The sequence below is a fragment of the Azonexus sp. MM2026_4 genome (assembly GCF_055901855.1).
Genome location: NZ_CM148380.1, coordinates 570,318 through 626,291, shown reverse-complemented (window position 1 = coordinate 626,291; position 55,974 = coordinate 570,318). Strand labels below are relative to the sequence as shown.

The window sequence follows — 55,974 nt, the reverse complement described above, 5'->3', positions numbered from 1 at the left end:
ACTTCCGTCGTCGTCCCGCGACCGATCACCGCAACGATGATGTCACCCGGCTGCAGGTCGGCGCGCGCTCCCGGCGCACGCACCTCCTCGATCAGCAAACCACCGGCGATGCCGGCCTCGCGACGTTGCTCGGCAGAAAGTTCTTTGAGCACCAGTCCGAGGCGGTTGCCCCCCTGGGCCGGCGCCTTGCCACTACGGGCGGGTTTTCCCGTTGCCGGTTCGTCGTCGGCGACCTTGGCAATGACCACGTTCAGGTCGCGCAGCTTGCCCTTGCGCCAGACCTGTACGACCGAGCGCGTCCCCGGCGGGGTCGCCGCCACCAGCCTTGGCAACTCGGCGGAAGCATTGATCGGCTTGCCATCGAAACGCAGGATCACGTCTCCCGTCTCGATGCCGGCCTTGGCGGCCGGCCCATCGGCGTCGACGGCATTGACGATGGCGCCCTGCGGGCGACTCAAGCCCAGAGATTCGGCCAGTTCCCGGCTGACTTCCTGAATCACCACGCCGAGACGCCCGCGGTTGACCTTGCCGGTGGCCCGCAATTGCTGCTGGATCTCCATCGCCACATCGATCGGAATGGCGAAGGAAACCCCCATGTAGCCACCGCTGCGACTGTAGATCTGCGAGTTGATGCCGATCACCTCACCCGCCATGTTGAACAGCGGACCGCCGGAATTGCCGGGATTGATCGCCACGTCGGTCTGGATGAAGGGAACGTAGTTTTCCTGCGGCAAGGCGCGCCCCTTGGCGGAAACGATCCCGGCCGTCACCGAGTTGTCGAATCCGAAGGGCGAACCGATCGCCACCACCCATTCGCCCACCCGCAGCTTCTCAGGATTGCCCAGCCGCACCACCGGCAAAGCATTGGCCTCGATCTTGATCAAGGCGACATCGCTGCGCTTGTCGGCGCCAACGGTGCGGGCCTTGAATTCGCGCTTGTCGGTAAGGCGGACGACAACCTCGTCGGCCCCCTCGATGACGTGCGCGTTGGTCAGAATATAGCCGTCGCCGCCGATGATGAACCCGGAGCCGAGCGAGCGGTTCTCGAATTCGCGTGGCACCGCCCCGGCGCCGGGAACTTTCGGGAAGAAGCGCCGGAAGAACTCGAAAGCGGGATCGCTTTCGTCGAGCGGAAATGGCGAGGTTGACGAGCGTGCGCGGGGCGCCTGCAGGGTGCTGATATTGACGACTGCCGCGCCCTGTTTTTCCGCAAGATCGGCGAAATCCGGCAACGACCGGTTTTGCGCCTGGACAGAACCGACCATCAGGCAACACGCCAGCAAGGCGACAAAGCGCTTCATCGACCGCAGTTCTCCTGCTTGGCCGGCAGGCGGGAAACGATGTACGGCGCCGATACTTCCCCAGCGCCGGGCGCTCGCCGGGCGAGAAACAGGAAGGCCAGCAGCAGCCCGCCAGCAGCGCCCAGCATCGCACCGCCGTCGCCCGCCAACTGTCCGCCGGCCAGCGCACCGGCGAACAGCGCGGCGAGCGGCACGCCATAGGCAAAATTGGCGCTGCGCCGCACGCCGCCCGGGGCAATGGCGATTGCCACGCGATCGCCGACAACGGCGCCGACGGTATTCCGCAGGCGGTAATGACGTGGTCCCGCGGCAAACATCTGGGTCAGGTTCTGGCCGCCGCAGCCACCTTCCTCATGGCAGCGGCCGCATCCCTGTTCAATTTCGACGTCGACCATGTCCACATCGAGCGAGCGGACGATGGCGTGGGCGATGTTCTCTTCCGCGACCATCGTCACCAGCGCCGGTCCGGCGCGATGTCCAGCAAGGGGCGCAACTTGGCGGCAACGGCCTCGCGGGCGCGAAAGATCCGCGAGCGTACCGTGCCGATCGGGCAATCCATCAGACCGGCGATTTCCTCGTAGGAACGCCCCTCGATTTCGCGCAGGACGATCGCCGTCCGCAGCTCCTCGGGCAGGGCATCCATCGCCGCGTTCACCGTTTCGCCAATCTGTTTCGACATCAGCAGGCTTTCCGGCGTATTGATGTCGCGCAGCAGCGCAGCATCCTCGAAGCCTTCGGCTTCGTCGGCGTCGAATTCGGTGCTGGTCGGCGCCCGCCGCCCCTGGGAAACCAGGTAATTCTTGGCCGTATTGATGCCGATCCGGTACAGCCAGGTGTAGAAAGCGCTGTCGCCGCGGAACGACGGCAGCGCTCGGTAGGCCTTGATGAAGGCTTCCTGCGCCACGTCCTCGACTTCGGCCGGATCGCGGATGAAGCGCGACAACAAGCGCCCCAGCTTGCGCTGGTACTTGCTCACCAATTGGTCGAAGGCAGTCTGGTCGCCGCCTTGCGCCCGTTCGACCAGCAACTGATCGACCTCGCGCTCGCTCATGGCCGTATTTCCCTGGGAAGTATTCTTGTCGGAGCGCAGTATAACGCAGCGCCGTAAACCCAATCTCCGACCGCGTGTGATTTTCTGTAACTGCATGAAGCGTTTCCTGCATGCTATATTGCGCGCCGGACCATTTTCCCGAATACCACCGTGCTCAACTTTGATGTGCTCATCATCGGCAGCGGCTTGGCCGGCCAATCCGCCGCGCTGCGGCTCGCCGGACACTGTCGGGTCGCGCTGATCAGCAAGCGCAAGCTCGAGGACTCCGCTTCCGGCTGGGCGCAGGGCGGCATCGCTGCGGTGCTCGACAACCAGGACTCGATCGAAGCGCACATCCGCGACACCTTCGTCGCCGGTGCCTGGCTCAACGACGAGAAGGCCACCCGCTTTGTGGTCGAGAACGGTCGCCACGCCATCGACTGGCTGATCGAGCAAGGCGTCCCCTTCACCAAGGATCAGTCCGGCTACCACCTGACCCGCGAAGGCGGACACAGCGCCCGCCGCGTCATCCACGTCGCCGATGCGACCGGCGCCGCAGTGCAGCAGACGCTGACGGAAAAGGTGCGCAGCAATCCAAACATCACGGTGCTCGAGGATCACATCGCGGTCGACCTGATCACCGGCAGCAAGATCGGCAACGGCGAGAACCGGTGCTACGGCGCCTACGTCCTCGATAACCTGAGCGGCGAAGTCCTCACCGTGGGCGCCCGCAACACGCTGATCGCCACTGGCGGCGCCGGCAAGGTCTATCTGTTCACGACCAATCCCGACACGTTCAACCGGTGACGGCATCGCGATGGCCTGGCGTGCCGGCTGCCGGGTCGCCAACATGGAATTCATCCAGTTCCATCCGACCTGCCTCTACCACCCCAACGCCAAATCCTTCCTGATTTCCGAGGCAGTGCGCGGCGAAGGCGGCCTGCTCAAGCTGCCGGACGGCACCCGCTTCATGCCGGAGCACGACGAGCGCTGCGAACTGGCGCCGCGCGACATCGTTGCCCGCGCCATCGACTTCGAAATGAAGAAACGCGGCCTTGACTGCGTCTATCTCGACATTTCGCACAAGGGCGAAGACTTCATCCGCGAGCACTTCCCGAACATTCACGCGCGCTGCCTGGAGCTGGGCATCGACATCACGCGCGAACCGATCCCGGTCGTCCCGGCAGCCCATTACACCTGTGGCGGCATCGTCTGCGACCTCAACGGCCGCACCGACGTCGAAGGGCTTTACGTTGCCGGCGAAGCCTCGTGCACCGGCCTGCACGGCGCCAACCGGCTGGCCTCGAACTCGCTGCTCGAATGCCTGGTCTTTTCAGAGGCCGCGGTTACCGACATGCTGGCGCAAACGCCCCGCGAACTGCCAGCTCTGCCGCAATGGGACGAAAGCCGGGTCATTGACGCCGACGAGGAAGTCGTCATCTCGCACAACTGGGACGAGTTGCGCCGCTTCATGTGGGATTACGTCGGCATCGTCCGCACCACCAAGCGCCTGCAACGTGCCGAACACCGGGTCCGCTTGCTGAAGCAGGAAATCCACGAGTTCTACTCGCATTTCCGCGTCAGCCACGACCTGATCGAGCTGCGCAACCTGGTGTTGACGGCCGAGTTGATCATCCGCTGTGCAATGCACCGCAAGGAAAGCCGGGGCCTGCACTATTCGCGAGACTTCCCGGAAATGGACAAGCGGGTGCATAACACGGTGCTCACTCCGTCGCGCTGGGAGAGCAACTAAAGACCGCGCGCCAGCGCAGAAAGACCCGCAGGCGGCGGAATTCGTCAGCCGAGGCACTATCCGCGGTGACCAGTACGACATGCGTTTTCCCGCTGCCGGACTCGCGCAGCCGAAACACGCACAAGACGGGATGAACCGTGGCGCCGGGCAGACAGACAGCTGGCCGGAACTCGGCATTTTCCGCCTCGCGCAGGGAAATCCCGCCATCGCGCTCAAGGCGCAACTGGCCTGGCAAGGCCCTCAGCCTGAACCAGACGATCACCTGCATCGGTAGCAGCAGCAGAATGCCGACCGACAGCCAGAAACGGCTCAGCGGCAATAGCGCCACAGCCACGAGCGCAGCCAGGGCGACGACCAGAAAAAGGCCCTGCGAAAATGAAGAACGGTGCAGCCCGATGATGATCGGCAACTGCACCGTCAAACTCCCTGGCGACCAGCGCCTCAGAGGCGCTTGAAGACCAGCGAACCGTTGGTACCGCCGAAGCCGAAGTTGTTCTTCAGCGCGATATCGATCTGCATCGGGCGGGCTGCATTGGCGCAGAAATCCAGATCGCACTCCGGATCCTGATTGAAGATATTGATCGTCGGCGGCGAGATCTGGTGATGGATCGCCAACACCGTGAACAAGGACTCAATGCCCCCCGCGCCACCGAGCAGGTGGCCGGTCATCGACTTGGTCGAATTGACGACGATCGATTTTGCGGCATCGCCGAAGGCCGCCTTGATCGCCTCGCATTCGTTCTTGTCGCCGAGCGGCGTCGAGGTGCCATGGGCATTGACGTACTGAACGTCGGCCGGCGTCACACCGGCATTCTTCAGCGCGTTGACCATCGAGCGACGCGGACCGTCCATGTTCGGGGCGGTGATGTGGTAGGCGTCGGCACTCATGCCGTAACCGGCCACTTCGGCGTAGATCTTCGCGCCACGGGCCTTGGCGTGTTCGTATTCCTCGAGCACCAGAACGCCGGCGCCCTCGCCCAGCACGAAGCCGTCGCGATCCTTGTCCCACGGACGGCTGGCGGTTGCCGGGTCGTCGTTGCGGGTGGACAGCGCACGGGCGGCACAGAAACCACCGAGGCCGAGCGGCGAGACGGTCGATTCGGCACCGCCGGCAACCATCACGTCGGCATCGCCGTACTCGATGATGCGCGCGGCTTCGCCGATCGAATGGGTGCCGGTGGTGCAGGCGGTGACGATCGACAGGTTCGGCCCCTTGAAGCCGAATTCGATCGACAGGTTGCCGGAGATCATGTTGATGATCGAACCGGGAACGAAGAACGGCGATACCTTGCGCACCCCGGCAGCATTGTACTCATCCTTGGTGGCCTCGATCAGCGGCAGGCCGCCGATGCCGGAACCGATGGCGACACCGACCCGTTCGAGATCGGCGACGCCTTCCTGGTCCAGTCCGGCATCGCGTACCGCCTGGATGCCGGCGGCCAGCCCGTAATGGATGAAAGTATCCATGCGCCGGGCATCCTTGGCGGAAATGTACTGGGTGATGTCGAAATTCCTGACCTCACCGGCAAACTGGACCGGGAAGGTGGAGGTATCGAATCGAGTGATCGGCGCGATACCGGTACGGCCGGCGATGATGTTCTGCCAGCCTTCTTCGACGCTGTTGCCGACCGGGGAAATCAGACCCAGGCCGGTAATGACGACTCTGCGACGTGCCAAGATGTGCACTCCGAAAGCAAAAGTAACAAGGCCGGCCTAGCGGGCCGGCCTTGTCGGGGTCAAACCGGAATTGGCTTACTGCTTGTTGGCGAGGATGTAATCGACAGCCTGCTGGACGGTCGTGATCTTCTCGGCCTGGTCGTCCGGAATTTCGCACTCGAATTCCTCTTCCAGCGCCATGACCAGCTCGACGGTGTCCAGCGAATCCGCGCCCAGATCGTCGACGAAGGAGGACTCGTTCTTGATGTCCGCTTCGTTCACACCCAGTTGTTCGGCGACGATCTTCTTGACGCGCTCTACGATGTTATCCATTCGAAAAACTCCTTCCCCCTCGGGGTACGAAAAAAAACGTTGAGATTCTACCAAAAGCCCCGGATTCGGGGAATCAATCCATGAACATGCCACCGTTGACATGCACCGTGGTACCGGTCACATAAGCGCCGGCCGGCGAGACCAGGAAGCCGACGGCACCGGCAACATCCTCCGGCGTGCCGGCCCGACCCAGTGGAATCGACGCCAGCATGGCCGCCTTCTGTTCTTCGGTCAAGGCATGCGTCATGTCGGTGGCGATGAAGCCGGGCGCGACGCAATTGACCGTGATGTTACGACTGCCCAGTTCGCGGGCGAGCGAGCGGGTCAACCCGGCAACCCCGGCCTTGGCTGCGCAGTAGTTGGCTTGCCCCGGATTGCCGGAGTGACCGACGACCGAGGAAATATTGACGATACGGCCGAAACGCGCCTTCATCATGCCGCGCATCAGCGCACGCGACAGCCGGAAAACCGCTTTCAGGTTGGTATCGATGACGGCATCCCATTCATCGTCGCCCATGCGCATCGCCAGATTGTCGCGGGTGATGCCGGCGTTGTTGACGAGGACGGTGATGGCGCCGAATTCCTTGGCCAGGTCGGCGAGCAAGGCATCGCTGGCGGCGCGGTCGGTGACGTTGAGGGCCACCCCGCGCCCGGCGATGCCGGCTTCGCCGAGATAGGCGGAAATCTGGCCGGCACCGGCCTCGCTGGTCGCGGTACCGATCACGGTCGCCCCCTGGCGGCCGAGCTCCAGCGCGATGGCACGGCCGATGCCGCGGGTGGCGCCGGTGACCAGAGCAATCTTGTCGTTCAGCATCTGTTCTTACTCCAGAGAGAGGCTGGCTTCGAGCGAGGCGAGATCGGCCAGAGCGACACCGGCGACGCCATCGGCGCAGCGCTTGGCCAGGCCGGCCAGCACCTTGCCGGGGCCGCACTCGGCCACCGTGGTGATTCCCATCGCCGCCATCTTCTGCACGGTCTCGACCCAGCGCACCGGGTTGTAGGCCTGGCGGACCAGCGCATCGCGAATGCGCAGCGGATCGTTCTCGATCTCGACGTTGACGTTGTTGATCACGGGAATCGACGGCTTCTTCAGGTTCAGCTCGGCCAGACGGGCCGCCAGCTTGTCCGCTGCCGGGCGGATCAGCGACGAGTGGAACGGTGCCGAGACCGGCAGTGCCTTCGCCAGCTTGGCGCCACGCGCTTTACAGGCGGCCATCGCCCGCTCCACCGCCGCCTTGTGGCCGGCGATCACGGTCTGGCCATTGGCGTTGAAATTGACCGGCTCGACGATCTCGCCCTGTGCCGCCTCGTCGCAAGCCGCGGCGATGCCGGCGTTATCGAGGCCGAGTACGGCGGCCATGGCACCGGTACCGAGCGGTACCGCTTCCTGCATCGCCGCGGCACGCAGGCGGACCAGCGGCACCGCGTCCTTGAAATCGATGACGCCGGCGGCAACCAGCGCCGAATATTCGCCCAGGCTATGACCCGCGAGTACGGCCGGGCGGCGACCGCCCTTCTCCAGCCACAGACGCCAGGCGGCGATGCCGGCGGTGAGCATGACCGGCTGGGTATTCACGGTCTGTGCCAACAACTCGGCAGGGCCGTCGGCAACCATCGTCCACAGGTCGTCGCCCAGGGCGGCCGAGGCCTCGTCAAAGGTGGCACGGACCACGCCGGCGTCGCCGTAGGCCGCCATCATGCCAACGCTCTGCGAGCCCTGGCCGGGAAATACGAAAGCAAAAGACATTGCTTGTCTCCTGTTATCAGAATTCGATCAGGGCGGCGCCCCAGGTGAAACCGCCGCCGACACCTTCGACCAGGACTTTCTGCCCGCGCTGGATGCGGCCGTCGCGGACCGCCTCGTCGAGCGCCAGCGGTACCGATGCCGCCGAGGTGTTGCCGTGCCGATCGACAGTGACGACGACCCGCTCGCGGTCGATGCCGAGCTTCCTGCCGGTCGCCTCGATGATGCGGATATTGGCCTGGTGCGGCACCAGCCAGTCGATCGCGGTGGTGGCGATGGCTGCCTTGGCGCAAACCTCTTCCGCCACTTCGGCCAGCACCTTGACGGCAAATTTGAAGACCGCCTGGCCATCCATGCGCAGGAAGGGGTCGCCGGTCACCTGCCCGCCGCAGATCTGGCCGGGAACGTTGAGGATGGCGAACTGGCTGCCGTCGGCATGCAACGCGGTCGCCATGACGCCGGGGCTATCCGAAGCTTCGAGTACCACGGCGCCGGCGCCGTCGCCGAACAACACACAGGTGCCGCGATCATTCCAGTCGAGAATGCGGGAAAAAACCTCGGCGCCGATCACCAGCGCCTTGCGATGGCTGCCGGAAGCGATGAATTTCTCGGCCACGCCCAGCGCATACGTGAAGCCGGCGCAAACCGCCTGAACATCGAAGGCGGCGGCCCCCTTGTTGCCGAGCTGCCCCTGGATGATGCAGGCAGTGCTGGGAAAGATGAAGTCCGGCGTTGACGTTGCGACGATGATCAAATCGATTTCTTCCGCGGCAACACCGGCCATCTCCAGTGCCCGCCGGGCAGCGATCAGGCCGAGCTGGCTTGCCGTCGTCCCCGCTTCCGCCAGATGGCGGCTGCGGATGCCGGTACGGGTGGCGATCCATTCGTCGCTGGTGTCAATGCCGCGCGCTGCCAGGTCGGTATTGCTGACGGGATTGCCCGGCAGGTAGCTGCCGGTGCCGATGACTCGTGCGTACATGCTCAGGCATTCTCCACTGCGACCATGCGGTCCGCGTTCGTTTGCGCCAGCCGTTCGCTGATGCGCTCCAGCACCCTGTTCTCGGCGGCATCGAAAGCGCGGGCGATGGCGTTTCCGAACGACAGCGTATCGGCGGAGCCGTGGCTCTTCACCGAAATACCCTTCAGGCCAAGCAGGATCGCGCCGTTGTAACGGCGGTGGTCGAAACGTTTCTTGAAATTGTTGAGTACCGAAATGGCGATCAGGGCGGCGATCTTGGTCAGCCAGTTGCGCTTGAACTCGCCACGCAGCGACGACGCCAGCATCTGGGCCAGCCCTTCGGAGGTCTTCAGGGCGACGTTGCCGACGAAGCCGTCGCAGACGATGACGTCCGCCTCGCCCTTGTAGATGCCATCGCCCTCGACATTGCCGATGAAGTTCAGACCAGAGTTGCGCAGCAGCTCGGCAGCCGCCTTGACCACTTCGTTGCCCTTGATTTCCTCTTCGCCGATGTTGAGGATACCCACCGTCGGCCGCTCCTTGTGCTCCATCGCGGCCACCAGCATGGCGCCCATGATGCCGAACTGCAGCAGATGTTCGGGGCCGCAATCGACGTTGGCGCCGAGGTCGAGCATGTGCGTGTGGCCATTGAGCGTCGGCAGCGGCGCGCAAATGGCCGGCCGGTCAATGCCCGGCAGCATCTTCAGCACGAAACGCGAAATCGCCATCAGCGCACCGGTGTTACCGGCCGAAACGCAGGCGTCAGCCTCGCCGGACTTGACGAGGTTGATCGCCACGCGCATCGACGAGTCCTTCTTGTTGCGCAGGGCGAGCGCCGGCGATTCGTCCATGCCGACGACTTCGGAGGCGTGCACGACGCGCAGACGGGAATCATCAGCGGCGGCACCGAGCAATGGGCGCAAGACTTCTTCCTGGCCGACCAGGAGAAGATTTGCCGCCGGATGCTCAGCGAGAAAACGGATGGCCGCAGGGACCGTCACCGACGGCCCGTGGTCACCCCCCATGCAATCGATGGCGATGCGGGTTGTCATGGCAAAAGAAAAGGCAGGCACTCCCGAAGGAGGCGCCTGCCCCTTACTTGACGATTACTCGCCCTTGCCCTTGAGGACCTTCTTGCCGCGGTAGAAACCGGTCGGGGAGATGTGGTGACGCAGGTGCGTCTCACCGGTCGTCGGCTCGACGGCGATCGGCGGGGTGGTCAGGAAATCGTGAGCGCGATGCATGCCACGCTTGGACGGGGACTTCTTGTTCTGTTGAACGGCCATTTCTTTACTCCAAAAAAATCAGTTCGGCTTGCCTTTAAGCCCGGACAGCGCTGCGAAGGGATTGACCCGCTCGCCAGCACCGGCCGCACCAGGCAGGCCACATTTTTCATGTCGTGGTGCAACCGGCAAGGACAAAAGAATTTCGTCCTCGACCAGCTCCAGCACATCCAGTTCCTTCTCCACCGGGAGGAAATCCCGGCTGTCGTCTTCCAGATCGTCTTGCGACAGGTCGGCATCAGCCGGAACGAGTTCCAGCAGACTATCGACCTCCAGTTCGAAAGGGATGGCTTCCAGACAACGCTGACACGCCAGCGGAATGTTTCCGCCAACCGTCAGACGCAGCAGCGGCTCGCCGTGATCGCCCTTGAAACCTTCCAGGCGCCAGACAACCTCACCCGACACTTCGGCGAGCAGGTCATGCAAGCGCCCCAATCCGACAACCGCCTGCGTTCCTTCGAGAACGCGCGCATCCCGGGCAAAGGCAAAAGCGTCGTTGATCCTTTTCAATCTAAATCTGTTGCGACTTAAACGGCGGATGATATTATTTTTGGCTCACCAAGTCAAAACAAAGTGTTGCCTCAAGAAGTCGCTGCAACACCTTGTCAAACAAAAACTTTCACGATGCCAACCCTAGTTCTCGCTTCAACATCGCCATATCGCCGCGAATTGCTCGGCCGTCTCGGCCTACCCTTTGTCGTTGCCAATCCACTCACCGACGAAAGCCCGCTTCCCGGCGAAACGCCGGAAGCTCTTGCCTTGCGCCTCGCCGAAGCGAAGGCCAGGGCTGTCGCCGACGCCTATCCGGACGCCCTGATCATCGGCAGCGACCAGGTCGCCACCGTCGACGGCAAAATCCACGGAAAACCGGGCGACCATGCGCGTGCCGTCACTCAATTGCGCGAACTTTCCGGCAAGACAGTCAATTTTTTCACTGGCCTGTGCCTCTACAACAGCCGCAGCGGCCGCAGCCAGATGCGCGGCGTGCCGACACTGGTGAGCTTTCGCCAGCTCACCGACCAGGAAATCGAGAATTACCTGCGCCGCGAGCCCGCCTACAACTGCGCCGGCTCAGCCAAATCCGAGGGGCTGGGGATCGCCCTGCTCGCCGGCCTGCAGGGCGACGACCCGAACGCACTGGTCGGTCTGCCGCTGATTGCGCTGTGCGACATGTTGCGCGATGAAGGCGTGGCGATCCTCTGATGACCGGCACCCTCTACCTGATCCCGGTGCCGCTTGGTCCGAATGCGCCGCAGGACGTCCTGCACCCCGCCGTACTGGCGACCTTGCGTCCCTTGCGCCACTTCGTCGTCGAACAGGCGAAGAGCGCGCGCGCCTTCCTGAAGGCCGCCGGTACCGACCTGCCACTGCAGGAACTGCAGCTCGCCGAACTCAACGAACACACTCGCCCGGCCGAACTCGAGCGCCTGCTGACCCCCTTGCGTGCCGGCCAGGATGTCGGGTTGCTCTCCGAAGCCGGCTGCCCGGCGGTGGCCGACCCGGGCGCCGACCTGGTGGCGCTGGCACAACGCGAGAACATCCGGGTCGCTCCCTTGATCGGCCCGTCATCCCTGCTGCTGGCACTGATGGCCTCCGGACTCAACGGTCAGCGCTTCGCCTTCCAGGGCTACCTGCCAGCCAAAGAGACCGAGCGCACCAAGGCGCTGCGCGAACTCGAGGCTGAATCGCGCAAGCATCGGCAGACGCAACTGTTCATCGAAACGCCCTACCGCAACCGTGCCATGTTCGACGCCATCCTGCAGACCTGCCAGGGTAACACCCGCCTGTGCGTCGCCACTGACCTCAGCCTGCCCGGCGAATCCATCCGCACACGAACGATCGCCGAGTGGAAAAAACAAACGCCGCCCGAAATCGAGCGGCGTCCGACGGTCTTCCTGCTGTTGGCCTGATCAGTACAGCGACGGCGCCGGCAGGCTGCTCGAAAAACCGCGCCAGAAGCTATTGACCGCGCCGGCACCAAGCTTCTTGGCAAAACGTTCGGCGATGTTTTCCTTGATCGTGTAATCGAGCACTTCCTCGACCTTGACCACGTCACGGGCGACGCTGTTGACCGTGCCGAAGTCGTCGGCCAAGCCCAGGCGGATGCTCTGCTCGCCAGTCCACATCAGGCCGGAGAACATTTCCGGGGTTTCCTTGAGGCGCTTGCCGCGCCCTTCACGGACAACGCTGATGAACTGTTCGTGGATGTTCGCCAGCAGGCTTCTGGCGTGCACCTTGTGCTCGTCGGCTTGCGGCGAGAAGGGGTCGAGAAAGCCCTTGTTCTCGCCTGCAGTCAGCAGGCGACGCTCGACACCGAGCTTCTCCATCGTCCCGGTGAAACCGAAACCGTCCATCAATACCCCGATCGAACCGACAACGCTGGCCTTGTTCACGTAGATGCGATCAGCGGCGGCGGCAACGTAATAGCCGCCGGAAGCGCAGACATCCTCGACCACCGCGTAGAGCGGCTTGTCCGGATACTTGGCGCGCTGCCGACGAATCTCGTCATTGACCATGCCAGCCTGCACCGGACTACCGCCGGGGCTGTTGATGCGCAATACGACCGCCTGCGAGTTCGGCGCGTCGAACGCCGCCTTCAGTGCCGAAATCAGGGTTTCCGCATTGGCTTCGGAATTGGCGGCAATGACACCTTGCAGGTCCACCATCGCCACATGCTTGTCGGCCACCTTGGCGCTATCCCATTCGACCAGCGCGATCAGGATGAAGGTCAGGTAACCGAAACCGAGCAATTTGAAGAAGATACCCCAGCGTCGCCTCGCCTTTTGCTCGTCGAGTGTTGCGAACGCGAGTTTTTCCAGGGTCTTGCGCTCCCAGCCGGGATCGTTGTCCGGGCGTTGGAGATTATCCATCGAAGTTTTCCAGCATTAAAAAGACGTCACCCTCGGACTCGAACACCGGCAGGGATTGCAGCCCCCTGCCCTCGCAGCGACCGCCGAGGCAGCGACCGCTATCCGGTGCATACAGCGCGCCATGAATGGCACAGATCAAGTATAACTTGGAATGATCGAAGAACTCGCCCGGCTGCCAGTCGAGTTCGGCCGGTACATGCCCGCATTCGTTGACATAGGCATAGACCCTGCCGCGATAACGGATCGCGAAAGCCGGTCGCTGCCGACCGTTGTGCTCGACGACAAAGCGCACGCCCTTGCCGCTATCCGCCAGCGCGCCGCTGGCACAGATCAGGCGTTGGCCCGCAGCCATGCGTCGAGTTCCGCAACGTCGTGCAGGCAGGCGCGCGGCGCGTGCTCCAGCAAATGCTCGTGCGGGTGCGCGCCGTAGGTAACGGCCAGCGCATCGACGCCGGCATTGCGCGCCATCAGCAGGTCGTGCGAGGTGTCGCCGATCATCACGGTTGCCGTCGGTAAAACACCGAATTCCTGCATCAGCTCCTCGAGCATCTGCGGATGCGGTTTGGAATGGCATTCATCGGCGCAGCGCGAGGCAGAAAAGTAGGGCCGCAAGCCGGAATGGTCGAGCGCCCGTTCCAGGCCAACCCGGCTCTTGCCGGTAGCCACGGCAAGAACGTGTCCAGCACCCTGCAGACGGGCCAGCAGTTCCGGCACGCCAGCGAACAGACTTAATTCGTGATCGCCGGAGAGGTAATGGTGGCGGTAGCGATCTACCATCGCCTGGTAGTTTTCCGGCGCCAGATCCGGCACCGCATGCCGCATCGCGTCGGCCAGCCCGAGGCCGATCACGTGCCGAGCCCGGGCATCGTCCGGCACCGGCAGGTCGAGATCCCGGCAAGCGCACTGGATGGCTCGGACGATGGCCGCTGCCGAATCGAGCAAGGTGCCGTCCCAGTCGAAAACCACGAGTTCGTATTTCATCGTTGCTCCAGGATCTGTTGCAGGTTGTCAGCGGCGAACTCCCGTGGCGCCGCCGCATCGAGCGCGCCGATGTAGTTGCGGATCCCATCCGGCAGCGGTGCCACACAGGTCAGCGGCGCCGCACTGAGCGGATGCCGGAAGACCATGCGCCAGGCGTGCAGGGCCATGCGTTTCAGCCCGGCCGGGCGCAGCCTCTTGTTGAGATTGAAGTCGCCGTATTTCTCGTCACCGAGGATGGGAAAGCCGAGATGCGCGAGATGGACGCGAATCTGGTGCGTGCGCCCGGTCTTCAATTGTGCCTCGAGCAGACTCGCCTCCGGCCAGCGCGCCAGCAGGCGGAACACGGTGTGCGACGCCTTGCCCTCGGCGGCCACCGACACCCGGCGCTCACCGCTTTCGGTCAGGTATTTGAGCAAGGGCGCCTTGACGTTCTGGGTCGTATTCATCCAGCGACCGCGGACCAATACCAGGTAGCGCTTGTCGGCGCCGGCCCCATGTTCGCGGAACATGTCATGCAGCACGGTCAATGCCAGGCGTTTCTTGCCGACCAGCAGGACACCCGAGGTCTCCCGGTCGAGCCGGTGCGCCAGTTCGAGGAACTTGGCCAGCGGCCGTTGCCGGCGCAAGGCCTCGATGACGCCGAAGCTGACGCCACTGCCGCCGTGCACGGCGATTCCCTCGGGCTTATCGATGACCAGCAACGCCTCGTCTTCGTAGATCACCGGAAGTTCGACACGCGTCTTGGCGATTTCGTCGATTTCATCCACCGGTCGTTCGGCGACCCGCATTGGCGGCAAGCGCAAAGTATCGCCGACCTGCAGGCGATAGGTCGCATCGACTCTTCCCTTGTTGATGCGGACCTCGCCGCTGCGCAGGATGCGGTACAGATGGCTCTTCGGAACCCCCTTGCAGTGCCGGACCAGATAGTTGTCCAGGCGCTGCCCGGCAGCCTCTTCGCCGATCACGACATGGGTGACCGAATTGTTACCTGCGCCATTCATTTTCTAATATACTGCCTGCGTTTTACGTCTCTGTTTGCAAGGGATGTCGAACCGTCAGACCGCCCGCCTCGCGCCTTTTGCGCGACTGCCGTGCGGCAGGCCACGAAGTCTCTCCCGTGCCACTTGCCCGGGACAAATTCGCGTAAAACGCCTGGTTAAGTTCACTCACCAAAAGTAGTGATGTTAATGGATTAGCTCGCCTTAAGCACGCACGGATCGCCCGTGGCAGGAATTCCAGATCGCGCATTTGATAAAAAGACTCGCGATATCCAACGATCAGCACATTCATCATCGCCATTGCCTCCACTTCATGACGCAACCCGATAACTGAACCTGTCGCTGCCTGCATGGGCGTTTCGCTGCGGTGTGCCGAAGGCGCGCTGGAGCCCGAAAACAATGAAACGCATGCTCTTCAATGCGACACAGGCGGAAGAACTCCGTGTCGCCATTGTCGATGGTCAGAAACTGATTGATCTCGACATTGAATCCGCCGCCAAGGAACAACGCAAAAGCAACATTTACAAGGGCGTCATCACTCGCATCGAACCCTCGCTCGAAGCCTGCTTCGTCGATTACGGTGCCGACCGCCACGGTTTCCTGCCGTTCAAGGAAGTTTCCCGCGCCTATTTCCAGCCGGGTGTCGAGGCCAACAAGGCCAAGATCAACGAGGCCCTCAAGGAAGGCCAGGAACTGATCGTCCAGGTCGACAAGGACGAGCGCGGCAACAAGGGTGCCGCGCTGACCACCTACATCTCGCTGGCCGGTCGCTATCTCGTGCTGATGCCGAACAACCCGCGCGGCGGTGGTGTTTCCCGACGCGTTGACGGCGACGAACGTGCCGAACTGCGCGAGATCATGGATCAGCTCGAAGTGCCGCAAGGCATGAGCCTGATCGCCCGTACTGCCGCCATCGGTCGCCAGGCCGAAGAGCTGCAGTGGGACTTGAACTACCTGCTGCAGCTGTGGAGCGCCATCGAAGGCGCCGCCCAGCAGCAATCCGGTGCCTTCCTGATCTATCTTGAAGGCTCGCTGGTCATCCGCGCCATCCGCGACTACTTCCAGCCGGACATCGGTGAAATCCTCATCGATACCGACGAAGTCTACGAGCAGGCGCGTGCCTTCATGGGCACCGTGATGCCGGGCAACGTCAATCGCGTCAAGCGTTACAGCGACGACGTGCCGCTCTTCTCGCGCTTCCAGATCGAACACCAGATCGAGACCGCCTTCGCCCGCCAGGTCAACCTGCCGTCCGGCGGCGCCATCGTCATCGACCATACCGAAGCCCTGGTCGCCGTCAACGTCAACTCCGGTCGCGCCACCAAGGGTGCCGACATCGAGGAAACCGCGCTCAAGACCAACCTCGAAGCCGCCGACGAACTGGCTCGCCAGTTGCGTCTGCGTGACCTGGGTGGCCTGATCGTCATCGACTTCATCGACATGGAGAACAGCAAGGCCCAGCGCGAAGTCGAAACCCGCCTGCGCGACGCCTTGCGTTTCGACCGCGCCCGCGTTCAGATGGGCAAGATCAGCCGCTTCGGCCTGATGGAACTGTCGCGCCAGCGCCTGCGTCCGGCGCTTGCCGAAACCAGCTACATCCCCTGCCCGCGCTGCACCGGCACCGGCCACATCCGGTTGACCGAATCGGCCGCACTGCACATCCTGCGCATCCTCGAAGAGGAGGCAATGAAGGAAAACACCGGCGCCGTCCATGTCCAGGTTCCGGTCGATGTCGCCACCTTCCTGCTCAACGAAAAGCGGACCGACATCCAGGCGATCGAACTGCGCCACAAGGTCACCATCCTGCTGATCCCGAACATCCATCTGGAAACGCCGGCCCACTCCATCACCCGTCTGCGTCACGACGACCTGAACAACGACGACCTGCGCGAACCGTCCTACAAGATGGTCGACATGCCGGCGGACGAAGCGGAAAAAACCGGCGCCCAGGCTGAAAGCGCCAAGCCCCGTCAGGAAGCGGCGATCAAGGGAATCTCCCCGGAACAGCCGGCCCCGGTCATCGCTGAGAAGCCCGAAGCGCCGGCGCCCGCCGCCGCACCGGCTCCGGCAACGGGCGGCTTGTTCGGCTGGATCAAGTCGCTTTTCGCGGCCCCCCCGGCCGCCCCGGCCCCCGTGGCGCCGAGCGAGCCGGCACGCAAACCCCGCGAAAGCCGGGGCAACGCCGAAAATCGCCGCGAACGCAGCGATGGCCGTCGTGGCAACAACCGCAATAACCGCCGCGACGAAGGCGATCGCCCCAGCCGTCCGGAACGTGCCGAGCGCCCTGCCCGTGAAGAGGCGGCAACCGCTGCCAACACCAACGAACCGCGCCAGGAACGTCGCCCGCGCAAGGAAAAGCGTGAGCGTCCGCAAAACGAGCCGAAGCCCGTCATCGAGCAGCTTGTGCCCAGCGAGACTGGTGAAGACAACATGCCGCCAGTTGCCTCGCCTACCGATGAGCAGGCCGGCAACCGTCGGCGCGGCCGGCGTGGTGGCCGTGGTCGGGGCGAACGCCGCAACGAGCAGGAAAATCAGGAAACCGGCCTGAATCCGGCCAACGAAACGGCAGAGGTTGCGGCAATCGATCCTGGTGCCGACAATGCGGCAACGGCACCGGTCGAAGTCCTGATTCCGGCAGCCGCCGTCGTTGCACCGGAAGCCATTGAGGTAGCCGTTGCTTCCCCGGCGGTTGCCGAGGAAATTGCGCCGGCAGCTCAGGAACCCGTCGCCGAGAGAGTTGTCGAGACGGTCGTCGCCGAACCCGTGGCTGAAACTGCCGAACCGGAGCCGGTAGTTGCCGCCCCCGCGGTCATCGCTGCCCCGGAAGTCGTTGCCGAACCTGAAATCGAGCCTATTGCCACGCCGGCGCCTGTCGCCGTACCGGCAAGCGAAACGCCGGCAGCCGTCGATCTCGACGCCGCGCTTTCCGAAAGCGGCCTGATCATGGTCCAGACCACATCGACGATCACGGTGGCTCCCACCGAGGCGCCGGTCAAGCTGGGTCGCCAGCGCAAGCCGAAGCCGATCGAAGCCCCCCAGGCTGAAACCCTGGTCATGGTCGAAACCCAGAAGCCGGACTGACAACAGCCGGTTACTGTGAGAAAGGGCGTCCTCGGACGCCCTTTTCAATTCTTGCTGCTCAGTGGAGCTTGCTTATCAGCTCGTTGACGATTCCCTGAGCCGCATCCTCGACCATGTCCAGAACCAGGTCAAAACCGTAGCCCAGGCCGTAATAGGGATCCGGCACCTCGTCATCGTCGAAATTCCGCGCGTAAGCCATGAACAGGCCGATCTTGCCTAGCTGCTCCGGCGCAGCCATCCGTTGCAGGTTGTCGAGATTGGTCTTGTCCATGGCCAGGATCAGGTCGAAGTAATCAAGATCCTGGCGCGCCACCTTGCGCGCCCGCAATTGCGACAGGTCATACCCGCGCGCCAGCGCCGCCCGCTGCGTCCTGGCGTCTGGCGCCTCGCCGACGTGGTAACCATGCGTTCCCGCTGAATCGACCTCGACCTTGTCGCCCAAGCGATTGTTCCGGATGTAGTGCCGCAACACCGCCTCGGCAGTCGGCGAACGGCAGATGTTGCCCATGCAGACGAGCAGCACGCGTAAGTTCATTTTCTGTTTTCTCCACCGGGGTCGTGCTGCACAGCGCCGAACACCTGCTCTTTGAGCCGGAACAGTTCGTCTCGTGCAGCCGCCGCTTTTTCGAATTCCAGGTTTTTCGCGCAATCGAGCATCTGCTTCTCGAGTCGCTTGATCTCCCTGGCGACGGTTTTTTCATCCATGGCTTCGTAGACCGCACGCTGTTGCGCCGCCTTGAGCTCGGTCTGTGCCGATTCTGCGTCGTACACGCCATCGATGATGTCCTTGATCTTCTTGGACACCCCGCGCGGCACAATGCCGTGCTGCTCATTGAACGCGATCTGCTTTTCCCGCCGCCGTTCCGTCTCGGCGATGGCTTTCTGCATGGATTGCGTAATCCTATCAGCGTAAAGGATGGCTGTGCCATGAATATGACGCGCGGCGCGGCCAATGGTCTGGATCAGCGAGCGTTCGGAACGCAGGAAGCCCTCCTTGTCGGCATCGAGGATGGCGACCAGCGAGACTTCCGGAATATCCAGCCCCTCGCGCAGCAGGTTGATGCCGACCAGCACGTCGAATTCGCCGAGACGCAGGTCGCGGATGATTTCGACGCGTTCGACGGTATCGATGTCGGAGTGCAGATAACGCACCTTGATTCCGTTGTCGGCCAGGAAATCGGTCAGGTCCTCGGCCATGCGTTTGGTCAACGTCGTCACCAGCACCCGCTCGGCGACGGCGACCCGCTTGTTGATTTCACCCAGAAGGTCATCAACCTGCGTCGTCGCCGGGCGCACCAGCACCTTCGGATCGATCAGTCCGGTCGGCCTCGCCACCTGCTCGACGACCTGACCAGCGTGCTGGTTCTCGTAGTCGGCGGGCGTCGCCGAGACAAAAACGGTCTGGCGCATGTGCGCCTCGAACTCGTCGAACTGCAGCGGTCGGTTGTCGAGCGCCGAGGGCAGACGGAAGCCGTAATCGACCAGATTTTCCTTGCGCGAGCGGTCGCCCTTGTACATGCCGCCGACCTGGCCGATGGTGACGTGCGATTCGTCGATGAACATGATCGCGTCGCGGGCCAGGTAGTCGATCAGGGTCGGCGGCGCCTCGCCGGCCTGGCGCCCGGAAAAATGCCGCGAGTAGTTTTCGATGCCCTTGCAGAAGCCGATCTGGTCGAGCATCTCGATGTCGAAGCGGGTACGCTGCTCGATCCGCTGCGCCTCGACCAGCTTCTGGTGCTGGTTGAAGAACTCGATGCGCTCGCGCAGCTCCGCCTTGATTGCCTGGATCGCCCGCACTACCGTGGCGCGCGGCGTCACGTAGTGCGACGCCGGGAAGACGGTGAAGCGCAAGGCCTTGTGGAAAAGCTGGCCGGTCAGCGGGTCGAAGAACTGCAGGTTCTCGATCTCGTCGTCGAACAGCGAGACGCGGATCGCGTGCTCGGCGTGTTCGGCGGGGAAGATGTCGATGAGATCGCCACGCACGCGGAAGGTGCCGCGGTGGAAGTCCATCTCGTTGCGCTCGTACTGCATGTCGGTCAGGCGCTTGACGATATCGCGCTGGTCCATGCGGTCGCCAACGCGCATGGTCAGGATCATGTTGTGGTACTCGTCGCGGTCGCCGATGCCGTAGATGCACGACACGGTGGCGACGATCACCACGTCGCGCCGCTCAATCAGGCTCTTCGTCGCGGAGAGGCGCATCTGCTCGATGTGGTCGTTGATCGAACTGTCCTTTTCGATGAACAGGTCGCGCGACGGCACGTAGGCTTCCGGCTGGTAGTAGTCGTAGTAGGAGACGAAGTACTCGACGGCGTTTTCCGGAAAAAACTCCTTGAACTCCGAGTACAACTGCGCCGCCAGCGTCTTGTTCGGCGCCAGGACCAGCGCCGGACGGCCGGTGCGGGCGATGACGTTGGCCATCGTGTAGGTCTTACCCGAACCGGTGACGCCGAGCAGAGTCTGGAAGGACAGGCCATCCTCGATCCCCTCGGCGAGCAGGCGGATCGCCTCGGGCTGGTCGCCGGCCGGCGGAAACGGCTGGTGCAAACGGTAGGGACTGCCGTCGAAACAGACGACGGGCGTGCTGCTGTTGGATTCGCTCATGATAAAATTCTGCGCTTGTCGTCGCGATGCTGGCATCGCGCGTTATTGTTGTTTCATCCTTCTATTATTCCACGGAGTCGCTGATGTCCTCTTCGATCTTCGCTGCGGTGGAAATGGCCCCGCGCGACCCGATCCTCGGTCTTAACGAAGCATTCAACGCCGATGCGCGTGACACCAAGGTCAACCTTGGCGTTGGCGTGTACTTCGACGACAACGGCAAGATTCCCCTGCTGGCCGCCGTCAAGGCTGCCGAAGAGGTCCGTCTGAAGGCAGCCCCGCCGCGCGGCTACCAGCCGATCGAAGGCCCGGCCGCCTACAACACCGCCGTCCAGAACCTGCTCTTCGGCAAGGACTCCGACCTGCTCGCCGCCGGCCGCGTCATCACCGCCCAAGCCATCGGTGGTACCGGCGCCCTGAAGATCGGCGCCGACTACCTGAAGCGCCTGAACCCGGACGCCAAGGTCTACATCAGCAACCCGTCCTGGGAAAACCACCGCGCGCTGTTCGAGGCCGCCGGCTTCGTCGTCGAGGACTACGCCTACTACGACGCCGCCACCCGCGGTGTGAACTTCGGCGGCATGAAGGCCGACCTGAACAAGATGGCCCCGGGCTCGGTCGTCCTGCTGCACGCCTGCTGCCACAACCCGACCGGCGCCGACATGAGCGACGCCCAGTGGGCCGAAGTCGTCGGCATCTGCCAGGAACGCGGCCTGGTGCCCTTCCTCGACATGGCCTATCAGGGCTTTGCCGACGGCATCGACGCCGACGCCGTGGCGATCCGCGCCTTCTCGGCCTCCGGTCTGCAGTTTTTCGCCTCCAGTTCGTTCTCCAAGAACTTCTCGCTCTACGGCGAGCGTGTCGGCGCCCTGTCGGTGGTCACCGCCAGCAAGGAAGAGTCGGCCCGCGTCATGTCGCAGGTCAAGCGCGTCATCCGCACCAACTACTCCAACCCGCCGACTCACGGCGGTGCGCTGGTTGCCGCGGTGCTCGCTTCCGGCGAACTGCGCGCTCAGTGGGAAGGCGAACTGGCCGGCATGCGCGACCGCATCCGCGCCATGCGTTCCGGCCTGGTTGAGGCGATCAAGGCAACCGGCTGTGCCCAGGACTTTTCCTTCGTCGCCCAGCAGCGTGGCATGTTCTCCTACACCGGCCTCACCGCCGCCCAGGTCGAGCGCCTGAAGGAAGAATTCGGTATTTATGCCGTGTTGACTGGCCGTATCTGTCTGGCGGCGCTAAACAGCAAGAATATCGACTACGTTGCCAAGGCAATCGCTGCCGTCACACGCTGAGCCACAAAAAAGGCGGGAAGACATCCCGCCACTCTCCCGAAAGCCCCCTTCTCTTGAAGGGGTTTTTCGTTTCAACTCAATTTATCGTCCGGCAGTCAGCGTCAGCTCCGGCAACTGCCCGGAAAGGACCAGCGGCACCCTGACCGTTGCCGCGGAAGTTTGTGCGGCCATGACCAGACGCCCATCCACGCTGCCATTGCGTTCTGCCGCGACCTGACCGATGGCGGAAATCGCGCCGGCCTCCAGCCGAATATCCCGGAACAGGATATTCTTTGGATCGACCAGCAGATTTGCCTCCAGGCTATCGAAACGGGTCGTCCCCGAGCGTACCGTGGCGCCAGCGCCGCGTCGCCCTGCCTCTCCGATATCCAGGCCATGGAGCGTGCCGCGCTGGGCCTTGAATTTCAATTGCGCGGTCGCCGATTGCCAAAGCGCAGACCACGAATCAGCCCGGCCGCTGACTGACAGTTCGCCGGAAAGCTCGCCTTCCAAACGGGCCATCGGCAGCAGACTCGAGGTAACCAGCGCCAGATCGATTCGCTCCAGTTGTCCGCTTCCCGTCATGCCCAGGCCGTTACCCCAGGACAACTCCCATTGTCCACGCAGCAGCCCCCCCAGGAAGTTCGTGTCGATATCACGCACCTGCAGGCGATCGGCGCTCAACAAACCCTTGGCCTGCATGGCCGAGAATTCGCCCTTCAGCCCCGGCAAAGGCCAGGCACGCCCTTCGATGGCCAAAGCAAGCCCACCCGCCGTCGGCGTCAGCTTGAGCAGCAGAGTGCGTTCCGGATTTTCCAGCACCCCGGCGTCGAAACTTCCCTGAGAAAAATCGAGACGACCATTCAGCGAAGAAAACACCAGACCACTCCCCGCTTTGACGGCGAGGTTTTCGAGCACCAACTGACGCAGCCCGGGCAAGCCCGTTTGCTGCAGCAACGGCGATGCGAGCAGCGGCGCCAGCGGCAAGTCCGCACCGCTTGCCGTCAATCGCTCGATTTGCCGGGCATCGCCGAAGAGGAATTGCCAAGGCTGGTCGATCGACACGCTGGCAATCCGGCCTTCGCCGATTTCCAGGCCACTGAGGAGCAGTTGCGGCCTGGGCAACAACTGCAGGGAAACCTTGCCGATGCTGACCGGTTGCTTGAGTACCTCGGCGGCGACCTTGGCGATGTCTTCCCGATGTCGATCGTAGGGATAGACAAGCGCCAGCAAGATAGCGAAGAAGAGAATGGCCAGCAAGCCGAACAACCAGCGGGACACCGGAACGGCAGAACGGGGCGCGCTCTCCGGGTCGCGCGCCGGCGACGGATCTTCATTTGGCGGGTCGGATTGCTGCGGCGCGGGGAGTACCGGCTTGCCGAAAGTCGAGAACTGGCTGGCGCGGCTCGGCATATCCTTGGCCGCCGGGCTCTTGCTGGTGCCAAAGGTGGAAAACTGGGAGATGGCCGAAACCTGTTCGCGGCGCGCGGGCTCCACCGGCTTTTCCCAGGCGGCGGCGGCGCCTTCCAGGGGAACGATGTAGCCGCCGCTCTCCAGTTCGCGGATCGCATTTTCGACCAGGCGAGCATTGCCGATCTTGTCGGAAAGCTCGGCGACCGTCAGCTTGCCATCCACCTGCACCAATACCATCCGCAAATTACGCTGGACGACGCGCGTACTTTGCCGGACGGCTTCATCTCCAATCGGGGTTTTTGCGTAGACCTGTCCGACATTCATGACCATGCTTTCAATCCAGAAACGACCTCGGCGACTTGACCCATCATGCTTCGACTCCTATAATGCGCGCTTCACTTCCCCGATAGCTCAGTCGGTAGAGCGCCGGACTGTTAATCCGTAGGTCCCTGGTTCGAGCCCAGGTCGGGGAGCCAAAAGCTACATCGAAAAGCCCAGCAATTTTGCTGGGCTTTTTGTTGGCCGGTTTGTAGTCCGGACAACGGCCACGATGATAGCATAAGCCTTGGATATGGCCGGGGTTTTTCCGCTTTTGGCGGTCGCATTACCGCTTGCCGACCCCCGTTGAGGCAATGATAATCGCGGCATGGAATCCGACACCCCCACCGTCCAACATCCGCCAGGCACCCTGATCGATCGCTACGGCCGGCATGTAAGCTATCTTCGCCTGTCGATCACCGATCGCTGCGATTTTCGCTGCACGTACTGCATGGCCGAAGAAATGACCTTCCTGCCGCGCAGCGAGGTCATGTCACTGGAAGAAGCGCTACGGGTTGCCGAGGCGTTTGTCGGACTGGGCGTCAGCAAACTGCGTTTGACCGGCGGCGAACCACTGGTACGCAAGAACGTGATGTGGCTGATTGAGCGGCTCGGGGCGCTGCCGGGACTCGACAACCTGGTGATGACGACCAATGGCTCGCAACTTGCGGGCTATGCCGATGCGCTCAAGTCGGCAGGGATCAAGCGCCTCAACATCAGCCTCGACAGCCTGAACCGGGAACGTTTCCGGAAAATCACCCGGATCGGCGATCTGGACAAGGTTCTGCGCGGCATTGCCGCAGCCGGCACAGCCGGATTCCGGCGAACCAAACTGAATACCGTGATGATGCGCGGCATCAACGATGACGAGTTCGTCGATCTCGTCCGCTTTGCCGTCGATAACGGACTCGACATTTCATTCATCGAAGAAATGCCGCTCGGGGAAATCGATGGCCGTAGCCAGACCTACATCTCGTCTGAAGAGACCCGGGCGCGTCTCGGCGAGCATTTCACCATCATTCCCAGCAGCGAAAACAGCGGCGGGCCGGCGCGCTACTGGCGCGTTGGCGGAAGCGAGACCCGTGTCGGCTTCATTTCTCCGCACAGCCACAATTTCTGTGATAGCTGTAATCGCGTACGGGTCACCGCCAAGGGGGAGCTTTATCCCTGCCTCGGCCAGAATGACGCGCTCAACCTGCTGCCGACGCTGCGCGACACCCCGGACGATGACTCGTCATTACGCCAAGCCATCGTCGACAGCATGGGAATCAAACCCTTCGGTCACGAATTCGCCGAGCAGATGCAAAACCCGAAAGTCATTCGCTTCATGTCGATGACCGGCGGCTGAGGTGCTTCAGGGGTAGATCTTGCAGAAGCCGATCCCGTTGACCGGTTCGCTGACCAAACCCAGCAGGGTAAAGAAAATCGACAGACCAATGACAAAGGCGGCCCACCGGGCCGCCTTTGGATGACGACTGACCAACGCCCGGCAGGGTTGGCAGAACGACATGGGTCTTGCCTTTACAGGCCGCGCAACGACCGCTTGCGCTCGATTTCGGTCAGGTAACGCTTGCGCAGTCGGATCGACTTCGGCGTCAGTTCAACCAACTCGTCCTCGGCGATGAATTCCACCGCCGCTTCCAGGCTGAGCTGCACCGGCGGCACCAGGCGCACGGCTTCGTCGGTACCGGAGGCGCGGACGTTGGTCAGTTGCTTGCCCTTGATCGGGTTGACGACCAGATCGTTCTCGCGGCTGTGGATGCCGATGATCATGCCTTCGTACAGCTTCTCACCCGGGCTGACGAACATGCGGCCGCGGTCCTGCAGCTTCCACAGCGCGTAGGCGACGGCTTCGCCGTTGTCCTGCGAGATCAACACGCCGTTGCGGCGCTCGGCGACGTTGCCTTCCTTGATCGGCGCGTAGTCGTCGAAAACGTGGCTCATCAGGCCGTTGCCGCGGGTCAGGTTCATGAATTCACCCTGGAAGCCGATCAAGCCACGGGCCGGAATGCGGTATTCGATACGGACACGCCCGCGACCGTCCGGCACCATGTCGAGCAGCTCGCCCTTGCGCATGCCAAGGCTTTCCATGACGCCACCCTGGGTATCTTCCTCGACGTCGACAGTGAGTTGTTCGTACGGCTCGCACTCGACGCCGTCGATGATCTTCTTGACCACGCGCGGACGACCGACGGCCAGTTCGTAGCCTTCGCGACGCATGTTTTCGAGCAGGATACCGAGGTGCAGTTCGCCGCGGCCGGCGACGTCGAAGACGTCGCCGTTCGGCGTGTCATGCACGCGCAGCGCCATGTTGGTCAGCAGTTCCTTGTGCAGGCGGTCGCGGATCTGGCGGCTGGTGACGAACTTGCCTTCGGTACCGGCGAGCGGGCTGGTGTTGACCATGAACTGCATCGACAGCGTCGGCTCGTCGATCTTCAGCAGCGGCAGGGATTCCGGGTTCTCCGGATCGGTCACGGTACAACCCAGCACGAGATCTTCAATACCGGTGATCTGAACGATGTCGCCAGCCAGGCCTTCTTCCAGTTCGATCTTGTTCAGTCCCTTGTAGCCAAGAACCTGACCGATCTTGGCCTTAATCGGGGTGCGCTCATGCTCGGCAGCCTCTTCCTCGGTACCGAACATGACCATGACGTTCTGGCCGGTCTTGACGCGGCCGCGGATGATCTTGCCGACGCCGATGCGACCGACGTAGGAGGAGTAATCGAGTGCGGAAATCTGCAGTTGCAGCGGCGCATTGACATCGGCGTCCGGCGCCGGCACGTGGCGCAGAATGGTGTCGAACAGCGGCTTCATGTTTTCGCGCGGCTGGTCGAGTTCGAGCGCCGACCAGCCGTTCAGGCCGGAAGCGTAGACGATGGGAAAATCGAGCTGCTCATCGGTGGCGCCGAGCTTGTCGAACAGGTCGAAGGTCAGGTTGACGGCGTTGTCCGGATCGGCGCCGTCGCGGTCGACCTTGTTGACCAGCACGATCGGACGCAGGCCCTGGGCCAGCGCCTTCTTGGTCACGAAACGGGTCTGCGGCATCGGGCCTTCGGCGGCGTCGACCAGCAGCACCACGCCATCGACCATGCCGAGCACGCGCTCGACTTCACCGCCGAAGTCCGCGTGACCCGGGGTATCGACGATGTTGATGTGGATGCCTTCGTATTCGACGGCGGTGTTCTTCGACAGGATGGTGATGCCGCGTTCCTTTTCCAGATCGTTCGAGTCCATCACGCACTCGACCAGTTGCTGGTGGGCGGCAAAAGTACCGGATTGGCGGAGAAGCTGGTCGACCAGCGTGGTCTTGCCATGGTCAACGTGAGCGATGATGGCGATGTTGCGGATGGGGCGTGCGGACATGGATATAGGAATAATCAGAAAAATCAAAGGCGTGATTCTACCACCCCATGTTGCGTCGCAGCATCCCTTGGCCCACTGTCCATGCAAGTTTTTGCTGGATTACTTGGTTTTGAAGTTGGTCACGCCGTCCCATTGGCCATCGACCGGCGGCTCCAGCATCAGGTGCGCGATGCGTTCGCGGTACAGGCGATACAACATTTCGTCCGGTTTCCGCTGCCGAAGGCCCTCGAGCAAGCGGTCCGCCTCCCCCCATTGCTGCCGGCGATAGGCGTCGAGCGCTGCCTGCCAGGATGCGAGCTCAGCGCGCAGGTCGTCGCCGATTTCGCTGGCCAGGCACCAGGGTTCGTAGATCGAAACCGCGGTCGCCTTACCCTTGACCCGCACCTTGTCGAGCTCCCGGAAAACGATCTCGGGACACAAGGCGCGCGTCTGCTCGCCGACCGCGATGCCGACCCCGTACTCCTTGGTGATGCCCTCGAGGCGCGCCCCAAGATTGACCGCATCGCCCATCACCGTATAGGACTGACGGACCGGCGAGCCCATGTCGCCGACCGTCATCGTGCCGCTGTTGATGCCGATGCCGATCTTCAGTACCGGCCAGCCGCGCGCCTGGAAAGGGGCGGCCAGCGCCTTGACTGCCTGCTGCATTTCGAGTGCGACGAGCACCGCGTGCCGGGCATGCTGCGGATCGGCAAGCGGGGCGCCCCAGAAGGCCATGATCGCGTCGCCGATGTACTTGTCGAGGGTGCCCCGATGGCGCCGGATCACCTCGGTCATCGCCCCGAGGTATTCGTTCATCAGCGCGGCCAGCTCCTGCGGGTCGAGACCCTCCGAAATGTTGGTGAAATTGCGCACATCGGAAAACAGCACCGTCATTTCCGCGTTGCGCCCGGCCATGCTGTACCCCTCGGGGTTGCGCGCCATTTCGACGACCAGTTCGGGGGGAACATACTGGCCGAACCGCTCGGTGAGCTGCCGTTTCGTCCGCGACTCCCAGAAATACCCCCAGGCGGCATTGAAACCGTAGGTGAAAAGGATGACCAGCGCCACCGAAGCGAAAGGCATGACCACGCCGTTCTGCCACAGGACGAGATTGGCAAGCAGCAGCGCGCCGAGCACGCCCAGGGTCAGCAAAGTCCCCCGCAACGGGGTCAGGAACGGCAGCAGGACGGCCAGACCGCCGCCGGCGACGATCAGTAGCAAGGCCTCGACGACCAGCGTATAGGCCGGCCTTTCCTTGACGGTGCCGTCGAGCACCCCGGCCAGCAGGTTGGCATGGATCTCGACGCCGGGATAGCTGCCGCCGACCGGCGTCGCCCGCAAATCCTTGAGCCCGGGCGCCGTTGTGCCGACCAGGACGATCTTTCCGAAAAGCAGCGCGGGATCGGCCCGTCCGGCAATCACATCCGCCGCCGAAACATAGGGAAAACTCCCCTCCTGCCCGCGATACGGCACCAGCGCCGCGCCATCGGCATCGACCGGAATACGCAGGATCTGCTGCTTTCCCAGGATATCGACCCACTCGACTGCAGCACTGGCTTCCGGGGCGAAGAGCCTGACTTTTTCACCCTCGGCCAACATCAGGCTCATCGCCAGCGCCAGCGTCGGCTGGAAAGACCCTGCGTAAGCCCCCAACAGGGGAACGCGCCGGGTAATCCCGTCGCTGTCCATCAGCGGGTTGAAATGCCCGCCGCTTGCCGCGGCCTCCTGAAAGGCTGCCAGATTGCCGCCAAATCCCGGCCAGACGGGGAATTGGCCGGGCGGCGGCAGCCCTTCCATCGCCAGCGGCGCCGGCAGACTGCTACCGGGTGAAGCCCCCGCCTGGTTCGAAAAATAGAAGCCGAGAACGACCGGACGTTCGCGCAACGACTCGGCGAACATCCGGTCGTAGTCGAGCCCCGCCCGCTGCCCGGCAAGTACGCGCTGATACTCGGCATTGCCACGCAGCGGACCGTGTGCCATGGCATCGAGGACAGGCAGGCCGGAACTATCGTCCGGCTCGGCAAAAACGATATCGAAGCCGATCACCGATGCCGCGTAATCATCGGCCAGACGGCGCACCAGTTCGGAAAGGACACTGCGCTTCCACGGCCAGCGCCCGAGTTCTCCCAGGCTTTTCTCGTCGATATCGACGATGACGATCCGCTCGTCCTGGGTATCAGGCATGAAGGCCCGGACACGGACATCGTAGAAATAATGGTCGAAAAGCGCGACCAGGGGAATGTGCCAGGACTGGACGACGTGCCCAAGAATCCAGAATGTGCAGACTATTCCGAATATCAACCGGGGCAGCAATCGTTTCATCGAAATATCAGGCTTTCCACAAAAAATGGCTTGGCTTGCGGTATTGCGCAAGCATTGCAGGGGGATACACTAACACGAGCCGGTTCGCGATACACTGAACCCGGAATCGACGTCGCCGGAGTTGGCGATGACAGCGTCCGAAACGATCTTGATTATTTTAAGAAATCAGCGAAATCAGTGATATGCAAAATACATCTTCAGCCAGCAATAACCTCTTGCAAATCATTGACGAAAAATGTGATTCAGCACATAGCGCGACACGCTCATATATTCAATATGGTTGTTTTATCAAATGGCGAAACAAAACCTGTGATAAACCAGTGAAATCCATCAATGGAAAACAATAACGACAAGACTTGCGAGGAGATTGGAATATACCGCGCGGAGAATGCCATGAACGACCTTGAAAAATCCCGTCGCCGACTCGAACTCCTATATGACGTAGGTATTTCCCTGAGCAGCGAAAAACATCTGCCGAAACTGCTGGAGAAAATCGTCCAGGCAGCAAAATGCATCACCAATGCCGATGGTGGGACGCTTTACCTGCTCTCCGAAGATGGCCGCAGCCTGCGCTACGAAATCGTCCGCACCGATTCGCTCGATCTGGCCTATGGCGGCAGTGCGCCCCTCCCGGCGCGCGGCATCTTTGCCGACCTGCCGCTGTATCGCGCCGATGGCTCGAACAACGACGCCATCGTCGCCGCCTACGCCGCGCTCAGCGCCAGCACCGTCAATATCGCCGATGCCTACCAGGTCAAGGATTTCGATTTCACCGGCCCGCGGGCTTTCGATGCGCGCATGGGTTACCGGTCGCGCTCCTTCCTGACGGTGCCGATGAAGAACCACGAGAACGAACTGATCGGCGTTCTCCAGTTGATCAACGCCATCGACCCCGAGACTGGCAAGACCACGGTTTTCCGCGACACCGACCAACGCCTGGTCGAGTCTCTGGCGTCGCAAGCGGCGGTCGCGCTCTCGAACCGACAATTGATGCACCAGATGGAATCGCTGTTCGAAGCGACCATCCGCATGATCAACACGGCGATCGCCAAGAAATCGGCATTCACCAACAGCCACTGCGTCAGGGTTCCCGAACTGACCATGCTGATCGCCGAGGCCGTCTGCGCCGACACCGAAGGCCCGCTCGCTGGCTGGACGCTCAACGATGCCGAACAGCACGAACTGCGCATCGCGGCGCTGATGCACGATTGCGGCAAGATCACCACGCCGGTGCACGTGATCGACAAATCGCGCAAACTGGAAACCATCTTCGATCGCATCGCGCTGATCGATGCGCGCTTCGAGGTCGTCCGACGGGACGCCAGGATTCGCATGCTGGAGGCGATCGCCGGCGGTGCCGACGCGGTCGCGGCGGAAGCGGAGCACGCGCGGCAATTGGCTGAAATGGCCGAAGACCAAGCCCTGCTGCAGCGCTCCAACCTGGGCAGCGAACGGATGAGCGACAGCGACGTCGCGCGGATCAAGGAAATCGCCCAAAAGTACCGCTGGTCCAGTGCCGACGGCGTCAGCCACCCCTTCCTCGATGAAGACGAGATCGTCAACCTGACCATCATCGCCGGCACCCTGACGGCACCGGAGCGGCAGATCATCAACGATCACATCGTCGCCACCATCAACATGCTGGAAGAACTTCCCTGGCCCAAGCACCTGACGAACGTTCCGGAAATCGCCGGCAATCACCACGAGCGGATGGACGGCCAGGGCTATCCGCGCGGCGTGCGGGCAGGCGAACTCAGCGTCCAGGCACGCATCCTAGCCATCGCCGACATTTTCGAAGCGCTCACCGCTTCCGATCGCCCCTACAAGACACCGATGAAAGTCAGCGAAGCGCTGTCCATCCTGGAGAAGTTCAAGCAGCGCGGCCACATCGACCCGGATATCTTCGACAGCTTCGTGCGCCAGCAGGTGCACAAGCGCTACGCCGAACTCTTCCTGACGCCAGAACAACAGGACTGAACGAAAGGAGGCGCCCGCCCCGAACGGGCAAGCGCCTCCCGACGCACAGCGTCACATCGAGCAGGCCGCGGTATTGCGCGAGGTGCCGAGCGTATTGCCGGAGGTGTTGTTGCGACAGATGCTGTCCGGCATCGACACGCGCACCCCACGCTCGGCAGGAACCGCTTCCGGCGCACTCACCGCGTCACGCACGTAACCGAACTGACCGGCTTCGAACTCCTGTTCGCCCGCCGTGTTAGTCACCCGGATGCGACCTTCGGCAACGTCAACATGAACCCCCGGCGGCGGCGTCGAGCCGTCGGCCGTACGAATGTCGGCACAACTGTTGCGGCCGTCTTCCTCGGCACAATCAAGCACGCCGTAGTGCGTACCCCGAATGCCGATGGTTGCCACCTTGGTCTTCAGGATGACCTTCTCCGGACTGCGCTTGCCGAGCAGACCGCTGACCGAGCGCAGGCCGCCCTTGATCAGCGCAACCGCCGACGAATCCTCGGCCGGGCTGTTCGCCTTGTAGCGGTAACGCTCGATCATCACCGTCGTGTTCGGTTTGATCACCATTTCCCCGCCGTCGACGAACTTGATGCGCGCGTAGGAACGATCCTCCGTCTGCAGGGTATCGCCTTCATGAACTTCCGAGCGAACCGCCAGCAAACGCGTATTGCCCTGCACCGGCTTCAGCACCAGGGTGCCGGCCAGATGCGTCACATGCGCCGCGAGTTCCGATGCCGCCGCCCACTGGGCGGCACCAGCCAGACAGAGCGCGAACAGTACCTTAATTGCACTGCGAAACGCGCCGTGCAGCAAAAGCGTTCTGACCATAGTTATCATCCAGGAAAAGGAAATCGCCAGTATTGACGAGGGTGCCGCCAAATTCGTTGCTGCCACCGCCTATCGTGCCGCCCGGCAGGGTCAGCCCGGGCTGCAGCCCCGGCATCGGGTTGAAATAGCTGCCCGGCACGAAACTACCGAACGCAGTGCTCCCCCCGACTGCCGGCGGCAGCGCCGGAGCGCCGCTGCCGATCGTGCTGACCAGGGTATTTTGCTGGGCCTGGGCCTGGCTGACTGCTGCCGGATCCGGCCCGGTCTGGCAAGACTGGCCATTGATGCAGGCGCCCGGCGCAAAAACGTCGGCACCGGTCACCGAACCGCCGAACAGGTTGATCGTGCCGCCGGTGCGAACCGGCCCGGTCAGGGTCAGCGCACCGTTGTTGTTTGCCGCCAGCGAAATATTGCCAGTGCCGGTACTGGTCACGCCGAAGGTGCCGACCGTCAGCGGACTATTGGCTGCCACGCTGATGTTGCCGCTGGCCCGGATACCGGGTGCCGCGGTGCCGATGACGGTGGCGCCGAAGTTCTCGACCGCCACGTCGCCAGCGACATCGGCCGAGCGGAACTCGAAATCGCCCGGCGCCGAGAAATTGTGGTTCTGGAAGGAGAGACCGCCGCTACGAACATTCGCCGTCAGCAGCCCGACCTGGTTGTAAGCGCTGTCCAGCGCCACCCCCTGCCCGGCATCGATGGCCAGCGACGGCGCGCTGATGCCGCCGAAACCGCTGATCCGCCCGCCGACATTGAGGACGAGCTGAGTTGCGGCCTGCAGCGTGGTGTAGGACGAGATGTTCGTATTCCGGAAAGCAAAGCCAATATCCGACGAATAAATGACCGCACCCTTGCCGGCAAGCTGACCGCCACTATTGGCGATGGTTTCCGTATAACCGTTGGCACCCGGCCGAAAGGTCGTCGATTTCAGGTTGTGCATCGAGAAACCTTGCAGCCCCATCAGTCCGGATATCTGCGTCGTGCCGTCGCCACGGGCGAGACCGATGGTGACGTCGCCGGCGAAGCTCGGGTGGACGGCAGCGTTGCTTTCGGTGCTGGTTGCTCCGTAGTTGAAGGTGATATTGCCGTTCTGGCGATTGAGCACGGTTTCGAACACCGCCTTGTTGCCGGTACGGGAAAAGCGGCCAACATCCCACTTGACGGCAAGCTCGTTACCACTGGGGCGGGTGATCTGGATTGATTCGCCCTGGGACGCATTGATTTCCCAGTCGTTCCAGGCGGCGGCAATCACCGGCACCTTCAGCGCACCCAAGGCGCTGGTCGAGTCCGAATACGCGCTCACGCCGTTGGGAACATTAACTATCTCCCCTGACGGCAACTGCAACTCGGTCTCGCCGAAAGAAATCACCCCATTGCTGGAAATACAAGCTTTGTTGTAGCTGGTACCGTAAAAGCTGAACTGGTAGCCGCTCGGAAAGCGATATTCGAAATAGTCGTCGTCGACGTACTGCTCAGGCGCACCAGCCGGCAGATTGATCGCCAGATTGCCGCCAACCGTCAGCACCACCGGCCCGGCGGTCGATTTCACCAAACCGTTGAGCGTCGTGTCACCCTTCGACGTCAGGTTGATCTGGCCTTGCGTCTGCAGACTGCCGTTGATCAACATCGTGCCGGTAGTCGCTGCGTTGTTGGCGAGAGGGGCGGTGGTTCCCGAATCCGGATTCCAGCCGGCAACGAACTGAAAACCGCCGTTCCCCGTATTCACGACGTTGGCGCCGGTACGCACGGTAAGGTTATTCTCGGCCAGCAGGCTGAGCTGGTTGCCGCTGTTGAAAGTCTGACCATCGACGACATCGATGTTGCCGGCGCCGCTGGCTCCGGAACCGGTCTCGACGACCACGTTGTTCTGCCCCAACTGGCTAACGAGGTCCTCCCAGTACAGCGTGTAGGCAGCACTTTCGCTGGCACCGGCGACGGCATAGGCTGCATCGAACTGACCATCGACCGCCAGTACCGCCCGGTCGCCGCGGCTGGCGATGGTGACGTCGCTCGGATCGAGCAGCAGCGTACCGGTCTTGCCGGCCGGAGCGCGGGTATCCACCTTGGCCAGGAAAGCCAGTCGCGACTTGCCGGAAACCTCGACCAGGCCACCATCACCGCCCTGCGTGCCGCCCCGCGCGGAAATCCGCCCGGCGGCCAGCGTGGTGCCGTCCGACCAGACGACGACCTCGCCGCCATTGCCATTTTCGGTGGCGTTGGCGCGGATTTCGGCGGCGCTGGCAAAGCGCGTCCGGGTGGCATTCCTGACTTCGGAATTGCCTCCCTGATAACCGCCGCCGACCAGCACCTGGCCGCCTGCCTGCTTGCCGGAAGCGTCGAGCAGACCGGCGGCGACATCCACCTCCTCGCCCTCGACGCTGATCCGGCCGCCGCGCGTGCCGGTAGCCAGCAACTCGCCGCCATCGACCGTCGCCTTGCGGGCGGCGCGCAGGAAGATGCGCCCGCCTTCACGCTCGACCGCCGAGACGTTGACCTTGCCGCTGTTGCGGACCAAGGCGCCGACGATGCCCACCTTGCCGGAAGCCGCCAGCAGCTCGCCGACATTGCTCGCCTCGCCTGCGCCGACGACTTCGACCTTGAGGCCGGGCAAGGCGGTATCGCCGATTTCGACCCGCTCGCCGGCCGCCAGCACGATCGCCCCACCCGCCGCGGCGATGCTGCCGCTGTTGCTGACCTTCGGGGCGACCAGATACACCTGCCCGCCATCGACCGTCCGGATCGTACCGGCGTTGTTCAGGGCCGCCGCGCCTGGCGTCCGGCGGAACTTCAGTTTGCCGGCGAGGAAGTTGCTGTCGCTCAGATTCAGCGTCGACGCCACCAGCCCGGCAACATCGATCACCGCATCCCTGCCGACCAGGATGCCGGCCGGATTGATCAGGAACACCCGGCCGTTCGACTGCAACTGGCCGAGCAGCTCGGAAGGATTGTTGCCGAGCACCCGGTTGAGTACGGCGCTGCTCGCCGATGGCTGGACGAAGCGGGTCGTCTCGTTGCGACCGATCGAAAAGGTCTGCCAGTTGATGATCGCGTTGGCCGAATTGGTCACTGTCAGCACGTTGCCGCTATTGACCATCGTTGCCTGCCCGGAAACCACCTGGCCCCCGGTCGGGTTGGCGTGGGCGGCACCGAAGCAGGAAGCGATCGCCAGCGCCAGCAGATTGAACCTGAAACTGCGTGTCATGATCGTCATCTCCTCAGAACGATGCCATCAGGCTGAAATGGCCGCGCATGTCGCCGGAATCGCGAGCCTCGGCGCCCTTGATGACGCGCGCCACGTCAAACCGGGCGCTCAGGTTCTTGCCCAGCACCAGACGCATGCCGACGCCGTAACTGCTGACCGATTTCCTGGGCTGGGATTCTCCGGCCAGCAGGTTGTTGCGCCCATAGGCGCCATCGACAAAAGCCAGCAGGCGCAGGTTGTGTCCGTCCGGATTGACCGAGAGATCGGGCGTATAGAACTCGAGATTGGCGAAAGCCCCCTTGTCCCGCGCCACCTCGCGCTCCAGGAAACCGCGCACGGCCTGGCTGCCGGCCAGCCCCAACTGTTCGTAGATGACCAACGGCTGTCCGCTGTACTGGAAATTGAGCGCGCCGCGAACCTGCCAGTCGCCAGGCAAGGCGTGCAAGCGGGAAAGGCTGCCGCGCAGGATGAAGTAATCGGCTGGCGCTCCCTTGCCACCGGTGGGGCTCGGTCGCGCATCGGCAAACGCCGAACTGCCACCGTTGTGACCACCGGGCAGGTTGGCACTCAGGCCTAGGCTGTATTCAAGGACATCGCCGGCACTGACGCGCTGCCCCGAGTAAGTCAGGGTCAGCGGCTTGACGACGAGATCGGTATTGGCCGAACCGCAACCGGCCCCGCCAAAGGCGCCGAGCGAACAATTGTTGTCGTAGTCGCGGTAATCCCAGGCCAGCGAAACGCGCGAGGAAAACTCGCCGCGCCGCGGCAGGATATGGGTGTAACGGAAGCCGAAGATGCTGCCCCGCCCACTGAAGGTGAGCGGCCCGGCCGTCGTCGTCGTACTGCCGGCATCGACGTCGGAATTCGCGTAGAACACATCGACGACGCCATTCCGCTCATAGAACGGGATGCGGTAGCTGACCGAGCCGACCGCCACCTGCTGCACCTTTTCCGGAGAAATCGCCAGGGCTGCCGTCAGTACGTGATCCAGATTGAACAGGTTGGCATGCTGCACGCCGACGCTCAGACGGGTGCGCCCGGTCTGCCGGGTACCGGTGTTGTCGAGACTGCCGAAGAAACGCAGCGGATTGCTTTCCTCGACCTTGACGCGGGCATCGACGAAACCCTCCTGCTGTCCCAGGCCGAGGATGACTTCCATCTGGCGGGCCGGATTCTCGTTGCTCAACTCGACCTGCTGCGAAATTTCCCGGGTATTCGGTACCGTTCCCTCGCGCAAGCCGGGGAGCGCCCGGCGCAGGTTGGCCTCGTTGAAGTGAGTCTGCGTTTCCGGCAGTCTGACCTGGCCGACCAGGGGTTCGATCACCTCGAAACGGACCGTACCCGCCGTCAGCTCCTGCTCCGGCGCGCGCACCTGAACCGCGGCATACCCCCGCTGCCGGTACGCCAACTCAAGCGCTTCCAGCGCCCGCTGAATCTGACCGAAATCCGCCTGCTCCCCGACATAGGGCGCCAGCAAACCATCCAGCTCCCCTGCCGACAACAGGGAATTCCCCTCGACCTGAAATTTCCTGATCGGAAAAGTATCTCCGGCCTGCGCCGAAAAGGCACAGGCGAGCAGAACTCCGGCCACTGCAAATTTATATGACATACCAACCCCATGCCATTGGATTATCGCATCATCATGCCCGGAATCGGTGCATTATCAATGCTTTATGAATTACCCCGCGGGCAAAAATACTAACAGAGAGAAGTTAAGAAAAGTTAACAAATTTCCGCATCCGCAATTATCCCGGCCGACCAGTTTTGCGGGAATCCGGGTAATTCCGACGCACTCACCCAAGCTGAGCGAAGAGTGTGATAATCCGCGGCGTCAAACTTTTCTGCGAACCGCGATGACCGGATTCATTCGCCGCAAGACGCCCGCTTCGGATCTTTATCCGCTGGCCCGCAGCATCCTCTTTGCCGGGCTTGCCAAGAACGAGCTCGGCATCGTCGAAAGCATGCTGCACACCCGGCAATACCAGGCCGGCGAAATCGTCTTCGACGAAGGCGACGACGGGCAGGCACTCTACATCGTGCGCCTCGGCAACATCGCGATCCGCACCGTCACTGCCTGGGAAACGCCGGTTGCCATCCTCGGCCCCGGCAATTTCTTCGGCGAAATGGCGCTGCTCGACCAGTCGCTGCGTTCGGCGCAGGCCAGAGCGCAGACCGAGAGCACCTTGAGCGCGTTGTACCGCGGCGATTTCGAGCGCCTGCTCGAAGCCCATTCGCGGATCGCCAGCCGGCTGACCCTGCAGCTCGCCCGCCAATTGGGCGCCCGCCTGCGCGGCATGCTGGAAGACGGCGGCAACCGCTGCGGCACGCCTCGCCATGACTGACTATCGTCCCGGCCCGCTGGCCTGGCTGGCGATCATCGCCGCCAGTTGCGGGCTGCTCCTGCTGCTGCAGAAGGCCTTGTGGCTGATCGTGCCGCTGCTGCTGGCGCTGATGATGTATTACCTGCTGACGCCGCTCAAGTCGCTGCTCGTGCTGCGCGGCTTCAGCCATGCGCTGGCCGCCCTGCTGGTCGGCCTGGCGGCGCTGCTGGCCATGCTGGTTGCCGGTTTCGCGCTGGTCGCCTGGCTGTCGGCCGGCGACAGCAACTGGACCGACAATGCGCTGCGCTACGTCGAGGGCGGCCTGCGCCTGATCATCGACACCCTGGCCAGCCTGGAACAGCGCTCCGCCCTGTTCGCACGGATCGGTGGTGCGCAGGCGATGACTCATCATATCGACCTGCTCGTCGAAGGTTTTGCCGCCCGCCACCTGCCCGGCTTCCTGATGGGCGTCGCCGCCTGGGCGCCGTCGGTGCTGCTGGCCCCCTTCATCACTTATTTCATGCTGCGCGACGGCTGGCATTTCAAGCGTTTTCTCGTCAGCGCCATCCCCAACGCCTTCTTCGAACGCGGTCTCGACCTGATCGCCCAGCTCGACCACACCGCCCGCCAGTATTTCGTCGGCCTGATCGAACTCACCGTCGTCGACACCGTCGTTCTCGGCGGCGGCCTCTGGTTGCTCGGCTTCGACCACGCGCTGATGCTGGCGCTGGTGGCGGCGGTGCTGGCCTGGATTCCCTACGTCGGCTCGATCGCCGGCTGCGCCCTGGTGCTGATGGTCGCCGCCACCGATTTCGCCGGCCAGCCCGCCATTGCCTACGGCGCAGTGATTCTCTTCATTGCCGTCCGCCTGCTCGACGATTTCGTCTTCATGCCGCAGACGATCGGCCGCAGCCTGCACATGCACCCGCTGCTCAGCGTGCTGATGCTGTTTGCCGGCGGCGCCCTGGCCGGCATTACCGGCCTGATGCTGGTCCTGCCGTTGACCGGCATCTGCTACGTACTGGGTCGGGCAGCCGGGCAAATCCTTGATGACGACCGCCTGCTCGCCCGCCACCGCCTGGCCATGCGCCTGCGTCGGCGGAGCGCCGCGGACGGACTCGACGAAGCGGCCTGAGCGATGCACCGTCCGATCGCCGCCTGCCTCCTGCTGCTCGCACTGGCGACAGCCGGATCGCCGCTGGCGGCAAGCGAGGATCGCCCGCCGCAGATCGCCGGCCGCAGCCAGCAAGTGACACTGGAATTCGCCGGTGCGGTGCGCCGTTATCTGCTCTATCTGCCGAGCAGCAGCCAGGCCGCTGCGCTGCCACTGGTCGTCGCCCTGCATGGCGGCGGCGGTCACGCCGAGTTCATGGCTGACGAAGAACGCTACGGTCTGATCGGCAAGGCCGAGCGCGCCGGCTTCGCGGTCGTCTTTCCCAATGGACACAGCCGCCTGCCGCGCGGCCGGCTAGCCACCTGGAACGCCGGCGGTTGTTGCGGCAACGCGCGCGACGCCGGCAGCGACGACGTCGGTTTCATCCGCGCCGTCGTCGCCGATGTGGCGCGGCGGACGGCGATCGACCGGCAGCGGATCTTCGCCACCGGCATGTCGAACGGCGGCATGATGGCCTACCGCCTGGCCTGCGAGGCCGCCGACCTGTTCCGTGCCGTCGCCGCCGTCGCCGGTACCGAGGCGGTCGCCGATTGCCGACCGGCGCGTCCGGTGCCAATCCTGCACATCCATGCCCGCGACGACAGCCACGTGCTGTTCGATGGTGGCGCTGGCGCCGACGCCTTCCGCGACCGGCGCCAAGTCATGGATTTCGTCCCGGTTCCGGAAACGATCAGCCGCTGGGTCCGGCGCAACGGCTGCCAGCCGGCGCCGCGGCGCATCCTCGAACGTCCTGGCGCCTGGTGCGAACGCTACGCCGGCTGCCGCGAAGCGGCTGCCGTGCAGCTTTGCGTGACGGCTGAAGGCGGACACTCCTGGCCCGGTGCGGCACGTGTCCGGCGCGGCAAGGGCGAAGCGTCGCAGGCGCTGGACGCCAACGACACGATCTGGGACTTTTTCATGGAAGTCACCGGAAACCAGGGCACGCGCTCCCCCTGATCGCCGGGAACCCGTCCTGCCGACTCAACCTTCCTTGTTGCGCATGAAGTCGGCGGTGTTGAAGAAGTTGTTCAGCAGCACCTTGCGCACGTCCTCGTCGATGCCGACGTCTTCCATCGCCAGCACCATGCAGGCCACCCACTGATCGCGCTCGAGCGTACCGATGGCAAAAGGCATGTGGCGCGCACGCAAGCGCGGATGGCCGAATTCCTGGGCGAACAGGTCGGGGCCGCCGAACCAGCCGGACAGGAACTTGAACAGCTTGTCGCGCGAACCGGCCAGGCTCTCCGGGTGCATCGCGCGCAGCTCCTTGAACTGGCCGACGCTATCCATCAATTGGTAGAAACGGTCGGCAAGCCGGCCGACCGTCGCTTCGCCACCGATTTTCTCGTAGATGGTGGTCTGTTGTGCTTCCATGCTTTCTCCCTGCTTCATCGTGGTGATCTTGTCTTGCGCGCCCCGGGCTGACGGGCGCCGCCCGTTGCCTGGCGAGGCCCGGTGCCGTTACGCGTCGCCGCTGCCGGCCGCGGCGCACTGCCTTTTCTTTCCTGTGCCGGGCGGCTGCTGGCCGCCGCCTTGAGCCCGGTGCCCGCCGGCTGCCAAGCCGGCACCAGCTGTTTCTTGCCATTGCCGATCAGGTCGGCGCGGCCCATTTCCTTCAAGGCTTCGCGCAGCAAGGGCCAGTTTTCCGGATCGTGGTAGCGCAGGAAGGCCTTGTGCAGCTTGCGCTGACGCGCGCCGCGCACGGCGCCGACGACTTCCCCGCCCTGGCGATGCAGCTTCTTCAGCGGATTTCTCTCGCTGTGATACATCGTCGTCGCCAGCGCCATCGGCGTCGGCAGGAAGGTCTGCACCTGATCGAGACGGAAGTTGTTCTTCTTCAGCCACAGCGCCAGGTTGACCATGTCGGCGTCGCTCGTCCCGGGGTGGGCGGCGATGAAGTACGGGATCAGGTACTGTTCCTTGCCGGCCTCGCGCGAGAAACGGTCGAACAACTGCTTGAAGCGGTCGTAGCTGCCGATGCCTGGCTTCATCATCTTCGACAGCGGGCCTTCCTCGGTGTGTTCCGGGGCGATCTTCAGGTAGCCGCCGACGTGGTGCTGGACCAGCTCCTTGATGTACTCAGGCGAACGCACCGCCAGGTCGTAACGCAAGCCGGAACCGATCAGCACCTTCTTGACGCCCTTCAGGCTGCGCGCCCGGCGGTAGAGCGAAATCAGCGGCGCGTGGTCGGTGCCGAGGTTGTCGCAGATGTCGGGATAGACGCAGGACAGCCGCCGGCAGGCCGCTTCGATCTTCGCGTCCTTGCACTTGAGGTGGTACATGTTGGCGGTCGGCCCACCAAGGTCGGAGACGATGCCGGTGAAGCCCGGCGTCTTGTCGCGCATCTCCTCGATCTCGCGGATCACCGAATCCTCGGAGCGGCTCTGGATGATGCGTCCTTCGTGCTCGGTGATCGAGCAGAAGGTACAGCCGCCGAAACAGCCGCGCATGATGTTGACCGAGAAGCGAATCATCTCCCAGGCCGGGATCTTCGCCTCGCCGTAGGCCGGATGCGGCTGGCGGGCGTAGGGCAACTCGTAGACGGCGTCGAGTTCCTCGGTGGAAAGCGGTACCGGCGGCGGGTTCAACCAGACGTCACGCTCGCCGTGCGCCTGGCGCAGCGCGCGGGCGTTGCCCGGGTTGGATTCGAGGTGGAAGGTACGCGAAGCGTGGGCGTAGAGCACCGGATCGTCCTTGACCTGCTCGTAGGCCGGCAGGCGGACGACGGTGTGGGCACGACGTTCGCGGCGGGCGGCCAGGCGTTCGCCGCGCGGCACGATGCGCACCGTCTGGCCTTCGGTAGCTGCGTCGGCACCGGCCTTGGCCAGCTCCATCGCATAGGGGTCGGCGTGCTTGACCAGCGCTCCGGGCGCATCGACCTCGGTCGAATCCATTTCGTCCCAGTCGCCGGACGGCAACCAGTCGCGCCCGACCATGAAGGCGGTGCCGCGCAGGTCGCGGATTTCGCCGATCTTCTCGCCCTTGGCCAGACGGTGCGCCAGTTCGACGATGGCGCGTTCGGCGTTGCCGAAGACCAGCAGGTCGGCTTTGGAATCTGGCAGTACCGAGCGGCGGACCTTGTCCGACCAGTAGTCGTAGTGCGCGATACGCCGCAGGCTGGCCTCGATCGAACCGATCACCACCGGCGTTCCCGAGAAGGCTTCGCGGCAGCGCTGGGCGTAGACCGTGACGGCACGATCCGGCCGCTTGTTGGCCTCGCCATTCGGCGTATAAGCGTCGTCCGAGCGCGGCTTGCGGTCCGAGGTGTAGCGGTTGACCATGGAATCCATGTTGCCGGCGGTGACGCCGAAGAACAGGTTGGGCTTGCCGAGCTTGCGAAAATCGGCCGCCGAATTCCAGTCCGGCTGGCTGATGATGCCGACCCGGAACCCCTGGGCTTCGAGCAGGCGTCCGATCAGCGCCATGCCGAAACTCGGGTGGTCGATGTAGGCGTCGCCGGTGATCAGGACGATGTCGCAGGAATCCCAGCCGAGCTGGTCCATTTCGGCGCGCGACATCGGCAGGAAGGGCGCCGGGCCGAAACGGTGCGCCCAGAATTTGCGCCAGGAAAACAGTGGGCGCGGATCGATATTAACTGTGGTGTTGAGCATGCAATATTTTACCTAAGTCAGAGGACGGCCATGGCATACTTGACCACTAAACCAATTGCCTGAAGCTTTGCCAGCGATGATGCAACTACCCACCCGCGAACAGTCCGGCGTTCTGGTCGTCTCCGTCAGCGGTCGCATAGACCACGCGTTCAGTGAAGAGTTCACCCGTTTGCTCGAACCCCTGCTGGCCAATTGCCGGCTCGGTCAGCCGCCGCTGCTGCTCGACTTTTCCGGCGTTGCCTATATCAGCAGTGCCGGCTTGCGCGTGCTGATGATGGCGTCCCGCCAGTCGAAAGCGCAGCAGGGCAGCTTCGCCATCGCCGCGCTGACGCCGCTGGTCCAGGAAGTGTTCACGATCAGCCGTTTCAACCTCATCGTCCCCTGCTACACCACGGTGGACGCCGCCTGCAAGGTGCTTGGACAATGAAGCAGGTCATTTTTTGGGGGACCCGCGGCTCGCTGCCCACTGCGCCGACCGGGCAGGTCATCCGCGAGAAGATCAGCGCCGCGCTGATCGCCGCCAACGGGCGCAGCTTCAAGAACCGCGAGGCGCTCGAACAGTTCGTCGCCAGCCTGCCGTTTACCGTCAACAACACCTTCGGCGGCAACTCTTCGTGCGTCGAGATCGTCACCGACGGCCCCGAACACCTGATCTGCGACATGGGCAGCGGCGCCCGGCCGCTCGGCCAGAGCAAGATCGCCCGCTACGGCGTGCCCAATCCGCAGACCTACCACATCTTCATCTCGCATCTGCACTGGGACCACCTGATGGGTTTCCCGTTCTTTGCGCCGATGTACATTCCCGGCAACCGCATCATCATCCACGGTTGCCACCAGCAACTCGAGGAAGCCGTGCGCATGCAGATGCGGGCGCCCTGCTTCCCGGTCGACTATTCGCAGGCCGGCGCCAGAATCGACTTCGACCTGATGACCCCGGACCAGCCGCACTTCATCGGCGGCGTCAATGTCACGCCCAAGCTGCAGCTGCATACCGGCGACTCCTACGGCTACCGCTTCGACAGCGTGGACAAATCGGTGGTCTACAGTACCGACTCCGAGCACAAGCTCGACGACCTCGTCTCCTTCGACTGTTTCGCGCGCTTCTTCGCCAAGGCCGACCTGGTCATTTTCGACGCCATGTATTCGCTTGCCGAAGCCACCTCGGTCAAGGCCGATTGGGGGCATTCGAGCAATGTCGTCGGCGTCGAGCTGTGCCAGGCCGCCGCTGCCAAACGCCTGGCCCTCTTCCACCACGAACCGGCGCATGACGACGCCCAGCTCTTCCGCCTGTTCGAGGAATCGATCCGCTTCGAGCAGATCACCCGCGGCGACCGGCCGCCGCTGGACATCGTTTCCGCTTACGACGGCCTGACCATCAACTTGTGAGCCGGGCCACCGCCGCCCTCGTCGCCCTGCTGCGCGCCGGGCGCGGACGGCTGTTTCCCGCCCTGCTGCTCTGCATCGGCGCGGTGCTCCTGAGCAATATCGAGCGGACACCGCTGCACGCGCTGCAACTCAATCAGTTCGACCGCTATCAGCGCCTGCTGCCGCGCGAGCGGCCAAGCGAGCCGGTGATCATCGTCGGCATCGACAGCCAGAGCCTGCTTGCCCACGGCCAGTGGCCGTGGCCGCGCGACGTGCTGGGACGCCTGCTCGAACGTATCCAGGCGGGAGACCCACTTGCCGTCGGCTTCGACTTCATCTTTGCCGAAGCCGACCAGCATGCACCGGCGCTGCTCGCCCAACGCCTGCCCGGGATCGACCCCGCCCTGCTCGACCGCCTGCCCGACCCCGACCGGCAGTTCGCCGCAGTCATCGGCCGGGCGCCGAGCGTCCTCGCCACGGTCGGCCTGCCCCAGGCGCTGGCCGGCGCCAGGCTGCCGCGCCATCCGCTACCGCAAATCGCCGTCGAACCGGGCGCCGACCGCCAGCTACCGCGCTTTGCCAGCGCCCTGTCCAGCCGCCCGGAACTGCAGGCGGCGGCGGGCGGCGAAGGCTTCATCAACGCCATGCCGGATGCCCAGAGCGGCGGCCACGACCGCGGCATCCTGCGCCGCGTGCCGACGCTGGCGCTGATCGACGAACAACCCTATCTCTCGCTACCGCTCGAGATGGTCAGACAGGCACTGGGCGGCGGCGCCGTCGCCATCGAAGCCGGCGGCAACGGCATGGCGGCACTCCGCCTCGGCGACTACCGGCTGCCCACCCAGGCCAACGGCGCACTGCTGCTGCATTTCGGGCGCGCCAGTTCGCATTACTACCTGTCGGCAGCCGACGTCCTGGCCGGCAAACACCCACCGGAAACCTTCGCCGGCCGGCTGGTGATCGTCGGCTTCAACAGCATCGGCCTCCAGGACCGCATCATCACGCCGCTCGGCGACAGCCTGCCCGGCGCCGACGTACACGTCCAGGTCATCGAGAGCCTGCTCGCCGGCGAAGCCCTGCGCCGGCCGGGCTGGATGCCGATGCTCGAACTGGCCGCCCTGCTCGCCGGCGGCCTGCTGCTGATCGGCACCGTGCCGGCCTTGCGGCCGCGCTACGCGGTGCTGGGTTTCACCGCCGTCGGCGGCAGCCTGCTGCTCGCCGGCCATCTTGCCTTCTTCAGCGGACGCTGGCTGGTCGACGGCAACACGCCGGTCCTGCTCCTCGGCCCGGTGTTCATGGCCCTGCTCGGCAATACCCTGATCCGCGCCGACGACCGACGCCAGGCGGCGGAACGGCAATTGCAGGCGAGTCGCGAACAGGCGGCGCGCATCGCCGGCGAACTCGACAGCGCACGGCGTATCCAGATGGGGCTGCTGCCCGACCCCGAACGCCTGTTCGCCGACGAACGACGCTTCGCCCTGGCCGCCATCCTGGAACCGGCGCAGGCGGTCGGCGGCGACTACTACGACTGCTTCATGCTCGATGCGCGCCGCCTCTGCATCGCCATCGGCGACGTTTCCGGCAAGGGCGTTCCCGCCAGCCTGTTCATGGCCATCTCGAAAACCCTGGGCAATACGCTGACCCGCCGCCACGACGATCTCGGCGCCGCGATCCGCGACCTCGAACACGAACTCGACCGCAACAACACGGCGCTGCTCTTCGTCACCGCCTTCATCGCCATTCTCGACACCGACGACGGCCGACTGGATTACGTCTGCGCCGGCCACGACGCGCCGATCATCAAGCGCAACGGCGAACTCCTGCCGCTGCCGACGGCGGAAATCTCAGGCCCGCCGCTCTGCGCGCTGGGCGATTATCCCTATGCCAGCGGCAGCCTCCGGCTGCAGCCGGGCGACCTGCTCTGCCTGTTCACCGACGGCGTCAGCGAGGCCACCCACGCCGGCCAGTTGTTCGGTCGTGGCGGTCTGGAAGCCTGCCTGGCCAGTGCACAATCGAGCGAACCCGGTATCGTCTGCCGGCAGATCCGCGACCGCGTCCGCCAGTTCGAAGCCGGCGAACCCGCCGCCGACGACCTGACCCTGCTGGTGCTGCGCTGGAACGGCCCGCCGCTCAGCGGATGCTGATCTCGACCCGGCGGTTGCGTGGCTCGTCGACTTCGTCGGCGGTCGGCACCAGCAATTCGCGTTCGCCGCGCCCGGCGACTTCCAGCTTCTCCGACGGCACCCCTTCGGCCACCAACTGGTCGCGTATCACCTCGGCGCGTTGCCGCGACAGCGGATCGTTCTCGGCCGGCGAGCCGACGCGGTCGGTATGGCCGATGACCATGACCTCGACCGCCGGCCGTTCGGCGATTTCCCGCTTGACGCCGACGAAGGCCTGCGCCGACGCCGGGGTCATCGTATCGGTACCGGTCTCGAAATAGACCGTGTAGCTGGTCGGCCGTGGCGGCAGGGCGCGCAGGGTCTCGCCATAGCGCACTTCAACCTGGGCAGCCTCGGTCACGGTCGGCCGGTTGATACCCAGGCGGCGGGCAGTCGCCGCATAAGGCTGCTCTAGAACGCGTTCGCCGCTGGCATCGCGGACGATCACCTTGCCCGGGCTGCCGTCCGCCGACGGCAGCAGGACCACGCGCTCGCTGGCGCAGGCGCCGAGCAACAGGCAAAGGACGACGAACGGCAGCGTCTTACTCATCGCTGCCTCCGATCACTTCGACCAGGAATTCGGTACCGCGCACGCCGAGCACCGAGGTCGGCGTATGGAAATCGACCGACTCCGGCGTCCGCTTGGCGATCTTGCCGGACGCCACCGACAGCGTCCCCTTGCGGATACCGACCGACATCCCGCCTTCCAGCGTAGAACTGTTGAAGGCGAACTTCTCGATGACGATCAGCGAATTCGGCCCCGCCGAAAGCAGCGTGTTGTCGCGCAAGGTGACACCGAGCGCACCATCGGCGCCGGTACGCAAGCGATCGGTCGCCAGCACCGGCGTCCCCACCGTCGCCGGCAGGCGCTCGCCGGCCCGTTCGATCGCCGCCTCGCCCCGGCTGATCTTGACCATGCCGGCGACTTCCGCCGCCGACGCCGCAGCGCAGGCCAGAAAAGCGACCATGAAAGCCAGCGCCCGATGTGCTCTAATCATCATCCCAAGCTCCTTCCTGAGTCATGAACACGCATTCTACGGATATTTCCGTCGCCCCGCGCCACGCCGCGCTGAGCGGGCTGCTCGCCGCGCTGGACGAGGCCTGCCGGCAACTGGCGATCGGCGAAGCGGAAGGCCTGCGCCTGCAACTGCTGGCAGAAGAACTGTTCATCAACACCGTCGACCATGGCCGCCCGGACGCCGAATCCAGCTGCGTCAGCCTGCGCCTGATCCGCCAGCAGGACGACATCGTGCTGCATTACGAGGACCGGGGCATGCCTTTTGACCCCTCGTCCTGTGCCCTGCCGGCAGCGATGCCCGAGCTTCCCGGCGGCATGGGCATCCGTCTGATCCGTGGCCTGACCCGCGAAGTGCGTTACCGCCGGGAAGGTGACCGCAACGTCGTCGAACTCTTCCTGCGCCCGGCCGGGAATCAGGCGCCCTGACGCAATGCCGCCAGCGGCGGCACACCAAGCAGGCTGCGCATGCCCAGCCAGCCGGCGAGCGTCGTAAACGCGGCGCAGCCGAGGGCGGCGAGCAGTGGAGAAACCAGCGAAAATTCGGGCGCCAGGTCGAACACCTGGTGTGCCAGCAACTGGCCGACCGCCGCCGCGCCGAGCGCCGCGATCAGGCCGGCGAGTCCGCCGACCGCCGCCAGCTCGACCAGCAAGGCGCCGCGCAACTGCTCACGGCGGGCGCCGAGCGCGCGCATCACCGCCAGCTCGAAGCGCCGCTCGTCGATCGCCGAGAGGAAGGCGGCGTAGAGCACGACGGCGCCGGCGGCGAGGGTGAACAGAAAAACCAGCTGGACGGCGCCGACGACCTGGCCGACGACGCCCTGAATCTGCGCCAGCACGGCGTCGATGTCGATCACCGTCAGGTTGGGAAAGGCCTCGACCAGTTGCGCCGCCGCCTGCCGCCGTTCGGCCGGCAGGTGGAAGCTGGTGATGTAGCTGGCCGGCGCGTCGTCGAGCACGCCGGGCGGCGTCAGGACGAAGAAATTGACGCGCATCGAATCCCAGTCGAGGCGGCGCAGGCTGGTCACCGCGACGCTCTTCTCGACACCGGCGACGCTGAACACCAAGCGGTCGCCGAGGACGATGCCGAGCGTCTTCGCCAGCCCGGCCTCGACCGAGGCTTGCTGGCCCGGGCCGGCGAACCAGCGACCGCCGGCGATCTCGTTGCCGGCCGGCAGCTCGCGCCGCCACGACAGGTTGAACTCGCGCTCGACCAGGCGCTGGGCGCGCTCGTCGTCGGGAAAGTCGGCGGCACTGACCGGGCGTTCGTTGATCCTGAGCAGCCGCGCCCGCACCATCGGCGCCAGCTCGGCGGCGATGCCCTGCCCGGCCAGCCAGTCGGCCAGCGCCTGGCGCTGCTCGGGCTGGATGTTGATGACGAAACGGTTGGGCGCATCGGCCGGCAAGGATTTCTGCCAGGCATCGACCAGTTCTAACCGGGTCACGCCGAGCAGCAGCAAGGCCATCAGGCCGATGCCCAGCGCCACGATCTTCAGCGTATTGGCGGCGCCGTGCCGGGCCAGCGTCGCCAGTCCCTGGCGCCAGCCGAAACCGGCGCCGCCGCGCAGTCGAACCGGCGATGCGGACAGCGCTCCAGGCGAGCAACCAGAACAGCGCCAGCGCGCCACTGAAGCCGCCGACGGCGAACAGGCCGAGGCGCAGGTCGCCGGCGGCGCGGACGATGAGCAGCGCCAGCAGCGCAAAGCCGAAGGCGTAGCCGAGCACGGCCAGCGGCGCCGGCGGCCCGAGCTCGCGGCGCAGCACGCGCAGCGTCGGCACCCGCGCCAGTTGCAGCAGCGGCGGTAGCGCGAAGCCGAAGAGCAGCACGCCGGCGACCAGCGCCCCTTCGCCGAGCGGGCCGGCGCCGGGCAACGGCAGCTCGCCGGCGATCAGCCCGGCCATTGCCGAGACCAGCGCGAAATGCGCGGCAAAGCCGAGGCCGGCGCCAAGCGCCGCGGCCAGCGCCGCCAGCCAGAAAAAGGACAGTGCATGAAGGCGCAGCAGCCGGCCCTGGGTCATGCCCAGGCAGCGCAGCACGGCGCAGGCGTCGAGGTGGCGCTGCATGTAGCGGCGGGCGGCGAGCGCCACGGCAATGGCCGAAAGGATCACGGTGAACAGCGTCGCCAGGCCCAGAAAGCGCTGCGCCTTGTCGAGCGCCTTGCGGATTTCCGGGCGGGCGTTTTCGATGCCTTCGAGGCGCTGCCCGCGCCCCAGCCGCGGCTCGGCCCAGGCCCGCCATTCCGCCAGCGCCGCCGCCTCGCCGGCGACCAGCAGGCGGTAGCGGACGCGCGCGCCGAACTGGACCAGGCCGCTGCCGGCGATGTCGTCGAGGTGCATCAGCAGGCGCGGCTGCATCGCGAAGACGTTGAAGCTGCGATCGGGTTCGCGGGTGAGCACGGCGCTCACCGGCAACTGCAACTGGCCGACACCGAGCGGCGCGCCGGGGGCGAGCGCGAGCAGGCTGAACAGGCGCTCGTCGGCCCAGGCGGTTTTTGGCTGCGGGCCGCCGTCGACCGCGAGATCCGGCTGGCCCGGCGCGGCGGCGGTGTGCAGGCGGCCGCGCAGCGGGTAACCGGCGCCGACCGCCTTGATCTCGACCAGTTCCGCCCGGCCATTGGCGAAAACCATGCTCGGGAAGACCAGCGTCTGCGTCGTGCGCAGGCCGCGGCGCCCGGCCTCGGCGGCAAGTTCGGCCGGCAGCGGCTGGTCGCCGGCGACCACCAGGTCGGCGCCGAGCATCTGCCGCGCCTCACCCTCAAGCCCCCGGCCGACCCGGTCGGCGAGGAAACCGACGGCGCTGACCGCGGCAACGGCGATGGTCAACGCCGCGAAGAGCAGGCGCAGCTCGCCGCCGCGCAGCTCGCGGCGCAGCATGCGCCAGGCCAGCGTCAGCGTCACTGCAGCTCCCGGATACGCTGCACGGCTTCCTCGACGCGGCGCACGGCGATCACTTCCATGCCCGGAATCGCCTGCCGCGGCCGGTTCGCCTCGGGGATCAGGGCGCGGGTGAAGCCGAGCTTGGCAGCTTCCTTCAAACGCTCCTGGCCGCGCGGCGCCGGGCGGATTTCACCCGCCAGGCCAACTTCACCAAACACTATAAGTTTCTCTGGCAATGCCTTGTTTTTCAATGAAGACGTGATCGCCATGATCACCGCCAGATCGCCCGCCGGCTCGCCGATCTTGACCCCGCCGACGGCATTGACGAAGACGTCCTGGTCGAAGCAGACGATGCCGGCGTGGCGGTGCAGCACCGCCAGCAACATCGCCAGTCGCTGCGCATCCAGCCCGACGGTCAGCCGGCGCGGGTTGCCGTGCGCGGTGTCGACCAGCGCCTGGATTTCCACCAGCAGCGGTCGCGTCCCCTCCTGCGTCACCATCACGCAGGAGCCGGCGACCTCCTGGCCGTGCTGCGACAGGAACATCGCCGACGGATTGCTGACACCCTTGAGGCCGCTCTCGGTCATCGCGAAGACGCCGAGTTCATTGACCGCGCCGAAGCGATTCTTGACCGCGCGCACCAGGCGGAAGCTCGAATGCGTGTCGCCCTCGAAATAGAGCACGGTATCGACCACGTGTTCGAGCACGCGCGGCCCGGCCAGCGCGCCCTCCTTGGTCACGTGGCCGACCAGGATGACGGTGATGCCGGTCTGCTTGGCCAGTCGCGTCAGTTGCGCCGCGCATTCGCGCACCTGGGCGACCGAGCCGGGGGCGCTGGAGAGCTGGTCCGACCACAGCGTCTGGATCGAATCGATCACCGCCACCTGCGGCATTTCCGCCTGCAGCGTGGCGAGGATGCGTTCCAGGTTGATCTCGGCCATCAGCGGCAGGCTGCCGCTATCGACGTTGAGGCGACGGGCGCGCAGCGCGACCTGCTGGCCGGATTCCTCGCCGCTGACGTAGATCACCTTGTGCGCCAGCGACAGGTGGGCCAGCGCCTGCAGCAGCAAGGTGCTTTTGCCGATGCCGGGGTCGCCGCCGATCAGCACGACGCCGCCGGCGACCAGACCGCCGCCGAGCGCCCGGTCGAACTCGCCGATGCCGGTCGGGATGCGGTCGGCCTCACGGGCTTCGATGTCGGCCAGGTTCTGCAGTTTCGCCGCCGGCGCCAGCGCCTCGAAGCGGTGGTTGCCGGGCTTCTCGGCGATCGTCTCGACCAGCGTGTTCCAGGCGTTGCAGCCCGGGCACTGGCCCTGCCATTTCGGGCTGGTCGCACCGCATTCGGTGCAGCTATAGAGCGTCTTGATCTTTGCCATTTATTGCCCGTCGACCGTGACCGGCACGCGCGGCGCGACAGCGCAGAAGAGTTCGTAGGAAATCGTGCCGGCGGCGGCGGCCACCGCGTCGGCCGGGACGTGACCGGCCTCGCCCGGCCCCCACAGCGTCACCGGACTGTCGATGCCGGCTTCGGGAATTTCAGTGAGGTCGCAGGCCAGCATGTCCATCGAGACCCGGCCCAGCGTGCGCGTCAGCTTGCCGGCGACGGCGATCGGCGTGCCGCTCGGCGCCGAGCGCGGGTAGCCGTCGGCGTAGCCGCAGGCGACGATGCCGATGCGCATTGCCCGCTCGGCGGTGAAGGTACCACCGTAGCCGACGCGTTCGCCGGCGGCGATCGACTGCACACCGATGATCCGGCTTTCCAGGCTCATCGCCGGCTGCAGCCCGAATTCGGCGGCGGACTGGTCGGCGAACGGGCTGGCGCCGTAGAGCATGATCCCCGGCCGCACCCAGTCGCCGTGCGCCAGCGGATGGCGCAGGATGGCGGCGGAATTGCCGAGACTGACCGGACCGTGCCAGTCGCTGGCCAGCGCCCGGAAGCGTTCGAGCTGCCAGAGCACGCCGCGCGCGCCGTCGGCTTCGGCGAAATGAGTCATCAGCGTCAGGTTGAGCGCCGGGATCTTCTTCAGGCTTTCCCAGGCCTGCGGCAGCGTCGCCGCGTCGAAGCCGAGGCGGTTCATGCCGCTGTTGATCTTCAGGTAGAGGCTGAGCGGGCGGTCGGCGCGGGCGTGCGCGGCGAGCATCTCGATCTGCTCGCGGCAATGGACGGCGCTGTGCAGGCCGTAGTCGACGACGCGGCGGGCGTCGGCCTCGCCGAAGATGCCCTCGAGCAGGAGGATCGGCTGGCGCACGCCGTGCTCGCGCAGGAGCACCGCGTTCTCGCATTCGAGCAGCGCGAAGCCGTCGGCCTCGTCGCGCAGCGCTTCGACGGCGTGCAACTGGCCGTGACCGTAGGCGTCGGCCTTGACCACCGCCCAGGCCCAGGCGTCGGGGGCACAGGCCTTGGCGATGCGGTAGTTTTCGAGAATGGCGGCGGGCCGGATGTGGGCGCGGATCGGTCGGGAGGTGTTCATGCAGCCTGTTCCTTGAGCTTGCGACGGGCGAAATCGATGAAGGTGGAAAGTAGCTTCGACTGGAAGCGATCCTGCGGATGCACCAGGTAGAGGTTGCGCTTGAGCGGCGGGTCGAGCGGAATGCCGAGCAGTTCGCCGAGGCGGATTTCTTTGGCGACGACGGCGCGCGATACGATGGCGAAACCCAGCCCGGTCAACACGACGCCCTTGAGCGCTTCCGGGCTGCCCAGCTCCATCTGCGTCTTGAGCGACTCGGGCTTGACGCCGTGGTCGCGGAAATAGGCGTCGGTGATCGCCCGTGTCCCGGAGCCCGGCTCGCGCGAAATGAATTCGTAGTCGGCAAGATCGGCCGGTTTCAGCGCCTTGAATTCGGCGAGCGGGTAATCGGGGACGCAGACAACCTGCAGTTCGTCCTCGCAGCAGATCTGGCTGCTCAACCCGGAAAGTTTGGCCGGCGCCTCGATCAGGCCGACGTCGAGGCTGTGCTCGGCGACCCGGCTCTCGATGCTTTCCGAATTGGCGACGATCAGCCGCGCCCGTACCTGCGGATAGAGCGCGTTGAACTCGCCGAGCACGCGCGGCAGCATGAACTCGGCGATCGTCGTGCTGGCGCCGACCAGCAGCGGCCCGCGCATCTCGCCGGTGAGCTCGCCGACGCGGGTGTCCATTTCGTCGGAAAGGGCGAGAATCCGCTGCGCGTATTCGAGCACCAGTTCGCCGGCCGGCGTCAGGTCGATGCTGCCGTGCCGGCGTTCGAACAGGCGCGTCGCGTACTGCTCCTCGAGTTGCCTGATCTGGAAGGTGACCGCCGGTTGCGTCATGAACAGCGCGTCGGCAGCGCGGGTGAAACTGCGGTGTTTGGCTACGGCATGAAAAACCTGTAGTCGCCGATCAGCCATGGTTCGGCTCCAGTCTGCGCAAAGACCGCTATTCAACCACACTCGCCCCCGGAATGAACAATCCCGCAAGCGACCCTGCAGTCGTTTGCGGGATTTTCGGGGACTTTCCGGGTTCCGGAACGCATGTCGTCATGCCGGAACCGGGAAGTCGATGCGGCTTACTGCAGGGGAGCGCCCTGCCCCGCCTGCTGCCTGGCCTGATCGCGCTGCTGCAGGAAAACCGCCTCGAAATCCACCGGCTGGATCATTACCGGCGAGAATCCGGCGCGGGTACTGAGGTCGGCAAGCATTTCCCGGGCATAGGGCAACAGGATGTTCGGACAGGCGACGCCGAGGATGGCGTCGCGCTGGTCGAGCTTGACGTTGCGGATGACGAAGGAACCGCCTTCGCTGACCACGCCCTTGAAAACCTCGGTCTCGCCTTGTTTGGCGGTGGCAACGACGGTCAGCACAACCTCGAAAACCTCGGCGCTGACCTGGCGACTGGCGCTGTTGATGTTCAGTCCGACGTCGTAACGGCGGCCATCCGAATAAACCTCCGGCGCATTGGCGACCTGGAAGGAAATGTCTTTCAGGTAGATACGCTCGATGCCGAACTGCGGCTGCAAATTACCCTGCTCCATCTGTGTTCCCCATTCTTGATGCAATTCATCGTCCGCGGAATGCGGACGATGTCTGGTAATACCGACGCACGAGGCGCCTCCGTGAATCAGCGATTCTTGAATGCCTTGAAGAAGTTGTCCATCATTTCATTCGGGAAACCGGCAGCATTCGACGGGCGCAGATCGTCCATGTTGGCATTGAACTGCTGCGTGGTTTCGCCCTTCTGCATGGCCTGGTGGGCATCCAGTTGATCGTCGATCGAGCGTTTGATGTTGTTCATGTTCTCGACCATCGAATTGACTGCTCCCTGAACGCCGCCGATGACCAGGCTGGCGTTGGTGGGACCAGAGATGTTGTAACCCGGCACGCCTTCGTTGAAGCTCGCCGTCGACGACGACTGCATGGTATTGCAGCTATCCAGGCTTTGCTGGATGGACGCGATGATTTCCTTGGGATCAAGCATGATTCACCTCCGTTAAATTCAACAACTCGTTAATAAAGCATCACCAATGCCGGCAGCGAAAGCCGCCGCCGGCCTACTTCGAAGGACAGTAAAACTGCGCCAGCGTCCTCGACCACAGCGGGAAATCGCTACTGGTTGCCTGGAATTCGAGCGAGACGGCACCCAGCGCGGTCTTGTAGCGCATGACCCGCTTGTCGTCGGCCAGGGTCAGCGGTTCGCCGGCGTCGAAGAAGCGGAAGATCGCCCACGGACCGGTGAATTCCATCTGCTGGGTACGGCCATCGACGGAACGCATGTGCAAACGGACCACCATGCTCGAACGCTGCGGCGACCAGTCGATCTTCTTCGGCGCCGACGCACCGTGCGCATAACGCAACTGCTCGCCACCGATGTCGAACAGGGCTTCGGTAACGCTCGCATCCATGTCGATGGCGCGGACGATGACCGAGAAGCCGAGCTGCCCGCTCTCGTTGAAGAAGTTGTCGCGGATCGAGCGGGCCAGTTCGTACGAACGGATGATGTTCGGATTGACCAGGCTGCCCGCCAGGCCGTCGACCCGCTTCGCCCGCCAGGGAACGTTCGAGGTATCGACGTATTGCGCCAGTTCTTCGTTGAAGTAGCTGTCGAGCACCCCGCGCGGCCCGAACAGCCGGCGGAAGTCCTCGGAGCCGACATCGCGGCCCGAACTGCGGACCAGCGGATAGCGGGAGACCGTTTGCGGGCAGACCGTCTTCGACGCCCCGGTCGCACCCTTGGTCAGTTCGGCGCTCGACTTCTGCGCCGTCGCGTTGCTGCCCGATTCGATCAGGTCGAGCATGATGCCGCGGATCGGCTCCGGTTGCCGCGCGGCGTCGGCACGCATGCGACGGAAGGCGTCGTATTCGGGCATCAACTGACCGACCTGCATGGCGCCGTTGACCACCGAAATCTGCCGGTAGAGCGGTTCGAACAACCGGCCGAGCGGGCTGGCCGCGGTCTCAACGCCGGAGTTCGGGGTCAGGGTGACGGCCATGCGGCGCAGCGAATTGAAATAGTCGTCGACGACATGCTCCGGCAAAACGCGGTAACGATAGTGCTGACCGCTGATTTCGCCGACGACGGCACGCCGTGTCCGCTCCAGGTTCAGTTTCTGGCGATCGATCCAGCTATCGACATCACCTTCGTAGTTGCCGGTCAGCGAGGTTTCCCGACCGATGAAACGGATCAGTTGGGCCAATGCCGACTGCGGGTCCATCATCGCCTTGGCCAGCCAGGCGGCATCGTCCATGCTGCTGTAGCGGCGAACCGTGATGTCGTTGATGAAGCCACGCCAGTGCTGGATGTAGTCCTGCAGGAACTGACGACGGGCCGCATCGGCCATGTCCTGCACGCTCTTCTCGACGTCGAAGGCGTTGCCCTTGTCACCGCTTTCGTCGCGCAATACCCAGTTTTCTTCCTCGAAGATATCGCGCGCACTCTTCATCAGCCGGGGCATGAAGACATCGTGGTAGCCGGCGCGGGTATACCAGCCGCTGATGATCGGCGAAGTGGTTGGCGTGTCGCTACGCAAGCGCAGCAACATCGGCGCGTTGAGACCGGCGGCACGCGATAGCGAGACATCCTCGACGCTCTCCGGCAAGGCCAGCGCCTTGACGTTGTCGATCACCCGGATCGAACTGGGCAGTCCGCTGGCCACCGCCCGCGCCTGGGTCAGCAAGGCCTGGTCAACCGGCGCTGCCGGCAGGAAGGGCGGCGAAAAGGCTGCCGCGACATGGCCCAGGAAAATACTTTTTTCTTCC

51 protein-coding genes, 1 tRNA gene and 2 pseudogenes (2 of these 54 running past the window's edge) are annotated in these 55,974 nt (G+C 64.2%); 16 read left to right on the top strand and 38 right to left on the bottom strand.

From position 1 onward, the window contains the following. The 3 genes in view from AC0KWY_RS02745 to rpoE are tightly spaced (at most 2 nt apart) and all read right to left on the bottom strand, a layout consistent with a single transcriptional unit that may run on beyond the window. Nucleotides 1–1,301, bottom strand: the 5' portion of a protein-coding gene (locus AC0KWY_RS02745) for a DegQ family serine endoprotease (protein WP_474028123.1). Its footprint begins 124 nt before the window's first position; 1,301 of the gene's 1,425 nt are visible here — the first part of the coding sequence; the start codon lies at nucleotides 1,299–1,301; its stop codon lies beyond the left edge, outside the window. Then, the gene (locus AC0KWY_RS02740) at nucleotides 1,298–1,750 is read right to left on the bottom strand and encodes a SoxR reducing system RseC family protein (RefSeq protein WP_474029695.1); all 453 of its coding nucleotides are present in this window, start codon (nucleotides 1,748–1,750) and stop codon (nucleotides 1,298–1,300) included. The genes AC0KWY_RS02745 and AC0KWY_RS02740 overlap by 4 nt, the downstream gene beginning before the upstream one ends. A 2-nt stretch (nucleotides 1,751–1,752) precedes the next feature. Beyond that, the gene (gene rpoE / locus AC0KWY_RS02735; protein WP_474028122.1) at nucleotides 1,753–2,352 is read right to left on the bottom strand and encodes an RNA polymerase sigma factor RpoE; all 600 of its coding nucleotides are present in this window, start codon (nucleotides 2,350–2,352) and stop codon (nucleotides 1,753–1,755) included. A 150-nt stretch (nucleotides 2,353–2,502) separates the two neighbouring features. Between rpoE and nadB the strand changes: the two are divergent. Next, nucleotides 2,503–4,084 (top strand): annotated as a pseudogene (gene nadB, locus AC0KWY_RS02730) (L-aspartate oxidase). Here the strand turns inward: nadB and AC0KWY_RS02725 are convergent. The 9 genes from AC0KWY_RS02725 to AC0KWY_RS02685 form a co-directional block, all read right to left on the bottom strand. Continuing rightward, the gene (locus tag AC0KWY_RS02725; RefSeq protein ID WP_474028121.1) at nucleotides 4,056–4,499 is read right to left on the bottom strand and encodes a protein YgfX; all 444 of its coding nucleotides are present in this window, start codon (nucleotides 4,497–4,499) and stop codon (nucleotides 4,056–4,058) included. The pseudogene nadB and the gene AC0KWY_RS02725 sit on opposite strands and share 29 nt — an antisense overlap. Before the next feature lie 26 nt (nucleotides 4,500–4,525). Then, on the bottom strand, nucleotides 4,526–5,761 hold the full coding sequence (gene fabF / locus AC0KWY_RS02720; RefSeq protein WP_474028120.1) for a beta-ketoacyl-ACP synthase II: 1,236 nt from the start codon (nucleotides 5,759–5,761) through the stop codon (nucleotides 4,526–4,528). 75 nt (nucleotides 5,762–5,836) lie between these two features. After that, nucleotides 5,837–6,073 (bottom strand): acyl carrier protein, encoded by a 237-nt coding sequence (gene acpP / locus AC0KWY_RS02715; RefSeq protein ID WP_028995618.1) that lies wholly within the window; start codon nucleotides 6,071–6,073, stop codon nucleotides 5,837–5,839. A gap of 73 nt (nucleotides 6,074–6,146) precedes the next feature. Further along, the gene (gene fabG, locus AC0KWY_RS02710) at nucleotides 6,147–6,887 is read right to left on the bottom strand and encodes a 3-oxoacyl-ACP reductase FabG (protein WP_474028119.1); all 741 of its coding nucleotides are present in this window, start codon (nucleotides 6,885–6,887) and stop codon (nucleotides 6,147–6,149) included. 6 nt (nucleotides 6,888–6,893) lie between these two features. Further along, nucleotides 6,894–7,820, bottom strand: coding sequence for an ACP S-malonyltransferase (fabD, locus tag AC0KWY_RS02705; RefSeq protein WP_474028118.1), 927 nt, complete (start codon nucleotides 7,818–7,820; stop codon nucleotides 6,894–6,896). A gap of 16 nt (nucleotides 7,821–7,836) precedes the next feature. Beyond that, nucleotides 7,837–8,796, bottom strand: a complete 960-nt coding sequence (locus tag AC0KWY_RS02700; protein ID WP_474028117.1) for a beta-ketoacyl-ACP synthase III — start codon at nucleotides 8,794–8,796, stop codon at nucleotides 7,837–7,839. Nucleotides 8,797–8,798: 2 nt separating this feature from the next. Then, entirely contained in the window at nucleotides 8,799–9,827 is a 1,029-nt protein-coding gene (gene plsX, locus AC0KWY_RS02695; protein ID WP_474028116.1) for a phosphate acyltransferase PlsX, read from the bottom strand. A gap of 54 nt (nucleotides 9,828–9,881) precedes the next feature. Continuing rightward, complete coding sequence (rpmF, locus tag AC0KWY_RS02690) at nucleotides 9,882–10,061, bottom strand: 50S ribosomal protein L32 (RefSeq protein WP_374326458.1); 180 nt, start codon at nucleotides 10,059–10,061, stop codon at nucleotides 9,882–9,884. 18 nt (nucleotides 10,062–10,079) lie between these two features. Next, complete coding sequence (locus AC0KWY_RS02685; RefSeq protein WP_474028115.1) at nucleotides 10,080–10,568, bottom strand: YceD family protein; 489 nt, start codon at nucleotides 10,566–10,568, stop codon at nucleotides 10,080–10,082. Between the two features lie 114 nt (nucleotides 10,569–10,682). Between AC0KWY_RS02685 and AC0KWY_RS02680 the strand changes: the two genes are divergently transcribed. After that, nucleotides 10,683–11,261, top strand: a complete 579-nt coding sequence (locus tag AC0KWY_RS02680) for a Maf family protein (RefSeq protein ID WP_474028114.1) — start codon at nucleotides 10,683–10,685, stop codon at nucleotides 11,259–11,261. Beyond that, a complete protein-coding gene (locus tag AC0KWY_RS02675) occupies nucleotides 11,261–11,968 on the top strand; it encodes an SAM-dependent methyltransferase (RefSeq protein ID WP_474028113.1) in 708 nt (235 codons plus the stop codon). The genes AC0KWY_RS02680 and AC0KWY_RS02675 overlap by 1 nt, the downstream gene beginning before the upstream one ends. Here the strand turns inward: AC0KWY_RS02675 and AC0KWY_RS02670 are convergent, their stop codons facing one another. Genes AC0KWY_RS02670 through AC0KWY_RS02650 form a run of 5 tightly spaced genes read right to left on the bottom strand, consistent with a single transcriptional unit; the run spans nucleotide 11,969 to nucleotide 15,259 of the window. After that, nucleotides 11,969–12,928, bottom strand: coding sequence for a S49 family peptidase (locus tag AC0KWY_RS02670; protein ID WP_474028112.1), 960 nt, complete (start codon nucleotides 12,926–12,928; stop codon nucleotides 11,969–11,971). Then, nucleotides 12,921–13,280: a Rieske (2Fe-2S) protein gene (locus AC0KWY_RS02665; RefSeq protein ID WP_474028111.1), complete on the bottom strand. Its 360-nt coding sequence runs from the start codon at nucleotides 13,278–13,280 to the stop codon at nucleotides 12,921–12,923. The genes AC0KWY_RS02670 and AC0KWY_RS02665 overlap by 8 nt, the downstream gene beginning before the upstream one ends. Further along, nucleotides 13,259–13,909: an HAD family hydrolase gene (locus AC0KWY_RS02660; RefSeq protein ID WP_474028110.1), complete on the bottom strand. Its 651-nt coding sequence runs from the start codon at nucleotides 13,907–13,909 to the stop codon at nucleotides 13,259–13,261. Before AC0KWY_RS02660 ends, AC0KWY_RS02665 begins: the two co-directional genes overlap by 22 nt. Next, a complete protein-coding gene (locus AC0KWY_RS02655) occupies nucleotides 13,906–14,910 on the bottom strand; it encodes an RluA family pseudouridine synthase (protein ID WP_474028109.1) in 1,005 nt (334 codons plus the stop codon). Before AC0KWY_RS02655 ends, AC0KWY_RS02660 begins: the two co-directional genes overlap by 4 nt. Before the next feature lie 22 nt (nucleotides 14,911–14,932). Then, entirely contained in the window at nucleotides 14,933–15,259 is a 327-nt protein-coding gene (locus AC0KWY_RS02650; RefSeq protein ID WP_474028108.1) for a hypothetical protein, read from the bottom strand. A 47-nt stretch (nucleotides 15,260–15,306) separates the two neighbouring features. On the opposite strand from AC0KWY_RS02650, the gene AC0KWY_RS02645 reads away from it, so the two are divergent. Continuing rightward, nucleotides 15,307–17,988, top strand: coding sequence for an Rne/Rng family ribonuclease (locus AC0KWY_RS02645; protein ID WP_474028107.1), 2,682 nt, complete (start codon nucleotides 15,307–15,309; stop codon nucleotides 17,986–17,988). A 58-nt stretch (nucleotides 17,989–18,046) separates the two neighbouring features. On the opposite strand, the gene AC0KWY_RS02640 is transcribed toward AC0KWY_RS02645, so the two are convergent. Continuing rightward, nucleotides 18,047–18,523 carry a low molecular weight protein-tyrosine-phosphatase gene (locus AC0KWY_RS02640; RefSeq protein WP_474028106.1) on the bottom strand — a complete coding sequence of 159 codons (477 nt, stop codon included), beginning with the start codon at nucleotides 18,521–18,523 and terminating at the stop codon, nucleotides 18,047–18,049. Continuing rightward, nucleotides 18,520–20,592 carry an excinuclease ABC subunit UvrB gene (gene uvrB / locus AC0KWY_RS02635; protein ID WP_474028105.1) on the bottom strand — a complete coding sequence of 691 codons (2,073 nt, stop codon included), beginning with the start codon at nucleotides 20,590–20,592 and terminating at the stop codon, nucleotides 18,520–18,522. Before uvrB ends, AC0KWY_RS02640 begins: the two co-directional genes overlap by 4 nt. Before the next feature lie 83 nt (nucleotides 20,593–20,675). Between uvrB and AC0KWY_RS02630 the strand changes: the two genes are divergently transcribed. Beyond that, complete coding sequence (locus AC0KWY_RS02630) at nucleotides 20,676–21,881, top strand: amino acid aminotransferase (RefSeq protein ID WP_474028104.1); 1,206 nt, start codon at nucleotides 20,676–20,678, stop codon at nucleotides 21,879–21,881. Between the two features lie 81 nt (nucleotides 21,882–21,962). On the opposite strand, the gene AC0KWY_RS02625 is transcribed toward AC0KWY_RS02630, so the two are convergent. Beyond that, nucleotides 21,963–23,603 carry an AsmA family protein gene (locus tag AC0KWY_RS02625; RefSeq protein ID WP_474028103.1) on the bottom strand — a complete coding sequence of 547 codons (1,641 nt, stop codon included), beginning with the start codon at nucleotides 23,601–23,603 and terminating at the stop codon, nucleotides 21,963–21,965. Between the two features lie 70 nt (nucleotides 23,604–23,673). Between AC0KWY_RS02625 and AC0KWY_RS02620 the strand changes: the two genes are divergently transcribed. Further along, nucleotides 23,674–23,749, top strand: a tRNA-Asn gene (locus AC0KWY_RS02620). Nucleotides 23,750–23,919: 170 nt separating this feature from the next. Then, nucleotides 23,920–24,939, top strand: coding sequence for a GTP 3',8-cyclase MoaA (gene moaA / locus AC0KWY_RS02615; RefSeq protein WP_474028102.1), 1,020 nt, complete (start codon nucleotides 23,920–23,922; stop codon nucleotides 24,937–24,939). A gap of 6 nt (nucleotides 24,940–24,945) precedes the next feature. Here moaA and AC0KWY_RS02610 read toward each other — a convergent pair whose 3' ends face one another. The 3 genes from AC0KWY_RS02610 to AC0KWY_RS02600 form a co-directional block, all read right to left on the bottom strand. Beyond that, nucleotides 24,946–25,101, bottom strand: coding sequence for a hypothetical protein (locus AC0KWY_RS02610; RefSeq protein ID WP_474028101.1), 156 nt, complete (start codon nucleotides 25,099–25,101; stop codon nucleotides 24,946–24,948). 11 nt (nucleotides 25,102–25,112) lie between these two features. After that, on the bottom strand, nucleotides 25,113–26,954 hold the full coding sequence (gene typA, locus AC0KWY_RS02605; RefSeq protein ID WP_474028100.1) for a translational GTPase TypA: 1,842 nt from the start codon (nucleotides 26,952–26,954) through the stop codon (nucleotides 25,113–25,115). A 99-nt stretch (nucleotides 26,955–27,053) separates the two neighbouring features. Beyond that, nucleotides 27,054–29,120, bottom strand: a complete 2,067-nt coding sequence (locus AC0KWY_RS02600; protein WP_474028099.1) for a CHASE2 domain-containing protein — start codon at nucleotides 29,118–29,120, stop codon at nucleotides 27,054–27,056. 30 nt (nucleotides 29,121–29,150) lie between these two features. Here AC0KWY_RS02600 and AC0KWY_RS02595 point away from each other — a divergent pair, with 30 nt between their 5' ends. Both AC0KWY_RS02595 and AC0KWY_RS02590 read left to right on the top strand, forming a co-directional pair. After that, nucleotides 29,151–29,582, top strand: a complete 432-nt coding sequence (locus AC0KWY_RS02595) for a hypothetical protein (protein ID WP_474028098.1) — start codon at nucleotides 29,151–29,153, stop codon at nucleotides 29,580–29,582. 69 nt (nucleotides 29,583–29,651) lie between these two features. Continuing rightward, nucleotides 29,652–31,235, top strand: coding sequence for an HD domain-containing phosphohydrolase (locus tag AC0KWY_RS02590; protein ID WP_474028097.1), 1,584 nt, complete (start codon nucleotides 29,652–29,654; stop codon nucleotides 31,233–31,235). Between the two features lie 51 nt (nucleotides 31,236–31,286). Here the strand turns inward: AC0KWY_RS02590 and AC0KWY_RS02585 are convergent, their stop codons facing one another. From AC0KWY_RS02585 to AC0KWY_RS02575, 3 genes are read right to left on the bottom strand one after another with little or no spacing between them, the layout of a single operon-like run. After that, the gene (locus tag AC0KWY_RS02585; RefSeq protein ID WP_474028096.1) at nucleotides 31,287–32,054 is read right to left on the bottom strand and encodes a FecR family protein; all 768 of its coding nucleotides are present in this window, start codon (nucleotides 32,052–32,054) and stop codon (nucleotides 31,287–31,289) included. Next, a complete protein-coding gene (locus tag AC0KWY_RS02580; RefSeq protein WP_474028095.1) occupies nucleotides 32,008–35,256 on the bottom strand; it encodes a two-partner secretion domain-containing protein in 3,249 nt (1,082 codons plus the stop codon). Before AC0KWY_RS02580 ends, AC0KWY_RS02585 begins: the two co-directional genes overlap by 47 nt. Nucleotides 35,257–35,269: 13 nt before the next feature. Then, the gene (locus AC0KWY_RS02575) at nucleotides 35,270–36,757 is read right to left on the bottom strand and encodes a ShlB/FhaC/HecB family hemolysin secretion/activation protein (protein ID WP_474028094.1); all 1,488 of its coding nucleotides are present in this window, start codon (nucleotides 36,755–36,757) and stop codon (nucleotides 35,270–35,272) included. A gap of 352 nt (nucleotides 36,758–37,109) precedes the next feature. Here AC0KWY_RS02575 and AC0KWY_RS02570 point away from each other — a divergent pair, with 352 nt between their 5' ends. Genes AC0KWY_RS02570 through AC0KWY_RS02560 form a run of 3 tightly spaced genes read left to right on the top strand, consistent with a single transcriptional unit; the run spans nucleotide 37,110 to nucleotide 39,687 of the window. Next, complete coding sequence (locus AC0KWY_RS02570) at nucleotides 37,110–37,598, top strand: cyclic nucleotide-binding domain-containing protein (RefSeq protein WP_474028093.1); 489 nt, start codon at nucleotides 37,110–37,112, stop codon at nucleotides 37,596–37,598. Then, nucleotides 37,591–38,712, top strand: coding sequence for an AI-2E family transporter (locus tag AC0KWY_RS02565; RefSeq protein WP_474028092.1), 1,122 nt, complete (start codon nucleotides 37,591–37,593; stop codon nucleotides 38,710–38,712). The genes AC0KWY_RS02570 and AC0KWY_RS02565 overlap by 8 nt, the downstream gene beginning before the upstream one ends. A gap of 3 nt (nucleotides 38,713–38,715) precedes the next feature. Further along, on the top strand, nucleotides 38,716–39,687 hold the full coding sequence (locus AC0KWY_RS02560) for an extracellular catalytic domain type 1 short-chain-length polyhydroxyalkanoate depolymerase (RefSeq protein ID WP_474028091.1): 972 nt from the start codon (nucleotides 38,716–38,718) through the stop codon (nucleotides 39,685–39,687). Nucleotides 39,688–39,711: 24 nt separating this feature from the next. On the opposite strand, the gene AC0KWY_RS02555 is transcribed toward AC0KWY_RS02560, so the two are convergent. Both AC0KWY_RS02555 and AC0KWY_RS02550 read right to left on the bottom strand, forming a co-directional pair. Then, a complete protein-coding gene (locus tag AC0KWY_RS02555; protein ID WP_474028090.1) occupies nucleotides 39,712–40,104 on the bottom strand; it encodes a group II truncated hemoglobin in 393 nt (130 codons plus the stop codon). Between the two features lie 14 nt (nucleotides 40,105–40,118). After that, nucleotides 40,119–42,248, bottom strand: coding sequence for a YgiQ family radical SAM protein (locus AC0KWY_RS02550; RefSeq protein ID WP_474029694.1), 2,130 nt, complete (start codon nucleotides 42,246–42,248; stop codon nucleotides 40,119–40,121). Between the two features lie 169 nt (nucleotides 42,249–42,417). Between AC0KWY_RS02550 and AC0KWY_RS02545 the strand changes: the two genes are divergently transcribed. Genes AC0KWY_RS02545 through AC0KWY_RS02535 form a run of 3 tightly spaced genes read left to right on the top strand, consistent with a single transcriptional unit; the run spans nucleotide 42,418 to nucleotide 45,850 of the window. Then, entirely contained in the window at nucleotides 42,418–42,768 is a 351-nt protein-coding gene (locus tag AC0KWY_RS02545; RefSeq protein WP_474028089.1) for an STAS domain-containing protein, read from the top strand. Continuing rightward, entirely contained in the window at nucleotides 42,765–43,727 is a 963-nt protein-coding gene (locus tag AC0KWY_RS02540; protein ID WP_474028088.1) for an MBL fold metallo-hydrolase, read from the top strand. Before AC0KWY_RS02545 ends, AC0KWY_RS02540 begins: the two co-directional genes overlap by 4 nt. Next, on the top strand, nucleotides 43,724–45,850 hold the full coding sequence (locus tag AC0KWY_RS02535) for a CHASE2 domain-containing protein (protein WP_474028087.1): 2,127 nt from the start codon (nucleotides 43,724–43,726) through the stop codon (nucleotides 45,848–45,850). Before AC0KWY_RS02540 ends, AC0KWY_RS02535 begins: the two co-directional genes overlap by 4 nt. Here AC0KWY_RS02535 and AC0KWY_RS02530 read toward each other — a convergent pair. Both AC0KWY_RS02530 and AC0KWY_RS02525 read right to left on the bottom strand, forming a co-directional pair. Further along, nucleotides 45,837–46,418 carry an OmpA family protein gene (locus AC0KWY_RS02530; RefSeq protein ID WP_474028086.1) on the bottom strand — a complete coding sequence of 194 codons (582 nt, stop codon included), beginning with the start codon at nucleotides 46,416–46,418 and terminating at the stop codon, nucleotides 45,837–45,839. The two genes, AC0KWY_RS02535 and AC0KWY_RS02530, sit on opposite strands and share 14 nt — an antisense overlap. Then, nucleotides 46,411–46,869 carry a FecR family protein gene (locus AC0KWY_RS02525; protein WP_474028085.1) on the bottom strand — a complete coding sequence of 153 codons (459 nt, stop codon included), beginning with the start codon at nucleotides 46,867–46,869 and terminating at the stop codon, nucleotides 46,411–46,413. The genes AC0KWY_RS02530 and AC0KWY_RS02525 overlap by 8 nt, the downstream gene beginning before the upstream one ends. 20 nt (nucleotides 46,870–46,889) lie before the next feature. On the opposite strand from AC0KWY_RS02525, the gene AC0KWY_RS02520 reads away from it, so the two are divergent. Next, nucleotides 46,890–47,312, top strand: coding sequence for an ATP-binding protein (locus tag AC0KWY_RS02520; RefSeq protein ID WP_474028084.1), 423 nt, complete (start codon nucleotides 46,890–46,892; stop codon nucleotides 47,310–47,312). Here the strand turns inward: AC0KWY_RS02520 and AC0KWY_RS02515 are convergent. The 8 genes and pseudogenes from AC0KWY_RS02515 to tssM all read right to left on the bottom strand — a co-directional run. Continuing rightward, nucleotides 47,300–48,511, bottom strand: coding sequence for an ABC transporter permease (locus AC0KWY_RS02515; RefSeq protein ID WP_474028083.1), 1,212 nt, complete (start codon nucleotides 48,509–48,511; stop codon nucleotides 47,300–47,302). The two genes, AC0KWY_RS02520 and AC0KWY_RS02515, sit on opposite strands and share 13 nt — an antisense overlap. A 211-nt stretch (nucleotides 48,512–48,722) precedes the next feature. Further along, nucleotides 48,723–48,947 (bottom strand): annotated as a pseudogene (locus AC0KWY_RS02510) (hypothetical protein); the annotation flags it as partial. Between the two features lie 830 nt (nucleotides 48,948–49,777). Beyond that, a complete protein-coding gene (gene radA / locus AC0KWY_RS02505; RefSeq protein ID WP_474028082.1) occupies nucleotides 49,778–51,136 on the bottom strand; it encodes a DNA repair protein RadA in 1,359 nt (452 codons plus the stop codon). Then, nucleotides 51,137–52,231 (bottom strand): alanine racemase, encoded by a 1,095-nt coding sequence (alr, locus tag AC0KWY_RS02500; protein ID WP_474028081.1) that lies wholly within the window; start codon nucleotides 52,229–52,231, stop codon nucleotides 51,137–51,139. Next, on the bottom strand, nucleotides 52,228–53,130 hold the full coding sequence (locus AC0KWY_RS02495; RefSeq protein ID WP_474028080.1) for a LysR family transcriptional regulator: 903 nt from the start codon (nucleotides 53,128–53,130) through the stop codon (nucleotides 52,228–52,230). The genes alr and AC0KWY_RS02495 overlap by 4 nt, the downstream gene beginning before the upstream one ends. Before the next feature lie 158 nt (nucleotides 53,131–53,288). After that, nucleotides 53,289–53,753: a protein-export chaperone SecB gene (gene secB / locus AC0KWY_RS02490; RefSeq protein ID WP_474028079.1), complete on the bottom strand. Its 465-nt coding sequence runs from the start codon at nucleotides 53,751–53,753 to the stop codon at nucleotides 53,289–53,291. Between the two features lie 86 nt (nucleotides 53,754–53,839). Then, a complete protein-coding gene (locus tag AC0KWY_RS02485) occupies nucleotides 53,840–54,196 on the bottom strand; it encodes a DUF6277 family protein (RefSeq protein WP_474028078.1) in 357 nt (118 codons plus the stop codon). A 73-nt stretch (nucleotides 54,197–54,269) separates the two neighbouring features. After that, a protein-coding gene (tssM, locus tag AC0KWY_RS02480; RefSeq protein WP_474028077.1) for a type VI secretion system membrane subunit TssM crosses the window boundary here: on the bottom strand, nucleotides 54,270–55,974 show its end. It continues 1,766 nt past the right edge of the window; the window shows 1,705 of its 3,471 coding nt (coding positions 1,767–3,471); its start codon lies beyond the right edge, outside the window — the gene reads right to left on this strand; it ends in the stop codon at nucleotides 54,270–54,272.

Bases quoted from the DNA above. Each gene is read 5' to 3' on its own strand.
- AC0KWY_RS02740 (WP_474029695.1), bottom strand. From the start codon at position 1,750: ATGGTCGCGGAAGAGAACATCGCCCACGCCATCGTCCGCTCGCTCGAT.
- rpoE (WP_474028122.1), bottom strand. From the start codon at position 2,352: ATGAGCGAGCGCGAGGTCGATCAGTTGCTGGTCGAACGGGCGCAAGGC.
- acpP (WP_028995618.1), bottom strand. From the start codon at position 6,073: ATGGATAACATCGTAGAGCGCGTCAAGAAGATCGTCGCCGAACAACTG.
- fabG (WP_474028119.1), bottom strand. From the start codon at position 6,887: ATGCTGAACGACAAGATTGCTCTGGTCACCGGCGCCACCCGCGGCATC.
- fabD (WP_474028118.1), bottom strand. From the start codon at position 7,820: ATGTCTTTTGCTTTCGTATTTCCCGGCCAGGGCTCGCAGAGCGTTGGC.
- AC0KWY_RS02700 (WP_474028117.1), bottom strand. From the start codon at position 8,796: ATGTACGCACGAGTCATCGGCACCGGCAGCTACCTGCCGGGCAATCCC.
- plsX (WP_474028116.1), bottom strand. From the start codon at position 9,827: ATGACAACCCGCATCGCCATCGATTGCATGGGGGGTGACCACGGGCCG.
- rpmF (WP_374326458.1), bottom strand. From the start codon at position 10,061: ATGGCCGTTCAACAGAACAAGAAGTCCCCGTCCAAGCGTGGCATGCAT.
- AC0KWY_RS02680 (WP_474028114.1), top strand. From the start codon at position 10,683: ATGCCAACCCTAGTTCTCGCTTCAACATCGCCATATCGCCGCGAATTG.
- AC0KWY_RS02675 (WP_474028113.1), top strand. From the start codon at position 11,261: ATGACCGGCACCCTCTACCTGATCCCGGTGCCGCTTGGTCCGAATGCG.
- AC0KWY_RS02670 (WP_474028112.1), bottom strand. From the start codon at position 12,928: ATGGATAATCTCCAACGCCCGGACAACGATCCCGGCTGGGAGCGCAAG.
- AC0KWY_RS02665 (WP_474028111.1), bottom strand. From the start codon at position 13,280: ATGGCTGCGGGCCAACGCCTGATCTGTGCCAGCGGCGCGCTGGCGGAT.
- AC0KWY_RS02660 (WP_474028110.1), bottom strand. From the start codon at position 13,909: ATGAAATACGAACTCGTGGTTTTCGACTGGGACGGCACCTTGCTCGAT.
- AC0KWY_RS02655 (WP_474028109.1), bottom strand. From the start codon at position 14,910: ATGAATGGCGCAGGTAACAATTCGGTCACCCATGTCGTGATCGGCGAA.
- AC0KWY_RS02650 (WP_474028108.1), bottom strand. From the start codon at position 15,259: ATGCAGGCAGCGACAGGTTCAGTTATCGGGTTGCGTCATGAAGTGGAG.
- AC0KWY_RS02645 (WP_474028107.1), top strand. From the start codon at position 15,307: ATGAAACGCATGCTCTTCAATGCGACACAGGCGGAAGAACTCCGTGTC.
- AC0KWY_RS02640 (WP_474028106.1), bottom strand. From the start codon at position 18,523: ATGAACTTACGCGTGCTGCTCGTCTGCATGGGCAACATCTGCCGTTCG.
- uvrB (WP_474028105.1), bottom strand. From the start codon at position 20,592: ATGAGCGAATCCAACAGCAGCACGCCCGTCGTCTGTTTCGACGGCAGT.
- AC0KWY_RS02630 (WP_474028104.1), top strand. From the start codon at position 20,676: ATGTCCTCTTCGATCTTCGCTGCGGTGGAAATGGCCCCGCGCGACCCG.
- AC0KWY_RS02625 (WP_474028103.1), bottom strand. From the start codon at position 23,603: ATGGTCATGAATGTCGGACAGGTCTACGCAAAAACCCCGATTGGAGAT.
- moaA (WP_474028102.1), top strand. From the start codon at position 23,920: ATGGAATCCGACACCCCCACCGTCCAACATCCGCCAGGCACCCTGATC.
- AC0KWY_RS02610 (WP_474028101.1), bottom strand. From the start codon at position 25,101: ATGTCGTTCTGCCAACCCTGCCGGGCGTTGGTCAGTCGTCATCCAAAG.
- typA (WP_474028100.1), bottom strand. From the start codon at position 26,954: ATGTCCGCACGCCCCATCCGCAACATCGCCATCATCGCTCACGTTGAC.
- AC0KWY_RS02600 (WP_474028099.1), bottom strand. From the start codon at position 29,120: ATGCCTGATACCCAGGACGAGCGGATCGTCATCGTCGATATCGACGAG.
- AC0KWY_RS02595 (WP_474028098.1), top strand. From the start codon at position 29,151: ATGGTCGAAAAGCGCGACCAGGGGAATGTGCCAGGACTGGACGACGTG.
- AC0KWY_RS02590 (WP_474028097.1), top strand. From the start codon at position 29,652: ATGAACGACCTTGAAAAATCCCGTCGCCGACTCGAACTCCTATATGAC.
- AC0KWY_RS02585 (WP_474028096.1), bottom strand. From the start codon at position 32,054: ATGGTCAGAACGCTTTTGCTGCACGGCGCGTTTCGCAGTGCAATTAAG.
- AC0KWY_RS02580 (WP_474028095.1), bottom strand. From the start codon at position 35,256: ATGACACGCAGTTTCAGGTTCAATCTGCTGGCGCTGGCGATCGCTTCC.
- AC0KWY_RS02570 (WP_474028093.1), top strand. From the start codon at position 37,110: ATGACCGGATTCATTCGCCGCAAGACGCCCGCTTCGGATCTTTATCCG.
- AC0KWY_RS02565 (WP_474028092.1), top strand. From the start codon at position 37,591: ATGACTGACTATCGTCCCGGCCCGCTGGCCTGGCTGGCGATCATCGCC.
- AC0KWY_RS02560 (WP_474028091.1), top strand. From the start codon at position 38,716: ATGCACCGTCCGATCGCCGCCTGCCTCCTGCTGCTCGCACTGGCGACA.
- AC0KWY_RS02555 (WP_474028090.1), bottom strand. From the start codon at position 40,104: ATGGAAGCACAACAGACCACCATCTACGAGAAAATCGGTGGCGAAGCG.
- AC0KWY_RS02550 (WP_474029694.1), bottom strand. From the start codon at position 42,248: ATGTCGCGCGCCGAAATGGACCAGCTCGGCTGGGATTCCTGCGACATC.
- AC0KWY_RS02545 (WP_474028089.1), top strand. From the start codon at position 42,418: ATGATGCAACTACCCACCCGCGAACAGTCCGGCGTTCTGGTCGTCTCC.
- AC0KWY_RS02540 (WP_474028088.1), top strand. From the start codon at position 42,765: ATGAAGCAGGTCATTTTTTGGGGGACCCGCGGCTCGCTGCCCACTGCG.
- AC0KWY_RS02530 (WP_474028086.1), bottom strand. From the start codon at position 46,418: ATGAGTAAGACGCTGCCGTTCGTCGTCCTTTGCCTGTTGCTCGGCGCC.
- AC0KWY_RS02525 (WP_474028085.1), bottom strand. From the start codon at position 46,869: ATGATGATTAGAGCACATCGGGCGCTGGCTTTCATGGTCGCTTTTCTG.
- AC0KWY_RS02520 (WP_474028084.1), top strand. From the start codon at position 46,890: ATGAACACGCATTCTACGGATATTTCCGTCGCCCCGCGCCACGCCGCG.
- radA (WP_474028082.1), bottom strand. From the start codon at position 51,136: ATGGCAAAGATCAAGACGCTCTATAGCTGCACCGAATGCGGTGCGACC.
- alr (WP_474028081.1), bottom strand. From the start codon at position 52,231: ATGAACACCTCCCGACCGATCCGCGCCCACATCCGGCCCGCCGCCATT.
- AC0KWY_RS02495 (WP_474028080.1), bottom strand. From the start codon at position 53,130: ATGGCTGATCGGCGACTACAGGTTTTTCATGCCGTAGCCAAACACCGC.
- secB (WP_474028079.1), bottom strand. From the start codon at position 53,753: ATGGAGCAGGGTAATTTGCAGCCGCAGTTCGGCATCGAGCGTATCTAC.
- AC0KWY_RS02485 (WP_474028078.1), bottom strand. From the start codon at position 54,196: ATGCTTGATCCCAAGGAAATCATCGCGTCCATCCAGCAAAGCCTGGAT.